This is a genomic window from Paenibacillus oceani (assembly GCF_014705615.1).
GTDB classification, from domain to species: Bacteria; Bacillota; Bacilli; order Paenibacillales; family NBRC-103111; genus Paenibacillus_AB; species Paenibacillus_AB oceani.
Genome location: NZ_JACXJA010000003.1, coordinates 1 through 57671, shown reverse-complemented (window position 1 = coordinate 57671; position 57671 = coordinate 1). Strand labels below are relative to the sequence as shown.

Below are 57671 nucleotides of genomic sequence, written 5' to 3'. Positions count from 1 at the left end.
CCGCCAGTCGCCTTCGTCATACCTGCGGTCCCCCGGGCCAACCTTGGCCGGATCGGCGTACCGGCCTGTCAGCAGCCCGCGGGCCAGCGGGCTCCACGGCACGTAAGCAACGGCATTGGCCGCACAATAATCGAGCACCCCTGGACGTTCGGGTGCCTCCCCGTACAGCAGGTCGAACTGGTTCTGCACCGCCGCCACCTTGGTGCGGACAGAGAACGATTCATTTGCGCGCGCATACTGCTCCAACTGCTCCGCCGTAAAGTTCGATACTCCGAAATACCGTACTTTCCCGCTTCGCACCAAATCTTCTACCGCCGCCAAGCTCTCCTCGGGAGGCGTATCGGGATCGTAGCCGTGAAAATACAACACGTCAATCCAATCCGTCTGCAGCCGTTCCAGACTCGCTTCCACCGAATCGATGATATTGGACCGGGACAGCCCGCTATGGTTCGGGGTCGTGCCGTCCATACCACCGAACATCTTCGTCGCCAGCACAATATCGCGCCGGTGCGCCGAGTTGGCGCGAAGCCATCTGCCGATCACCCGCTCGGAGTTGCCCGAGCCGAGATTATACCGGTTCGCCGTATCCCAGAACGTCACCCCGAGCTCCAAAGCGCGATCGAAAATCGCGAACGCCTCGGACTCTCCTACCCGGGAGCCGTCTCCGGTTTCCGGAAACCCGACCTTCCAAGTGCCGAGCCCGATGTTCGAGACCTTCAGCCCAGTAGAGCCGAGTCTGCGGTAAGGCATTCCCTGAAAGCTGTCCGTGCGAAACGGAACGTTGTACAGCACCGGATTTGGCGTCAGCGCATCCATCGTCTCATCTCCTGTCGGTATAAGATGTTTGTTGTATATTGCCGGTATATATCATATCGATCATACCATACTCCCTCAGCTAAGCAAGGCTTTATCCTTTTTTTGCACCGGCATAACGCCATAAAAAGCCGCGGCGATCTTTTCCCGAAATGGGTGCCGCCCGATCCGCTCGATTATGATAAAATGATGGAATGCCGGGTTGCTGCCAATCGAGCGGCCGCCCGAAATCAAAGCCGTAATCGGCGAGAGGGGAACAGGTATGGGGATAGCCGATGCAGTATACAAAGAACTGGTTACCGACATTTTGGATAACGGGGTATGGGATACGGATCATCAAGTAAGGACGGTGTGGGCTGACGGAACTCCCGCCCATACGATCAGTACGATTTGCCGGCAGCTGCGGTTCGATAACTCCGAGGTTCCGATACTGACAACTAAGCGGGTTGCCTGGAAATCGGCGATTCACGAGTTATTATGGTTTTACGTCAAGCGGACGAGCGACTGCGCTTATTTGGACGAGCATAGCGTCAAGCTATGGAAGGAATGGACGAATGAAAACAACAATATCGGCAAAGCGTACGGCTACCAGCTGGGCAAGCCGATTTATATACAAGGAAAAATTACAAACCAGGTCGAGCGGCTGCTTTCGGAGCTGAAAACGAACCCCGCTTCGAGACGGCACGTCATCTCGCTTTGGAATATCGACGATTTGGATCAGATGGAGCTGTACCCGTGCGTTTGGAATAACCAGTGGCTCGTTAAGCAAGATCAGCTTCACCTCGTCGTGAACGCCCGCTCGAACGACATCGGCCTGGGGAATCCGCTTAATGTGTTTCAATATTATGTGCTTCAGCGGATGATCGCCCAAGTAACCGGCTACCAGTTGGGCACCCTTACCTTTAATCTGAACGACGCCCACATCTACGAACGGCATGCGCAACCGCTCCGGGAGCAGATCAACCGCGAGCCGTTCCCGGCCCCCTTACTGTGGATCAACCCGGACGTACGCCGGTTCGACGATTTTACGATCGACGACTTCAAGCTGATCGGTTACGAGTACCATCCGACCATTCCGCTCGATATCGCCATTTAAGCGGACCGCGTTGCCTACTTGGCCCGCTTCGAGCGCTCCCCCGGCCAAGACGAGTGGAATTCGACCCGGTTGCGTCCCGCCCCCTTGGCCCGGTAAAGCGCTTCGTCGGCCAGCCGGAACAACTGGTCGGCATCGCCCGCATTTTCCGGATAAGCGGCTATCCCGATGGACAATGTAACCGGCCGTCCTGCCGGACTGTCCGTTGACTCCATGTAGGCGCGGATCGTCTCGGCATAGACGAGCGCCTGCTCGGGAGACGTATCCGGCATCAGCACGACAAATTCCTCGCCTCCGAACCGGCAGCACATATGCCGTTCTTCCGTCAGCGACCGGACGGCCTGCGCCAAAAACTTCAGCACTTCGTCCCCGATATCGTGACCGAACGTATCGTTGATCCGCTTGAAATGATCCAAATCGATCAGAAGCAGGCAAAACGGCACGCGGCCGCCGATCCATGTTCGCATATACAGCTCGATGACCCGACGGTTATACAATCCGGTCAGAGGGTCCGTGTTCGCATCGTGAGACAGGCTGTCGAATTCGCTCCCGACCTGCCGTACCGCTATCGTCAGCGCCCTGTGCAGCTGATTCGCCTCGAAGTTCCAGTCATGAATCCGAGGAACCGGCTCGATCGCTCCCGCCTGATAAGACAGTCTCGCCGCATAACGGGCCAACTTGACGAGCGGGTCCGCCACTTTGCCGATGATAAGACTAATTGCGAAAATAAACATGGCCATAATCGGAAGCGTATAAAGCGGAATAAGCAGAACGAGTTTTTTCGTGTCCCGGTTCACGATCTCCGCCGGTGTTTGCGCCACGACGCCCCAGCCGGTCTCCTTCAGCACCGTATAGCTGGCCAGCATTTCGATTCCCCGCGAATTGGTAAGCCGCATCTTCCCGGAATGTCCGCTCATCAGTTCGCTCACGGCCGGATTCTCCTTGACGTTCTCCCCATTGCGCGAAGAATCCGGATGATATAGCAAATTGCCGGACGAGCTGACGACGTACATATAGGAACCGTTTTCATCGTTCGGCGACGTCGACAGCAGCTTGCTCAGCAAGTTTTCCTCCTGCAGCCAGATCGAGCCGCCGATAAACCCGCGGTACACGCCCTTCTCATCGACGAGCGGATGGCTGACCACGACAACCAGCCGGTTTAATGTGCTGATGTACGGCTCGGATACAAGGGGCCGTTTCTCCCGGAGCGCCTGAACTGTACCTTCGGTCGTTATGATTTGCCCCTTCAGCGCGGCGTTTGCCGGCGATGACTCCAGCAACTTTCCCTTCTCGTCGACCAGGACGACGGAATTGAACTCGGGATGATTCAGCCGGAACAACTCCAGTTGATCGGCTAACGGGATCTGAACGCGATTGCGAACGAAATAATCGCCGGTGGCAGCCAAACTTTTTTTCATGCTGGCGAACAAGCCGTCCACCGACTCGGCGATTTTATCGGAATTGATCTGATTCATCTCCAGCGTCAAGCGGGTGAGCGCTTCCTTCTCGGTCCGATAGGCGATATACGTGCTGGCGCCGAGTGTCGTCCAGATCGAGAAGACAACCAAAGCGACGACCAGAAGACGCAGCCGCAATCCTTGTCTTCGCTTCATAGGCTCACCTTTCCTTACAGCATTTTCCTTGTATTCTTTCGACACGATTCGACTTTTTCCTTCACGTTTCCAGCTTCATTTTTACTTATTTTTTGTTGAAGACGGCATGCTGCGCATTGGGTGAAATCGGTCAAGCAGGATAAAGTGAAAGCCTTGGAATCAGCGGCTTTTAAGATCATCGCTCCCTCTGTTGCCGGCTTCGTATGATGTGTCGAGCAACTGCTGTTCGACCAACGCATCAACAAACCTATCAACAAAAAAGCCGCCAGGCAGATTCCGGGCCGCATGAAAATGGGCGCGTTTTTCCTTATTTTATCGATTTACGATACACTCCATAATAAAGCGGAAGGGGATGGTCCCAAAAGTGTCCATAGGACATGGAAAACGTCCCAAATGCTAAACGAAAGGACCTCAAATTCCACGGTTAGGCGGAAGATGGGGTCCTTTTTCTCGAGGAACATCGATTTGAAGCGGGGCTCAACACATCGTAAAAAACTTCGGAGACAGCCCGTTTTGTTAAAGCCAGAAAGATGCGGACATGCCGATTTCAGCGACAAAGCCGGATTTCGAGGCGGCAGCTATATCCAGCCCCATCAATAGACGAGCTCCCGGAAATTGCAAATCCGGTGAAACGTAATCAGGTTGCCGTCATGCGAGCTCGCCGCCCGTTCGTCCCCGGACCGGCTCAAGATGACGAGGTCCTCGCCGCTGATCGCCATACTGGCATAGTGGCGCGCCTGTTTGCCGAAGTCGGTTTTGGCGACGAGCCCGGCAAAGCACCAATCCACGCAGTTGCGCGAGAAATGAAGCTGGAGCCGATGCCGCTCGTTATTCGGATTGCTTCCGCGATCGGGCGGAAGTCTGTCCGGATGCGTCATGCTGTCCGTCGCCTGCGAGCTCAGCAGCCAGTACAGCCCGGTAACTGCATCGTGCAGGATGTAAAATTTCATCTGTCCGCCGGGACACGGAACGAACAGCATCGTTTGCCCCGAGGGCGCCGTTTCCAGCATCGTGCGGATCGTTCCGTCCTCTTGCTCCACCGCTTTGGCGATGGCTGCATACCCCGTGCCGCCCGTATTCGCCCTCATCCACAAATGGAACGTCCGGCCCGACGGATCATAGAAAAAGTGGCGGTCGTCCGTAAACTGCACCACGTTCGTCTCCAGCCAGCCCCGCGGATACATCCCCTTCTGTCCGGGCGGAACGTCCGCAGCGCCCCGCGGGTCCTTCTCGTGGAAGAAGGGAACGCCGAACAAGTCGTTTTCCTTGCCGGCCAATGCTTCGGACATCGTCAGCTCGGAGGCGAACGTCCAAGAATCCCGCTTCGTCAGATCGGAGCGGACATCCCCCCGCATCAGAACAGGCGCCATCAAATGAGTACGAAGCTCCTTAACTCCGGGCAGCGTAATGCGCTCCATGACGAGGTAAACGTTTCCCTTTGCATAAAAAACGTTGCAGGCCGATTGGTGCCATACTTGACGGTCGGTCAAAAAGCACGGTTCTCCCCACGTCTCGCCGCCGTCGCCGGAACGCATGATGACCAGATCGTTGCAGTGCCCAATCACATAGACGCTGTCTCCAGCTACAAAGGGCCTCGCATGCATAAACGGAAAATCGGTGCGATGGTCCCACGTCCGGCCGCCGTCGTCCGACGTGAACACTTTGCCGAACCAAAGCTTGCCCCATTCGATCGTCCGCTTCGGCCCCGGGACCGTCCCGATGCCCGGACCGCTCAAATCGAGCGTCGCCACCAGCCGGCCGCTTGGCAGCACCGCGATCCCCGGGCTGTACGCATAAACGCTGCCGGGGTCCGGCGATTCGTACACGACCGTATAATCGGGCGCCAGTTCTTGGATACGATGTACAGGCTGCATCTGCTCTCCCCTTTCCGATTAGGGTTGTTTGTTAGAGGTAAAGCGGCCGTTCTCCGGAATCGGTGAACAGGCCGAATCCAAGCTTCCAGACGTGAAAGTGTCTAAATACAGCGACATGACGGAAACGAAACGAGCTTGGCACCCCGTTTGGCAGCCTCGGATGCAGATACGGCAAGTTGGAACACACGATGCACCGCTGTAAAGCTAACTAACTAACTAACTAACTAACTAACTAACGCCCGTTCCTCCCCGCTGTGTCCCTGCTTCCGAATTAATCCGTACAGCCCAGTTAGCTATGGTGAGCCGAATGCTGCTACCAACCGCCTTCTCCTGCCGCTTTCCCGATTCACAGTTACTCACCGAAAATCCACTTTTGTCCAAAATAGCGGATGAAAGAAGCTCTTGTAATCCCCGGGAGAGACGATTACAAGTGGAAAATGCCTAATTAAAAGCTTCTAAAACCTCTTATTGCGAGGTCCATCCGAGAAATGTCCCAAATAAGAGGTGCTAAAAGTTGCTATTGAGCTGGATGATCCTTCTCCGCCGCGAACGGCACCCCGACTCCGGCCGGGGTCCCATCCGCAGACGCGGTGCGCGGTGCATTGCACGCAGCACGAGGCTCGCCGTGCAATGTACCGCGATGCGACGCATGCCCCCCTCTGCCGCCTAACAGCGGCCAATCGCACACACTCGCAACCGCGGCGCCGCGCCGCTCGCCGCTAAGCGTCCGCAGCGCCGCCCGCCGCTCGCTCCTTCAGCTTGCGCAAGCTGCGCATAACGCCGCTCGCCCCGCGGCCGAAGTAATCGTGCAGCGCGACATACTCGCGGTACAGCTCTTCGTAGAGCCGAACGTTCCGCTCGATCGGCTCGTACGTTTTTTTCACCGGCGGGGCCATAACGGCCGCCGCTTCGGCGATTGAATCGTATCCGCCGCCCGCCGCCGTGGCGGCGACCGCGCCCATCATCGCCGAGCCGAGCGCGGTCGCCTGCTCGGCCGCCGGAATATAGACCTTCTTGCCGGTGACGTCTGCGTAAATCTGCATCAGCAGCGGATTGCGCTGCGGAATCCCGCCGTTCGCCGCGATCGCATCGACCCGGATGCCGCTCTCTTCGAAGGCGCCAACGATCCGTCTCGTTCCGAAGGCAGTCGCTTCGAGCAGCGCCCGGTACACTTCTTCCGGCTTCGTATGCAGCGTATAACCGACGATCAGGCCGCTCAAGCTCTCGCTGGCGAGAACGGAACGGTTGCCGTTCCACCAGTCCAACGCCAGCAGGCCGCTTTCCGCCGGAGCGAGCCGGGATGCCCCGCGCCCCAGCCATTCGAAGACGGATATCCCTTCCCGATCCGCTTCTTCCCGGACGTAAGCGGGCACCGCATGTTCGACGAACCAGGCGAACAGATCGCCGACCGCCGGCTGACCCGCCTCGTACCCGTAATAGCCGGGGATAATCCCGTCTTCGACAATGCCGCGTATTCCTTCGACCGGCTGTTCCGTATCGGCGATGATCATATGGCACAGCGACGTCCCCATGGCCAGCACCATCGTGCCCGGAGCGACGATACCCGCCCCCGGAACGGCAGCATGAGCATCGATGATCGCAGCCGCTACCGGAATGCCGGGCTTCAGGCCAATCAGACGGGCCATCTCCCCGGTCAGCTCGCCTGACTTCGTGCCGGACGCGACAACCTCTCCCCGCAGCTTCGTCTCCGCAAGCGTCTCCAGCCGCGGATCGGCCGCCTTCAGGAAATCGCGGCTTGGATATCCTTCCGCCTTATGCCAATTGCCTTTGTAGCCCGCAGCGCAGCTGCTGCGTCTCAGCGTCCCCGTCATCTGCGCGACGACCCAGTCGGCCGCCTCGACGAACCGGTCGGCCGCCTCGTAGACGTCCGGGTCTTCACGCAGCGTCTGGCTAATCTTCGGCAGCATCCACTCCGAGGACAGGCTGCCGCCGTACCGGCTCAGAAACGATTCGCCGCGGCTGACCGCGATCTCGTTCAGCCGGTCGGCGTCCTCCTGGGCGGCATGATGCTTCCATAATTTCACCCATGCGTTCGGACGGTCTCTCCATTCGTCCTTGAAGCACAAAGGAATATCAAATGCGTCGACCGGCAGCATCGTACACGCGGTAAAATCGATGCCGATGCCGATCACGTCCTCCGCAGACGCCCCGGACATCCTCAGCGCCTCCGGAACGGACCGGCGCAGCACTTCGATGTAGTCGTCCGGGTGCTGAAGCGCCCAGTTCGTTCCCAGCCTCGTCCCGCCGCCCGGAAGCGTGTCGTCCATCACCCCGTGCGGATAAGCCGTAACGTGCGAGCCCAGCACACGGCCGTCCCGCACATCGACGATCAATACCCGGCCGGATTCCGTCCCGTAGTCGATGCCGATCGCTAAATTTCCTCTCATGTTCCCCATCTATCCTTTCCGGTCATTTATACAGCGGCCCGAAGGCGGTGCAGGCGCGGTAATCGGCGCTCTCCGGATCGGCGGTTCCGAACGCGTTCCAGGCGGACGGACGGAATACGCGGTCTGCCGGTACGTTATGCATGCTTACCGGAATCCGCAGCATGGATGCGAGCGTAATCAGATCGCCGCCCACATGCCCGAAGCTGACCGCGCAATGATTCGATCCCCAGTTGTTCATAACCGAATACACGTCGCGGAACGCGCCGCTGCCGGTCAGATTCGGCACAAACCAGGTAGTCGGCCAAGTCTGGTCCGTCCGGCGGTCCAAAATGTCGTGCACGTCGTCAGGCAGTTCGACCGTATATCCTTCCGCGATCTGCAGCACCGGTCCGACGCCCGCAACCAGATTGACGCGAGCCATCGTCACCGGCATTCCTCCGCGGGTCGTAAAGTCGGTCGAGAACCCGCCTCCGCGGAAAAAGTCAATCGCCGGACGCCACTGGGTCGCATCCAGACACGCATTCACTTCTTCCTCCGAAATTTCCCAAAACGGCTTCACCGCCGGCTGGCCGTCGCTGCCGGTCTGCGCGCCGGTCCAGTCAAGCGCTGCCGGTCCCGAGTTGATCAAGTGGATAACGCCGTTCTCCGCGCGTCCCTCCAGCCTTTTGCCGGTAACGCGCTCCACCGCCTCCGGACTCCAATACGTGCGAACGTCCGCGAACAGCTGAGCCGCATTCGTCAGCAGATGCCCGAACAGCATCGTCACCGCGTTCAGTGTATCGTTCTCGGTCGAGACGATATACGGCTCGCGGATGCCGTTCCAGTCGAACGACGTCGTCAGCATCGCCTCCATAAAGTCGCCGGTCGGGAAATGATCCGTCCACGCCCGCTGACCCTGGAAGCCCGCAGCGATCGCATTCCGGCCGTGCGCCTCTTCGCCGTATCCCATCTCCTTCAGCTTCGGGTTGCCGATCATCAGGTCGCGTCCGATCAGCGCCATTTTGACAATCGTCTCCCAATCGCCGTCTTTCTGCTCCCGGGTCCGTTTCAAGTGCGAAGGATTCACGTCCTCGCCTTCCTTGCAATTCTCTTTCACCCAAGCAAGCGCTTTCTCGAACTCATCATGATCGTAAATGCCGCGCTCGATGCGGCGCACAAATTCCGTCATATCGACGTATTCGTTGCGCATGCCGAGATACTTTCCGAAAAACGACTCGTCCGCGATACAACTGGCGATCCCCATCGACACGTTGCCCATCGACAAATACGATTTCCCGCGCATCACCGCTACCGCAAGCGCCGACTTAGCGAACTGGAGCAGCTTGCTCTGGACGTCCTCCGGAATCGCAGCATCCCCCATATCCTGCACGTCCTTGCCATAGATGGCGAAGGCCGGCAGCCCTTTCTGGTTATGGGCCGACATCGCAGCCGCCAAATAAACGGCACCCGGACGCTCCGTTCCGTTGAAGCCCCAGATGGCCTTCGGCACGGAAGGATCGGTATCGATCGTCTCCGTCGGGTAACACCAGGACGGGGTAACGGATATGGACACGCCTACACCTTCGCGGGCGAACTTTTCCGCCGCCTGCGCCGCTTCGGCCACACCTCCGATCGTCGTATCGGCGATCACGCATTCCACCGGCTGTCCGTTCGTATACGTCAGGTTGTCCGTCAGCAGCTTGGCGACCGAACGCGCCATATCCATCGTTACATTCTCCAACGACTCGCGGATTCCTCCCAGCCGGCCGTCAACGACCGGGCGTATGCCGATTTTCGGCAAGCTTCCTTTGTAGCGGTTAATCGGTTGTCCGTTCATAGGTAGATTCCTCCTTTTTGTGGAGTTATCGATAACTCCAATCCGTCTAATCCATTTTCCTTACCTGTAAAGCGATATCGGCAAGAAAAGAGTTATCGGTAACACAATCCACTTAATCCAAGTGTATTCGGAATTTGAAAAACGCGCAACAGCATTTTTACAAACCTTTCCCCGACCCCCTCCCCTTATTTATCGTTCGTTATAACGAACTCTATGATGGGCTTGAACTAACGGGCCTAATACACATACGAGGAGAGAATCGGTGAAACCAATGATGGCAAGCAAGTTATCGAAGCTGCCGCTCGGGATGAAAGCGGCTCTGCTGGGGATCGTCCTGATGCTCGCGATCGCTCCTTCCCAACCGGTGCCGGTGCATGCGCAGCAGCAGCCCGTCGTCGCCACGTGGATGTGGAATACGTTCTCCATCTGGACCGACAGGGCGAATACGCTGGACGCTCTGCAGCGTAGTGGCATCACTCTTTTGTTTTTGCAGATCGACACGGACATCCCGGCGGACATTTACCGGAGCTTTCTGGCCGAAGCCGCGCAGCGGGGCATCGAAGTCCACGCCCTGGACGGCGCTCCGGATTGGGTGCTGCCGCGAAGCTCGGTGAAACTGTACCAGTTTATCGATTGGGTAAAAACGTTCAACGCCCGCGCCCTGCCGGCTGAACAGTTTCGCGGTATCCACCTCGATGTCGAGCCCCACGTCCTGCCGGAATGGTATGCCGACCAGGATGCCGTAATCGGGCTGCTTATGGATACGATCAGCGGCTTCGTCGAGGAAGTGAAGTCGGACAGCGCCTTAATTACGGGCGCCAGCCTGCCCGTCTGGCTTGACGCCTTCAACGTCCGCGACGGGTACGGAGGCCGGACTACGCTCTCGGACCGGCTCATCCGCCAGCTCGATCAAACGACGCTGATGGCTTACCGCAATAGCGCCGAGAACATCCTGACCTCGGTCAGCAAAGAGCTGGACGAAGCCGAGAAAGCCGGCAAGCCGGTCATCGTCGGCGTGGAAACGCTGAACAACTATGAGCCGGATACGAGCTTCTACGACAAAGGAAGAGCAGAGTTAAACGCCGCGCTGAGCACCGTCGTAGCAGCCTCCGCAGGCAAAGCTTCGTTCGCGGGTTATGCCGTGCACGAATTTTCCAGCTGGCTGACGCTTCGCGATTGAACCGTCGCTCCGCAGGGGCTGTTTTAGAAGCAAAACTTATGCCTGAACACCCGCTCTGACAAAAGTAACTCATTCCCGTAGACGCTTTCGTTACCACGTTCCCCGTGGTTGCGAAGGCGTCTTTGCCTTTCCTTCGGGATCAAGCCCTACGCCCCCGCGATTCATTCCGAAACAGCCCCCGTATAGATGACCTGCTCCCTTGAGAATTGATCCTTGAGCATTGATCCTTCAGCCTAGCCCCAAGTCCATTCTCGCCGCTTCCGGCCGTGTGATATGATGAGAGAGGCGCAATCGGCCAGTTCCTTTTTACTCCGTAAAGCAGGTGCCAATATGAAACAAATTCGGGTGCTCATCGCCGACGATGACCGGGAAATCCGCGAGTTAATCAAAACCTATATGGAGCGCGAGCTGACGAGACCGATACCGCCACAGACGGGGAGGAAGCGATCCGGCTGTTCGACCCGGGCCGGCATTCGCTCGTTATGCTCGATCTGATGATGCCGAAGGTGGACGGGATCGAGGTATGCCGGCAAATCCGCAGCAAATCGAACGTACCGATCGTGATGCTGACGGCCAAAGATTTGGAGACCGATAAAATTGTAGGTCTCGGCATCGGCGCGGACGACTATATTACCAAACCGTTCAGCATCGCCGAAGTTATCGCGCGGGTCAAAGCGCTCATGAGACGGTATCTCATCCTGGGCATCGAGCTGTCGCCGCCGGAGCAGGAGACCATGAAGTTTAAAGGCCTCACGATGGAGCTAAAAACCTATACCGTTCAAGTCGCTGGCGGACCGGTTCCTCTGACCGCGAAAGAATTCGAGCTGCTGAAATTTCTCGCTTCCCGCCCGGGCCAAGTGTTTACGAAAACCCAGCTTTTTCGCAATGTTTGGGCCAGCCAGTACTTGGAGGACGACAATACGGTGATGGTGCATATCCGCAAGCTGCGTCTCAAAATCGAGCCGGACCCTTCCCATCCGCAATATATTCAGACGGTCTGGGGCATCGGCTACAAATTCGCGGGGGAGCGGGAATGAATCCGAACCGGCAAATCGCCGTTCTGCTCGCTCAAACGGCCATCCTCGCCGCATTTGCAGCCGCGGAATTATTCGGCGAGCCCTCCGGAACGCTGAGATTGGGCTTGTTGGCCCTTCTGGCTCTGACGACGGGACTTCTGATCAGCTACGGTCTGCGGACCCATACGATGCTGAAGCAGTTGACCGCGGAATTAAGACGCGCTCTGGACGGGAACCGGAAGACACGCCTGCTTGCCAAGCGCGACCGCGGCTGGAGCGAAGCGATTTTCACAGTTAACGAGCTGCTTGAGGAGTTGGAGCGCGTCCAGATCGAAGCGGTCCGTTCGCAAACGGCGCGGAAACGGCTGCTGTCCGGCATCTCGCACGATATCCGGACCCCGCTCACCTCGATCATCGGTTATGTCGACGCCTTGATGGACGGCGCCTTCCCATCCGAGCAGGAGAAGCGGGACTGCCTCGCCATCGTGTCCCGAAAGTCGAACGACCTGAAAGCGCTGATCGATGAAATCTTTACGATGGCGAAGCTGGATGCGGACGAACTGCCCCATAAGCCGGAACTATTGGATATGGCCGAGCTGGCGAGAGAGTCGCTGATCGCCTTCCTGCCCGAGCTGAACGGCGCCGGGATGGAGCTTGAAATCCGCATACCGGACGAACGGCTTCCCGTCGTCGCAGACCGTCTGGGCTTATCCCGAATGATCGGCAACCTTTTGAAAAACGCCTGCACCTACGGCCATGCCGGCAAAATGCTCGGGATCGGGCTGGAGCAGGACGAAAGCGCCCGGACGTACAAGCTGCTTATATGGGACCGCGGGCCGGGTATTCCGAAGGACGAGCTGGCGTATATATTCGAGCGGACATACCGGGGCGATCCGTCGAGAAATCCGGGCAGCGGCGGCAGCGGGCTCGGACTCGCGATCGCACTCGCTTTGGCCGTCAAAAACGGCGGACAACTGCAGGCGGAAAGCGATCCGTGGGTTAAAACGACGTTTAGCTTGACGATCCCCATGTACGACGTGGAGTCGCAACAAAAACGTTAGACTTAAGAAACAGTTAAGAAACAGATAAGCCGTATTTAAAATCGCCTTCTTACAATGAGATCATTCGTTTCGATAAGGAGGTGCGCCGGCATGAGCGCTGTCATTCAAACGACCGATCTGACGAAGCGGTACGGCAGCCAAACGTCCGTCGACCGCTTAACGATGACGGTGAGGCAAGGAGAAATGGCATTATTCACGAAGGCCGGCTTCTGGAAGAACTAACGATCCACCAGCTCCGGACACGAAACCGCCACTATTTGGAGTTTCAAGTATCCGACGACAACAAAGCGGCGATGGTGCTGGAAAAGCATATGCACATCCGCGACTACGAGGTTCACGACGACGGCCATATCTGCATCTACTCCCACCTCGACCGGCAAGGATCGATTAACAAAGCGTTCGTGCAGCACGACATTGAAGTCACGAAAATCGGGATGAACGAGGACAAGCTGGAAGATTATTTTACGAAATTGGTGGGAGGCGGCTCCATTGGCTGATTTGTTGTATACCGAGCTGCTGAAGCTGAAGCGCTCCAAAATGTTTCTGCTGAGCTTTATTGGGGCTGCCGTAGCGCCATTCATGGTTGTGATCGCCACGTTCGTCCATATCAAGACGAAAGACCCGACGCAGGTCGTGTTGTTTGAGGAGCTTTTTTACGATGCGAACCTGTATACGACGCTGTTAATCGGGGCTCCGCTCTATGGCGTAATGACGGCGTACTTGTTCAACCGCGAATACGCGGAGAACACGCTCAAAAACCTGCTTACGATTCCGGTATCCCGGTCTGCGATTATCCTGAGCAAAATGCTGCTCCTGTCGATCTGGATCATCCTGCTCACTTTGCAGGCATGGGGGCTGACGCTGACGCTCGGCGTCCTTTGCGGCTTCGACGGGTTATCCGCCGGATTAATCGCAGAATCGTTTCGCGAGTTTCTGGTCTGCGGCGCCTTTCTGATCGTGCTGTCGACCCCCGTCGTGCTTACCGCAATCGTGCTGAAAAATTACGTGCCTACGATCGTGTTAACGATCCTGATCACTCTGATCAACGTGATGGGCTCCACTTCCGAGTACAAAGGACTTATTCCTTGGACGGCCGCCTTTGATATCGCGAACGGCGCGCTGCTGCCGGAATACCCGGCGTATTATTCTTATGCGATAATTGCGGCTACCTCGCTGATCGGCTTCATTGCCGCTTTAGTTTATTTCAGAAGGGCGGACATCCAATAATGTACGATATTTTTTGCGCCATCATCCTGGGCATCGTCGAAGGTTTAACGGAGTTTCTCCCGGTTTCGTCCACCGGCCATCTGATCCTGGTCGGCGATCTGCTCGGATTCGAAGGGGACGCGGCAACTACGTTCAAAATCGTCATACAGCTCGGAGCCGTCATGGCGGTGCTTATCCTTTACTGGAAACGGTATATGAGCATGTTGAAAGATTTGCTGGCCTTTAACTTCTCGGCCAAAAACAAATTAAACGCGATCCATATGATCGTCGCGATGATTCCGGCGCTGATCGTGTATCTGCTGTTCAAAGACTTTATAAAGATGTACTTGTTCGGCCCCGCTCCCGTTCTGATCGGGTTAATCATCGGCGGCGTGCTGATGATCGTAGCCGCAAGAGTCAGACGGCGGGTAACCGCCGAGAATACCGACAATATTTCGTACAAACAGGCGTTCGGCATCGGTTTGTTCCAATGCCTCGCCTTGTGGCCCGGATTTTCGCGGTCGGGCTCGACGATTTCCGGAGGGCTGCTGCTCGGTACGAGCCAGAAGGCGGCTGCGGACTTTACGTTTATGATCTCCGTCCCCGTCATGCTCGGCGCCACGGTGCTGGATATGTACGACAGCCGCGAATTTCTGACTTCGGACGATCTGGTGCTGTTCCTGATCGGGTTCGTCTCCGCCTTCGTTGTCGCGATGCTTGCGGTCGTGACGTTCCTGAACCTGATCAAGCGGCTGAAGCTGGAATGGTTTGCCTTGTACCGTTTCGTGATTGCGGCGTTGTTCTTCTTGTTGGTGATGTAAAGAGAGGAAATAGCCATATCGGGAACGGGATGTCACAAAAGCCGCCGGACAACCGGCGGCTTTCGAATGCCTGCAATGTTCCTCCAGGGGGCGGCCAGAGGCGGGACGGTCCATTTCCGTACAACCTATACGCGGTGGCCTCCCCTCTCTTTAGTGCGGGTTAACTAGGATACCGTGCCCACGGCATCGACCCAAGCAGTGCCGTTCCACCAGATCGGTTTGCCGAGCGTACTGTCAAACCACGACATATGAATGTACCTGCCTGTTACGGGTCTTTCCGACGAAGCACCATACAGGGATGCCTCAGAATAGTAGGGAATAAACTCGCCCTCCGCCGCACTGTAGTGGGACTGAATTCCGTTCAGCACCTGTTTTCCGATAACACTCGATATGGCCGGGAGCGAACAATTCGTGCACTTGACAGGAAGATGTACGTAACCCGACAGGACATTGCGATCAAGCACGATGCCGGAGAAAACGGACCACCCTATGTTATTGCTGGTCATCCCGATCGCCGCATTCATATTGTTAGCCGAATCGCCAATGATATTGCCTGTCACGATCAGGTTGCGGGACACTTGTTGTAAAGTTAACGCAGTGATCGAAATCCCTCTTGAAAAATTACTTAGTGCCGTAGGAGAATGGATTCGATTGTCCAGAAGATAACACCACTGGCTTGCATACATCGTAATACCGCTTCCGCCTTGAGCGTTTCCAAACCGGTAAATATGGTTGTTTTGGACAGTTGCATAAGAGGCGGTGTGGAGCTGGATTCCCATCCCCGATCCGCTAATTCGATTTTCCCGTACAAAAAGGGGCACATTGCATTTATCGAGATGAATTCCGATCGTATTGGATACGGGAATGCCCTCGACAAACCCGTTCTCGTATACGTCATTATCCGCAATTACAATATCGGAGTACTTGCCGCCAGCGGAATTATTCATCTCCTTGACCAGCAGTCCTTTGGAAGAGGCCGGCGCCGTCCGGTGATTATTCCGGTAAATGCTGTTGCTCCGGAACGTTATGTGCTCCACAATCGTAGTGGCGGAATTGGCCCAACCGATGATCTGTCCTCCTACGTTGTTATCACGAAGAATGTTGTTTTCCACTGAAACGTTTCTCACGATCCATTGCTCGCCCGGATTGATGCCGCGATTCGGCTCAATATCGATCCCGGCCCCTAATGTCGAAACCCAGGCATGGTGGCCGTGAATTTCATTATTTTTGATCCATACGCCGTCGGCATGAATAATCGAAACCCCGTTACGTCCGTTATTATGAATTTCATTGTCGACAATCGTAATGTGCCGGTTTACATTTCCCTCTCCCACCACGAAAAACTGCCCGGCTACCGCAGCTCCATCCCCGCTTGCGTTTGTTAGCTTGCACCCTCGAATCGTCACGTTTCGGGAGTTGATTAATTTAAGGGCATGATGGCTTTCAGCCATATCGAAAGGATTGCTGTTGTCGCTCGATTGATTGTCCCGGTTCCCGTCAAAAGTCAAACCTGTAAGGGTCACATTTTGCTTGCCGTCGAGTTGAATCATCGTGCAATTCGAGTTCGCTTTCAAGCTGATGGTCGCATAGCCGATCCCGATCACCGTAATATTGGATGGCAGTTCGATCGTACTTGAAATCAAGTAGCTCGCTGCCGGTTTTGGTAGGATAAGTATCCCGTTCTCAGCGGCAACCGCGGCGGCTTGAATCGCCGAGGTGTCGTCAGTAGCGCCATCGCCGCTTGCATGGTAAGGAGCGGCTGTCACATCGACAATGAAGCCGCCGGTGCACGCTAGGGGTCCATACACGCTATCGGTGACCGTCCCCCTCCATTCAGCCGATCCCACACTGTGATTCAGCAAAGTTGTCCCCGCAATGGTCGCGACTCCCCCGGCAGCCAAGTAAGACAGCAGTTTCCTTCTGGTCAACGAGCTATCTCTGGTTGCACGAATCTGTTCATCCCGAATCGTGTCAAGCGGCTCTTTCTCCACAACCTTCAACTCCCTGTCATTTGTATGATTCAGGTATGAATGCAAAGTCGTAACGTCCCGATTTCAAACCGATCTCGACCGTGTTGCCATTCCAAACGCATGACGTTATGCTCGCAACTCCCTCATATGGCTCTCCACCCATCCAGATCGCTTCGCCCGATTCTTCAATTCGCGAAGCAAGGGCACCCAAGCCCGGTTCGATGATAAGCCTGCCGGCCATGCCAATCGGAATCGAAACATGGACACGCAACTGCACCTTATCCTCGCACTGTCGCTCCCAGCGAAGAAACAGCTCCCCGTATACGGTTGTGACGGTTGCCTCTGCGAAGGTGAGATCATCCGGCATATAGGGGCGCAGTTCCACATCGCGAAAACCCAGCGAAAGCTGCCGGATACCGGCCACATATTCCTGCAGCAGCCGCAGCGGATAACTGTTCCACGCATGACAATGGGAATTGATATCGTCCCAGCCTTCCCACATCGTTTTTGCGCCGCTGCGGATCATATATCCCCAGCCGGGGTAGTCCGGACTGGCGATCATACGGTAAGCCTTCTCCTGTTTCCCTCCTTCGAACAACGCACGTAGAAGCGGCAACGACAAAACGGTCCGGCTCTCCCATTTCATCTCGGCGATCGTCTCCAGCGCCTTGCTCACCTCCTCCTCCGGAACAAGCCCTGCATATACGGCCAAACCGTTTACCCCTTGATGATAGTTAGGAGATTGGAATCCGTCGCGGAACAAGCCGATCTCCCGGTCGAATAAAGCATCCACTATGGAACCGCGCAGCTTTCCGGCCATCCGCTCGAAGGACTGCGCTTCTGTCGGCTTATCCAGTACAACGGCCATGTCCGCCATTGCCTCTATCGCTTGAACGAGTTTGATATTCTGAACGGTTAGAAACGGCGATTTCTGCTGGACGGTTGAATACGGCCAGTCGCTGATATGCCACGGGCGATCGGCTGGAACAAGTCCCGTTTTCTCATCCAATCGAGCCCAATAATGATGGACCATCCGTTTGGCGGTATCAAAACAAGCGGCAATAATTCGTTTATCCCCATAGGCATAGTATGTTTTCCACAATAGCGTACAATAGTGCAAATCCCATTCTGGAATTTGCTTGTGGAAGGCAGGGTTATCGAAGTTGGTCGGATACACGTACGGAAACGACCCATCCTCTAATTGGCCGTCCGCAAAATCAATAAGCGTCTTGGTCAAAATAGGCCGTGCATCAAAGTTGTACAAAAGCGTCTCCGCCTGCAGGTCGACGTCCGCTAAATACTGTGCCTGCTCCCGATGGGGGCAATCGGTCGCCTGACCTAGCGTATTGTTCTTTAGCGTTTGGGTACACGCCTCTGCCATCCCGTTCAGCAGCTCGTTAGAGCAGCGGAACGATCCACGCCCGGTCATCGCCGTATGCGCAGATGCGATCCACAGATCCTTGCCTGGAACAAGGCGGTCCGTATGATGCGTCACCTCCACATAACGAAATGCTTTGTAAGATAAATCCGGCTGCCATACTTGAGCCCCTTCTCCTCCAACGGTGTAGCGGTCGTAATAGTAGTCGGACTTCTCGTTGCAAACATAATGCTTAACGAAGCCATGCTCGTCCAATTGTTCGGCATACCGAAGCTGCACGGTCGCACCGGCTGTTCCTGCAAGGCGTAACCGCGGCCAACCGGAAACGATTTTGCCGGCATCAAACACTTGGCGAACCGTTCGGTGCTCCGAGTCCGGTTTCTGCACTTCACTGGACACCGTTTCACAGTACAGTTCGGAGGGTACGATCAGTTCCTCGATTTCCCCTTCCGGTATCTCTTGACCCACCATCATCCAGCTTCTGATTCTAGAATCCGCTAACACCGCCTTGTCGCAAGGGTTTGATGCGAAGCCGACACGTTTCCAGCCTTGATCCAGCTTCCCGGCATCGACATCTTCGATCGCGGATATTCGCCTGTTTTGCTGGTAGGCCGTACCAATCCGATGCGGGACATCGCGAATCGTTTCCCAGGTCGTATCGGTTTTGAAGCATTCCGTCGTTCCATTCGTGTAGACGACATGCAACTGCAGCCGGAATCCCGGCACCCCATTCACGTAATTTTGCCCGTCGCCGCCTAAATAGTGCGCCACAGCGGCGATACAGTTCGGGCCTGCCGCCAATAATGGAGTCACATCGTAGGCGGTGTAATATTTGCGTCTCCACGGATTCGTCGGAGCGGGGGTGGCGTACCCGCCGACTTTTATCCCGTTCAGATAAAGATTGGCAACATTGTGAGCGGAAACAAATAGTCTAGCCGTGCCAATCGCCCCACGGATGTCGAGTTCTTTGCGGAAATAGGCGTAGTCATTGCACCTGACCTCCGTTTGGCTCCAAATCCATTCAGCCCGCCACTCGTGCGTAAGCAATCCGGTGCCGAATCGGGCCGGAACACTTTCCGACATCTGCTCCCTGTCCCACACCCTTACACGCCACCAGTACAGAGACGCACTTTCCAAGGCCGGCCCCGAATAGGTTGCATTCCTCTCTTGAAGTTCGAGCTTGCCGCTATTCCAAACTGCCCCAACTCCTTCACGTACAGATGATTCTTTATCGAACAACTGAATCTGGTAAGCCGTCCATTCACCCGCACGCCCGTCCCCCGTTAATCGCCAGCTGAACACCACGTCGCCCGGATTTGCAGACATCGGCTCAACAGCGTCATTTACACGAATATCGATTACTTGCAACAACAACTCCACTCCCTGTCTCCTCTAATAGTCTGTCTAGAAGCTCTTTTTGGAAACGATTACAGCCGTTTCTTCCCCTATTTAATCATCTGGACCATCTCTGCGATCTTCTTCTGTGCCTGCTCGCCCGCTTGTCTCAAGCCTGTATTCATGTCGATTTTACCCGTTTGCAGTTGAATGCCCATCGATCCGTAAATGGTGACCAGTTCGGCATCATAAGTCCCTTTCGGAAGGAAAGGCGCAAATTTGTTGTAGTACGCTGCCTGCCAGTTTTTATCCTTGTATGGCGTTCCTTGCCCCAGCTGTTTCCGCACGCGCTCGTCGGTCAGAACGGTCATGTCGCCTCTCAGCGCCAATTCGGTCTGATATTCGTCGGAAACGATATATTTCAAAACTTCCATGGCCGCATCTTTATTTTTGGCCATATTCGTGATGCCATAATAACTCGGGTAAGATTGCGACCCGATTCCCGGGCGGTCGCTGAACACCGGGAGCGACACGACATCATAGTTCACCTGATCGCCCCATGCCCCCATTAAACCTTGGATGTACACGTACATCGCGACATTTTTCGATTTGATAAATTCGTTGCTGCCCGGAATTTTGCCGGTCGACTGCAAATACTGCGCGTAACCCGGCTCCTGAACCGGATCAAGGAATACTGTTTGGAAAAATCGGCTCCAGCGGCTGTCCTGATTAATAGTTGGCGTGTTGGTCTTCAAATCGGCATTCGGAATGGAGAGCTGGTTCATTCGGATCGTATGAAGCGGCGAATGCGTAAACCCGAAATATTGCGTCCCCTGGTCGGTGCGGGATAGTTTCTTGGACAGCTCGCTTATTTGCTCCCAAGTCATCCCGTCCTTCGGATACGGAACGCCGAACTTATCAAACAAATCCTTGTTGTAATATAAAAGCAAGTTGTTCGTGATAACCGGAAGCGCATACATTTTACCGTTGGACGTTTGCTTGAGGGCATCCATCACGGTCGGCTCAAATCGATTCAGATCCACCTTATGCTTCGCGATCAACTCGGACATGTCATATTCAATTCGATTAGGGAAAACCTGCCCCTCATAATTGCCGATCGTCTGGTAGAAAATATCGAATCGCGTTCCCGACGCTAGTAACTCCTCCATCGAGTTTCCCTTCGTAGATTGGATGTACTTGATCGTATAGTCCGGAAACTTTTTGCGCAAAGAAGTGCCCAGCCTTTGGTCAAATCCTTCTACGGAATCATTGTTTGTCGAATAAAAGACAATTTCGACCGGTTCCTTCGCAGTGTCGGCTCGATTCTCGTCCTGTTGACTTTCTCCACTCTGCGTTCCGGCTTGACTGCAAGCGGTCACACTCCCGACCACTACCAACATAACGATTGTCTTACGGAATAACAGTTTCATTTCCAACAAGCGCCCCCTTCATTATTTATAAATCGTTTTTCTGTACGCCCCTGGCGGGCATCCGACAATACGATGGAACAAGCGGCTAAAAAAGGCCGGGTCCTCATAGCCAACCATGGATGCTACATTAATCACCTTTTCTGCCTGATCCTCGAGCAGATACTTCGCCTTCTCGATCCGAATCTGATGGAGCAGCTCGATCACACTCATGCCCACTTGCTCCTTCATGAGCCTGTTCAGCTTTCGTTCACTGATGTTGAACACGTTTACCAAAGACGTCAACGTTATTTTGTCCCCGTAATTTCTTTCCAGAAACCCGCGTATTCGCCTCGCCATCACTTCTCGCTCGCCGTAATTAACGTTATGTCTTTTCGTTTGGTGCAGATTGTAAATACGCGACAAAAAAATTTGCAGCTCGATCATCTTTAATCGAATGATCGTATCGAAACCCGGATTCCGATGCTCGAATTCGGCCATCATGCTTTCCATAATGACCAGCATCGTCGCCGCGTGCGGACCGCTCAAGTTAAGCCGATGATGGAAACGCTCTTCTTTATTCAAAAAAGGCTGCACGTAGAAAAAGTCCATGGACCTCGATATGCCAAGTTCACGCAGCAGTCCTTCCTGAATGAGCGAAGGCATAAACAGACAGTTAATAATTTCGATCTGCTGCTCGTCCTCGTAGTCGTACGCATGCACCTCTCCGGGATTGATGATGAATACATCGCCGGCGCGAATGACATATCGCTCGCCTTCAAAGCAATGCTGCGCTTCTCCCCTCACAACATACACGAGCTCTACAAACTCGTGGCTGTGCTCGATCGGAGTTGCGTTTCGATTTTGCGCGAACCGTTTCATCCAGAACGGAAACTCTTGGCCCATGAATTTGCTGCTTCTCAAATGTTTCTCCATTTCCTGTTCGTTCTCACCCCCAAAACATCGGATATGCTCCATTCCTAGCTTTATTATACATGGCCGGATTGATCGGCTTCATTGCTCATTCCGTCATCAGGATGGTCAATTCCGCCATCGGTCAATGGCAACCTGCATCCATCCTCGACCACGTGAGTGTTCGAACGACAAGGAAATCCTCCCGAGTCCCGGCGAAATTTCCCTTTGACCTGTTCCAAAGATGTACGAAATAATCTTGAACCTTACCGGCTCTTAGGGTGTCTATTTCTGATGAGGGGGATGCGAATAAATAAGCTTGTCTGTTCAGCTCCCGCTCTGTAACAAGCGAAACTGCTAATTTTAAATCGGAGGGTGAACCATGATCCTATGGATCAACGGGGCGTTTGGCTCGGGAAAGACGCAAACGTCCTATGAGTTATGCCGGAGAATGCCGCATGCCTACGTATATGACCCGGAGCAGGCCGGATTTTACATCCGCAAAAACATACCGAAGCAAACCGCCGAAGAAGACTTCCAGCACTATCCGATGTGGCGCGAGCTGAATTATTCGATGCTGTCCTACATCAACCAGCGCTATGACGGGACGGTAATCGTGCCGATGACGGTAACCGACCCTGACTATTTTCAGGAGATGGTCGGACGATTGCGGGCGGATGGCGTGACCGTCCACCATTATACGTTAATCGCGTCCAAGGAAAACCTATTAAAACGACTGAGGAGCAGAGGCGACGGAAGCGGTTCGTGGGCCGCCCGGCAAATCGACCGGTGCATCGACGGGCTCGCAAGCGACGTGTTCCGGCATCATCTGGATACGGAGCGGCTGTCCGTAGAAGAGGCGGCGGAAGCGATTGCAGCGATGTCGGACATCCGCCTGCAGCCCGACCGCCGCGGTACTCTTCGGAAAAGGGCGGACCGAATCTGGACCCAGCTCAAGCATATCCGGCTATTCCATTGAGCAGGAAAAATAGAGACGTCCTTATAGCGTTCTCCTGCTATTGGGGGATAGGCGCCCTGTTAGCAGTAATCGCCTATTCCTGGACTATAGATCTCGTCTATATTCTTACGGTTTTTCTTTATGCAGGCCCTGTATACGGGGGAAGTAAGGTTTCCCGACAGATCGGTTATGATAAAATCGGAGCCAACGAACGCCGGACGATTGTACGACCCGGCCGGGCCATGAGGAGGAAACAATGCCGTATACGATTCTAATCGTTGATGACGAGCCCGATATTGTGAAGCTGCTGTATACCTTTTTTAAAAAGAACGGGTACGACCCGCTAACCGCCGCTAACGGAGCCGAAGCGATCCGGCAGGCGGAGAAGCAGCCGGACCTGATCCTGCTCGACATTCATATGCCGGAGCCGGACGGACTTCAAGTGTGCGAGCGGATTCGGTCGCATGTGGCTTGCCCGATCCTGTTCCTGACGGCCAAGGTTGAAGATGCGGACAAAATAGCCGGATTTGCCGCAGGCGGCGACGATTACATTATGAAGCCGTTCAGCATCGACGAGCTCGGCGCCCGCGTAGCCGCACATCTCAGGCGCGAACAGCGGCAGACGAGCCGGGCCAAGGTGAAATTCGAAGGCGAGTTTGTCGTCGATTATTCCGCCAAGGAAGTGTACGTGAAGGAGACGGCCGTTCCGCTGACGAAGCAGGAATTCAAAATCCTGGAGCTGCTTTCCTCGAACAGCGGACAAACCTTTGACAAGGAACGGATCTATGAACGGTTATGGGGGCTGGACGGGGACGGCAACGATTCCGTCGTCGTCGAGCATATCCGCAAGCTGCGGACCAAGCTGACCGCGGCCGGAGCGGCCTCTCCGATCGAAACCGTCTGGGGGCTCGGGTACAAATGGAGCAAATAAAACGAATGCTCGGACAACGCTCCGTGCTGCTTGAGTTTATGCTGATTACGATCGTTCTGGGGATGTTGGCCGTTTATTTGTCCGTCATCACCGTCGAAGAGGCCGATGACGCCTATATGAATCTGGAATTCTCTTATTCCGATCAAATCCCCTATAAAGAAACAAAGATGGAAGACGGAAGCACCGTCAAGGAATATCCGTATAATAAATTCCCTTACTATACAACGGCCGACAAGTTCAAGCTCATCCTGTATCAGGTGCTGCCCTTCATAGCCGTGCCCGTGTATGTGGTCGGCTTGCTAGGTTCCGGTATGTTCTATTACTACAAGCGGCGCGTAAAAACACCCTATGATCTTATGATCACCTCCTCCCGCAAGATCGCCGATCAGAATCTCGATTTCGAGATCCGGTACGAAAGCAAGGACGAGTTCGGGAAACTGTGCGCGGCCTTCGAAAAGATGCGCGCCGCCCTGGCGCACAACACCCGGGACATGTGGAGAGCGGCCGAAGAACGCAAAAGGCTGAACGCGGCGTTCTCCCATGACTTGCGCACACCGCTCACGGTTCTAAAGGGACATGTCGACTATCTGAAAACGTATTACCCGGATGAACAAATGTCCAAGGAAGACGTGCTTTCCACGATCGATACGATGAAGGGCCATATCGAGAGACTGGAGCGTTATGTTGCCAGCATGAATTCCATCCAGAAACTGGAGGAAGTCCGGCCCTCACCTGCTGAAGTCTCCGCCCGGGAATTGCTCTCCGGCCTGCGAGAGACGGCCGTTATCTTATGCGACGGCAAGCAGCTGTCGTTTGAGGTAAACGCTACGGCGGACACCGTGCGTCTCGATCCGGAGATGATATCCCAAGTTGTCGAGAACCTCATCGTAAATGGGGTCAGATACGCCAAACAAACGGTAACTATAACGGGTGAGATCACCGGCACTACGTGTACACTGAGCGTCGCCGACGATGGACCCGGCTTTACTGCCAAAGCCTTGAAAAAAGCGGCCGAACCGTTTTACCGGGACGACCGCCAGGCGGGCACCGCCCACTTCGGGTTGGGACTGTATATAGGCAAGCTGCTGTGCGAGAAGCATGGAGGGCAGCTGATCGTTGCCAATTCGCCGTCCGGAGGTGCCCAAGTAACAGCCGAGTTTCGTACTCTTTCTAGTTAACGACGAAAGTTGATAAAACTTTGATATTTATCCGATACACTCTTCCTGTAACTCATCATCTGAGGCCAGGAGGAGTTTTTTCGGCTCCCCGCCTTTTTCTTCCGGAGGTTATTCTTTTTGAAAACGATCAAGTATATCGTCAGTTTCTGCATTTTATTTATCGGCCTGCTTATTATCGGGGAGAGCCACACATTTCGCCTGAACAATTTCTACACCGAATTTCACAATACGACCCTTTACTTGCAGCCGAACACTACCGAGGAGGAGATGATCCGGGATACGCTCCGCTCCGCCGAGCGCCATGGAGTCGAGATCTTTACGTTCGTACGCTCAACCCCGAGCTTGTTCCAGACGAAATACGATCTATACGGAACCCCGGGCGTGAAACGTTACCTCGATACAAATCTGGACATCCAGGAGAAATCGTACGAGAGCTTGTTTTTGGAAGATATCCAGTTTCGGTTCCATGATTTTGCAACCGTTCCGGGCTTGGACACCATTCACGACTTTTACATCATCGGAAGTTTGGAGAAGGCGACGGCATTTAAAATCGAGCTGATCGACAAGTATGCAGGCAACCATCCGAAGAAAGGTTACACCGATCCAGAGTCGAGAAACACGATTATCGCGATCTGGCTTTTGATGATGAGTATCGTTTTGCTGCTAACCTACTACGACGTTTTGTTTCAGAAAAAGGAAAATTTGATCCGCGTCTCGATGGGGGAATCGATCGGAGGCATGATGTGGCGGAATGTGCTGACGGATACTTTCGTCTTTACGGCCTTGTTCGCTGCCGTCGTTCTGTTTCTGGCCCCCTTTACATCAGTCTATTTCGGAGTCCGGATTTCCTTGACCCTGTTTGCCGCGCTGATCGTCTTTAACGCCCTATTGTATTTGAATATGTATGTGTACAACCTGACAGAAGTGTTCTCCAACTCGAAAGGCGGTTCCAAAAAGCTGCTGGCGCTGAATTACGGTTTAAAGCTCGTCACCGTTATCGTCACGATCTTCGTGATCTCGGGCAATGTGGCGGTATTATACGAATCGTATCAGCTGTACAAGCAGAAGTCGTTCTTCGAGAACTATTCCGATTACTCGTACGTCCGGCTCAATCATCGGCTTGTCGTAGATAGCGACGGCAACATCACCAATAGGATGAGTGATACGAATACGGTCGAACAAACGTTTTACAAGCAGTTTTTCCACAGCGCCAACGCCACCTTATTGTCGGACATGGACGGCTTGGTGAATGGAAACGCGCTGATCGCCAACCGGAACGCTTATGATTATTTATCCCGCAACATCAAGGAACTAACGAACGCGGATCTTACGAAAGACATTTATTTACTAGTACCTGAACAAATACCCGTTACCGAAGAGCTGATCGAATCGTTTCAAGATTCGCTGCGCTTATATGAAGGCGAGTCGTTCGCCTATGAGTATGAAGTAATTCCGTACAAGGGCCGGGTCGAGCTGGTCAGCATCGAAGTGAATCTGGCCTATGGCAGCGAAATTCTGAAAAATCCGGTCATCATCTATAACAACAAAACGGTGGAACAAGTCGAGAACAGGCCGGTTGATCCGGAACGGTTTTTCCCGTTTATCGAAGAGATTATGTATAAGGTGAGCGACGACGAATTCGACCGGTTCGTGCAAGAGCATGGAATGTCGAGGGAAATCGTAAGGAAGACGAATGTGCTGGACAAGTACAACCATAGCTGGAATTTGGCCCAACGGGTGCTGGCGATCAACTTGATCTTCAGTACGCTCGTATTGCTTCTGGAATTCATCATTATCGTCACCATCATTAAGCTGGAGTACGAAGTAAATGCGATCGAGCTTGCGATTAAGAAAGTATTGGGTCACAGCCTGCCGGCCAAACACCGGAAGCTCGTTCTGATGACGCTGGTCACCTCTGTGCTGAGTATCGGAGCGGCTGTGACGGCCGCGCTTGTATTGGAGCTGAACAACGTCTCCCATCTCGTATTCGGGGGAATCGTCATACTTGCGCTGGAGCTCGCGGTCATCTTCTTTTATATCCGCAAAATCGAACACGCGCGAATTCAGAATACTTTGAAAGGCGGCAACCTATGAGCAGAATCATCATTCAAAACGTAACGAAAACATTCAAGGATAAAGTCGTATTTCAAAATTTGAACTTAACGATCGAGCAAGGAGAATTCGTTATCTTCTCCGGCCCGAGCGGGTGCGGGAAAACGACGTTGCTGAATATGATCGGCGCTCTGGAATCGACGGAGCAAGGCTCCATCTTGGTGGACGGGGTGGATTTGCGGGTGAAGAAGCATCATTTGTCCTATTTTCGAACGAAGGTCGGCTTTTTATTTCAAAACTTCGCCTTGGTCGACAACAAAACGGTGAAGGAAAATCTGAAGCTGATCCGCAAAGATTGCCGGACCGGTCTAACGATCGAGGAGGCGCTGCGCCGGGTCGGACTGGAGGACAAGCTGAACAAAAAAGTGTACACGTTGTCGGGCGGAGAGCAGCAGCGAATCGCACTGGCCCGGCTGATGCTTAAGCGTTGCGAGCTTATATTGGCCGATGAGCCGACCGGTTCGCTGGACCGGCATAATGCGGAGACGGTGCTGGGTATCGTAAAAGAGTTTAATGAAGCCGGCAAAACGGTCATCCTCGTCACGCACGATGAAGAAATCAAAAAACGAGGCGGGCGGGTGATCGAGCTGACCAAAACGACGTAGAACGCCCCGAGAGGCGTTCTGTTTTTTTTATTCCGATTGGATTGCAATTGGATGGGGCGCCTAATCTTTCACGTGCAAAGCGCTCGTGCTCTGGCGCAACCGCTGCGGCTTAATCGGACGTCCGAGCCATGCCGACTCGAGCGCAGCGCAAGCGGTTGCTACCGCCCTCCCAGCGTCGCGGGCAGTGACGATCGGTTCGGCTCCGGTCCGGATACACTCGATAAAATGTTCCAGTTCCAGCCGATACGGATCGTCAGCAGGCTCGCCTTGCGGGATCGCTACCCCTTCATTCCGCTGCGAATGCGCGGCAACGGCTCCCCGGCTTACTGCCAGCTTGTAAGCTTCGTTGTCGGCGCGAAGCATCCCGTCCTTCCCTGTCACTCCCAGCGAGGACGTAAACGGTCCGGCATATCCCCACATCGCTTCCAGATTCGCTACCGTTCCGTTTTCGAAGCGTAACACGGCCGCCGCGTACTGGACCCCCGGCGATTTCCGGATCACCGCATACACCGATTCCGCTTCACCCATCAGCGAATGCAGATAGTCGATATCGTGAATCATTAAGTCGAACAAGACGCCTCCGCTTTTCGTATCGTCCTCGAACCAGCTGTTCGACGGCGGATGCAGACTGAACCGTTTCGCGTGAGCGGTAATAACCGGTCCGATCTCTCCATCGGACACCCGCTCGGTCATCCTGGCGTAATCGGGGAAAAAACGCAGCACATGACCGACGAACAAGCAAACGCCGTTTCGCCTGCACGCTTCGATCATCTCTTCCGTATCCTCCGTCGTCAGGGCGACCGGTTTCTCGCAAATGATATGGAGCCCCTTGTCCGCCGCAGCCACCGCATACGCCTTATGCAAATACGTCGGCAGCGCCAGGACGACCGCATCCACCGGAATCTTCTCCTGTATCAGCTCGTCCAGACTGCCGAACCGCAACGCCCCCAGCCGTGCCGCTTCCAGCCTCGATTCCGCCGACGAACTGCATATGGCGGTTAACGAAACGCCCTCCATCTCCGACAAGATGTCCGCATACAGCTTGCCCATTGTACCGAATCCGACAACAGCAACACGAATCGTGCTCACTCCGGCTTCCCCCCTGATCTGTGAATGGAACGTTTGCTATAGTATAAATCGGATCGAAGGAAGGGATCGGTCATCGGTTGACTCGGCGAGGTCATTTTTGCATCGGGCCGGCTGCTTGCGGAGGAACACGCGGATTTATGTCCCGTACAGCTTCAAATATTCCGGGTAAGCGCGAAGATGAATAGCTCTCGCCCTTTCCTGCGTTACCTCTTTGACATCCGGTATATGCTCCGCTTCCACATAATCGGCAAGCACATCGATCACATCGTCGAGCAGCTTCGCCCGGAAGTAAACCTCCATTCGCTCCGCCGCATCTTCACCGGCCAGACGGCTCACCCGCTCCTGCCATACCGGCCAGTCCGGCGTCCGGTACAGCGGCCACAGCAAGACGGAATAATCCATCGCCGCATCCCCGGCAACCGACAGATCGTCCCAGTCGATCACCCAGTACTCTCCGTTCTCGCCTACCAAAATATTTTGCCAGTTCAAATCGTTATGGGCGAGATCGGCTGCTTGCTTGCGAAAAGACGGATGCTCCTCCACAAGCCTTTTCAACCGGGCTACCTCAGCATCGAACCATGCCATCGTTGCGTCCGACACGAAGCTTAGCAGCTGTCTCCCGGCCTTGATCCCTTCCAGATCTTCCTCGAACCGCCCGATGTACTCCTGGGTAAAGGCATCGGAATAAGTGAAAGCTTGCCTCTCCGGCATACCGGCAACGGCTTGGCGGATCGGCTCGTCGGCATGCAGCCGGCTTATTAGGGGCAGCACCTTTTCGATAACGGACAGCGGATCGGGTGCGGAGCTTAGCGGTTCGCCCTTCAGGTACTCGAACACGAGGCCGCACGTATAGCCGGGGACGATCTCTTGCGCCACCTCTTGAACCAGCTGCGGAGCCCGGTAGCGGTCCGACAGGCAGCCGCTGATCCTGGCCCATTGCCGGAGTTCCGGGGCTTTATCTTCCTTGGCGAGCTTGAGATGCCGCACCGTTTCGCCATCGGTCAGCCGGTAGGACTGGTTCACGAATCCTCCGGGATTCCATATATAAGCCGCTTCGATTGAAGAGCCGCTGAATCCGAGCGTTTGTGCATGGCGGGCGGCCCATTTCGCTACTTCTTGTTCATTTGCTTTCAGATCCATTCCGTTCACCTCTGCTGGATATACTCGTCATACCGTTCGCTCTGCACGGAGGCCGATCGTTCACGTCGGTTCCTCCCTTGTACCGGACTTCCGGTTTCTCAACCCGATTCGGTTAAACGCATTACTACAAACGGAACCTGCACGCCCGACACGGGGCTATGGACCTGCTCTCCCCGGCGGAATCCGACTTTTTCATACGTTCGGATCGCTCTTTCGTTAAAGGCGGCAACGGCCAGACGGAACTTGGACTTCCCCAGTTCCTTGCCCAGAAACTCTATCGCCTGCTTGACATAATCGCTCCCCAGCCCTTTGCCGGTCAGATCCGGACGCAGCCCGAGCCCGACGTCAAGGCAGTCTGGGTCGTTATAGATTCCGGCTTCGTAGGCTCCGGGGATTCGTGCAGAATGCCCGCTGCATATAAAACCTGCGATCTGATCGTTCTCCCCGCGAACACTGTAATATTCGCCGTTCAACAGCTCCGCGATCCCTTCGTCCTCTCCGCCTATGTTGTAAAAATCGTACGGCTGCGGGTACGTCCAGGCGTTTACGATTCGGGCAGCCTCTTCGGTCATGGGAACGTAACGGTACATGGTCGAAAACTCTCCTTCTATAAAATTCGCATCCGGCAGAGCATCCAGAAAGACGGCGTCGATTTCCGTTTGGCCGTTCAAAGCCGGTGTCCTCCGTCGACGAGCAGACCGTCTGCCGTTACTATTATCGGGTAACTCCTATCCGCTTCGATGATCCGTTTACAATGCTTCGCCACATTGCGTATCGTAGGCACCGAAGTGCTCCCGTATCCGAACCAGCAGTCCTGATCCAGTTCTTGGATCGAATCTACCCGGATCTTCACAACAGGCAGGTTCTCGGATCGCTTCCACAATTTTTTTCTACGTCCCACACGTGCCGCCGTCCGTTAATCATTCTCGAGTGTTTGTGCTTGATCCGCGAAAGCGCGTCTTCCATTCGCTCCCCTCCTATTTCCAGCAAAAGTCATCCGCAACTGCAGTCTAGGGGCAGTCTAGGGGCCGGTTTTTTTCCCACTCATGGTAGAGTAAGCCGCACCTCCCATTCTTTCATACTACCATGAATTTCTAGCAATTAACTAGAGCGGAGGAAAGCTGCTTGCAGACACAAAATATTGATATTTGCAGAAAAAGCGGTTAACCAAGGGGAGGAAGCACAGTGGCAACAAGCCGGAGAATCAAGCTCTTTACAATCATTACCTTAGCGTCGGTCATTCTGGGGGGATGCAGAAGCAGCAATAAGTTTGTCGGAGACCGGAACGATTCAGGCCGCAGCAACGATTGCGGCGGCGGACGGCGGGGCGACAATATTCCCGGCAGGGAAATACCGCACGACTCCAGCCCTATCGGTACCATCGAACTTGTCCGTCACTAGAAACGTCAAGGTGTACACCAAGATCGAGAATCCGGATGACAGCAACTATGAGTGGGGGTTTTTATCGGAGTTCGACAATTACGCGAACTTGGCCGTTGCAGCCGTATCCAGAAAGTTCGGAACCGGGATGACCTGGGCTTTCTATTCCGATATTGTCGACGCCACGGATAATCCGACCACCACGACGGTCAATTCGGAACGAAACATCCATTCCTTCCATAGGCGGAGCCGATCATGAACTGAAGGTGATGTTAATGATCGTAAAAAATGCGATTCATCAGCAACTGCTGCTCGACATGTTTCAAAAGTCGATGTTTCGCGCAGCAAATGCACAATTTGGAAGTTCGGCGCATCAAGCAAGAATGGTTCAATTGCGAAGTATCGACAAGCGATTCGGCTCCGAATTTTCTCGCCCAACAATATGCATACCTCAAATCAACGCCTCAATTTCAAGGCGCCCGGGATATTTAGCGTGCAAACGCCGTTGTTTTCGATTCCGTAATACAAGGCACATGCCGCTCGCTTCACCATAGCGAGCGGCATGTGCCTTGTTATTGTCGCGTTTCGGGATAAAGCTATTCGAAAATGGCCGATTGTTTTTTTTAATGTGGCGAGTTCATGATAATCCCATGCTATATCATAGAATTTGTTCCGAATCATGCAATGAAGGGGATGTTCCAGTATGAGGCTAGAGAAATGGATGAAGCCGATCGGCGCAGGTATGACATTAGCCATGCTCGCGGCTTGTGGAGGAGGCGGATCGGGAGCGGCCGGCGGTGATAAGGGGACAGAGAAAGCTCCGACAAGCCCGAAAGAACCCGTCGAGATTGTGTTCTATTCGAACAGCGGCGACCCCGAGGAAAGCTTCGAATACCGGTTCGGAGATATTCTCCGCAACAAGTTTCCCGATTACAAAGTGAAATACATCCAGGCGAAAGGCGGCTCGATGTTGAACGACTTGCTCGTGAACGGCACAAAGTTCGACATTTTCTACTCGACTATCGGGAATTTCGAGCACTCCGTCCTGCAGAACGAATTGCAGGTGGACATGACGGAAATGATCAAGAAGCACAACATCGATTTGAATCGCATCGAGCCGACGATCGTTCAGGCGCTTAAGCAAGTTCAGGGCGGCAAAATATTTGCCTTGCCGGTATCCACGACGAATCTCGTTAACTATTACAACAAAGACTTGTTCGATAAATTCGGAGTGCCGTACCCCGGAGACGATATGACGTGGGAGCAGACGCTCGAAGTGTCCAAAAAGATGACCCGCAACGAAGGGGGGACGCAATATTATGGGCTCGCCGCTTCCTTTGTCCATTTGTTCAGATTGAATCCGCTGTCGATACCAAGCGTCGATTTGGTGACGCAGAAGCCTACGATCAACAAAGACGAGCGCTGGAAAACATTTTTAATACGTTCTTTATCGACAGCTCGCAGGAGCCTGGATACCAGAGCTACATTCAAACGACGAATTCGTTCCCCAATATTAACCAATTCGTGAAAGACCGCACCGTCGCCATGTATCCGTACTTATCCAGTCTCATCTACGCATGGCCTAGGGAGATGCAGGCATTCAATTGGGATTGGGCCGCCCTGCCCCAGTTCAAAAATAATATGGGAGTCGGTTCGCAGTCGTATCCGACGTACTTCGGCATTACGAAGCGCAGCGAGCACCCGGATGAAGCGATGGAAGTGCTGAAATATTTGCTGACCGACCAGTTCCAGGCATCTCTTGCCGAGAAAGGGATTATGCCTGTCGTCAAAACGAAGGACGTTATCGCCAATTTTGGCAAAGGGTCGCCTTTTAAGAACCGCCGGATGCAAGCGGCATTTCATAACAAATTTGCCCCGATACCTCCTATGGCTATTTATGACCAGGATATTGTGAAAATTTATACGCAATATGCAAATTCGGTGAATCAGAACGCGATGGACTTGAACACGGCGTTCGGGAAAGCCGAAGAAGACGCGGTCAAATTCATTCAAGCATTCAAGATGAAGTGACCTCACCGTATTCGATCAACATAGAGGATGTGACAAGCTTCGATGGAAATGCTGCTCGGAATAGACAAGATCGATATTACTCCCGATCATCCCGTGTCTCTCGCGGGTTACGGTCACCGTCCCGCTTCATTTGATGGCATCCATCATCCGATCTATGCCAAGGTATTGTTTATCCGGCAGCACGACAAGGATCGGGGCATACGCAACCGGCTCCTGGTCGCTGCGGACCTTATATGGTGGGGAACCGAGCTGGTCGAGAGGCTGCGGTGCGAGCTGGCGGCGCGATGGGAGATGGGGGCGGAGGATGTGATTCTAAATGCCTCCCACAGCCATTCCGGACCGCAGACGAGCCGGCTGATGCCTTCAATTGGTAAAGTGGACGAACGTTATGTGCATGAACTGGAAACAAAACTGTTGGACGGAATACACCGGGCCGAGTCGAATCTCGAGCCGGTAACCGTTCAACGGGGGAACGGAGCATGCGATATCGGCATCCAGCGACGCAAGCTGGTCGAAGGCAGAATCGCAATGTCGCCGAATGAAGAAGGCCCGAACGATCAGGAAGTGACAGTCGTTCGTTTCGCAACGCATACGGGAAAGGCCAAAGCTTTAATCGTCCACTATACGTGCCATCCGACTACGACCAGCGCCAATTTCGTATCATCAGAATATTGCGGCATCGCGATGGAACGGATCGAGCGGGAACTGGGAGACGACTGCGTTTCCTTGTTCCTGCAAGGATGCTGCGGAGACGTGCGTCCGGCACTGCACCGCGATGGCAGGTTCTACAGCGGGAATGCCGAGGATGTGCAGAGGCTTGGAACGCGTTTGGTTGAATCGGTTACAGCTGTGCTCACCCGTCCGCTGCAAACATTGCCGTCCTGCCCCCCGTTCGGGCTGCATATCACGCGCCCGTTACCGTTCGCCGACATGCCGGGACTGGAGGAGCTGGAAGCGTGCAAACGTTCGGATCATTCCGGGACGCGCAACTGGGCCGAGCAGTTACAGCAATGTCCCGAGCTGATTCGTCCTGCCGCCACTCTCGACATGGTGCGGATGGATATCGCCCAAGGGCTCTCGCTCCTTGCCATGAACGCTGAGATGGTGGTGGAGTACGGCCTGTACGTGAAAATGCTATCCGGCGGAAGCACGCTTCCCGTCGCCTACAGCAACGGAATGATCGGCTACGTGCCGACAGCCCAGCAGCTCAAGGAAGGCGGATATGAAGCGACGGACTCCTATATCTTCTTCGGCTTATGCTCTCCTTTCACAGAAACGGCGGAGCACGACATATGCAACGATTTCGCCTCACTGCTGAACAAATAAAGCGAGGGGGAGCAACAGTATGAAGCTCGATCTGTTTCTGCTGATCGGACAATCCAACATGGCTGGAAGAGAAGCTCTTGACGGGATACGGGAGCCCGACCCACGTATCGTTTCGCTTAATGCAAAGCGGGAATGGGCTCCCGCGATCGAGCCGATCCACTTCGACAAGCCGGGAATCGCCGGTGTCGGTCCCGGCTTGGAGTTCGCGAGAACATTGATGGAGCGCGGCGCTTCTAACGCGATCGGGCTCATCCCTTGCGCCGTGGGCGGGACGAAGATCGAACACTGGGTTCGCGGCGGGGATCTGTATGAGCATGCGATGGAACGGGCGGACTTTGCGATGCAATCAGGCCAATTGAAAGGGATTTTGTGGCATCAGGGCGAGAACGACGCGATGGATGCGGACGATGCCGTTCCGTACCGCAAACGCTTTGAGGCGATGATCCGGGATATGCGCGAACGATTGGGGCATCCCCGCGTGCCGTTTCTTGCCGGGAAGCTCGGGTATTTTTTGTCGCCGGATACGTTTCCCTTCGCGCCTCTACTCCGAAGCATCGTGGAGGAAACTAGGCAAACGGCGCATGAATACGGTTGGATCGATTCCGCCGGCCTGGAGCATTCGGGAGATTCACTGCATTTTCTTTCGGCATCGGCCAGGGAGCTGGGCCGCCGTTATGCGGAGACTTACTTATCCATGACCGGGCATTCCGCAGGATAAGACAAATTAGGAAGCATCACGATAAGGAGCGAATGAAATGAACGGATACGAAAAGCTTGCCCTTCTCGGAGGAACGAAAGCGATTGATTCCCCGAACTGGGACATGTTCAAATGGCCTATTATTACCGATGAGGACGAAGCGGCCGCTTTGCAGGTATTGCGGAACGGCGCGATGTCCGGGATAGACATCACCATGAAATTCGAGAAGGAATTCGCCGAATGGCTGAATATGGACTACGCGCTTGCGTTCAACAACGGAACAAGCTCGCTTCTGGGCGCCTTTTACGGCTGCGGAATCGGAGTCGGCGACGAAGTCATCTGCCCGAGCATCACTTATTGGGCGTCTGCTCTGTCGGCGTATAGTCTCGGAGCGTCCATCGTATTCGCGGAAATCGATCCGTTGTCGCTCTGTCTCGATCCGAACGATTCGAGCATCGGATCACGGACAAAACGAAGGCGGAAGAGGCAGCCGGAAGGGTCGAAGCCTTATTCGCGAATCTGATGGCGGAATACATCAATCCCGATTTGCAGGGACGCAGCAACATGATCCGCAACAAGTTGTCGGAGGCGTTGATCACGCTGCTGCGCGCCATCGACTCGAAAGACGCTGCGGCAAGCACCGCAAATCGGAATGACAGCAGTCAGCCGTTCTGGCCTGCTCTTCACTATGTGCATGTACATTATGCGGACAAATTGACGTTGGAGTCGGTGGCGGCGCACTTTCATATAAGCGCACCGTATATTAGCCGGTTGTTCAGGGAAAATACGGGGCAAAGCTTCCTCGAATATGTACACCAGCTGCGCATTAACAGCGCTGCCATGATGCTGATCAATACGGACAAGTCGGTTACCGACATCACGTTCGATACGGGCTTCGAATCGATTCGTACCTTTTCCCGCGTGTTCAGGGAAATTATAGGTCAATCCCCCCGAGAGTACAGAAAAGCGTATCAATAATTTATCGGGAACGGCGAAGCGGGACCACTGGCTTTCGCCTCCTGGTCCCACATCCGGCCATTTATAGACTGTTATAGCGCCAGCAAGCGGCATACCGCACCGACGGGAAACGATGCCCTTACATCTCCCTGCAAAATGATTCTATACACCCCCCGACTGCCAAAATCGTTGTAGGATACTGGAATCGGAGAGACAGCCCCTGCCTCGTTAATAATTTTCGTATATTGGTAATGCTTGTCTTTCGGAAGTGCGAAATGGACGGACGTATTCGTACCGGCAAAATTGACCGCTGTAACGATTGCTGTCGTATAGCTAAGCATTTCGTCAAACGTTTTCGTATCGGCATAAATTCCGACAAGGCCGATATATCCGTTCTTCACCACGTTATCTTTAACGACGACACTCTTGGTGTGGCCCGCCGTTCCGATGATCGAGAACAGGTTTTGATCCACTCCGCAGTTCAGAATGCCGTAGGCTGCCGCCATCCGCAGCTCCCGGTCTGCCATGCTCGTTCCCATTTGGGTAATATTCGCAGTTCGGAAAACAAGTGCATGTTCCAAGTCGGACGAAACATTCGTTCCGTACAGCTCGTAATTCCCTCCGCCATACACCGTTAATGCACTTTTGCTGCCGCTTACTTCGGATGACTGGCTGTTCAGATCCAGATAATCCATCATGTACATTCCGTATTCTCCGCCCGCCATGCTCACATTCGACAGATGAACCGTGCCCTTCAAGTAAGACAGATTGGAGATGCCGCTTGAATATTTGACCCTCAGATCGTTATATCCGGACCAATGGGACGTCTCCTTCGTCCGAATGACCGTATCCTTCAAGTACAGCTGGCTATCTCCGGTGCCCGCCTTAAAATCCAGCATAACGCCGGTAACTCTGTTGTTCATAAAGCTGCAGCCTGTCACCGTATGCATCATATTTTCCGCATTCGTGCCGCGCGCTCCGGCCAAATAACCGATCAGGCAGGAATCGGACGTTACGCCGTTAACGTTCGCATTCGCATAGACGGCGCCTACGGCGCAGCCAAGTATTTTGTAATCGCCGCCGATCGTACAGTTTTTGAATATACCCCCTTGAACGTTGACGTTCAAAATCATTCCCGGATCGCCCTCTACGAGTATTCCGGCCTTAGCCGAATAAGGGGAGTAACCCGGTTCGTTCCAGCCGTTGCAGTTGATAAAGTTGTAGGTTCGTCTCATCTGCTGCGCCGGTGCGCACCAGTTGTCCACGGCGTACATCGCGTAACCGAGGGAGCTGGCGTTGCTGAAGCAATCGCGGACCACGACATCGTCGCAAGAGGAGAAGTAGAAAACGCCGACCGAACCGCAAAGACGCCCGACTATATTTTCCACGACAACGTTTCCGGACCGGGTAACAAGCAGCGCATGACCGCCTTTCTCAATCGCAAAATTCGTTCTTCCGTCACCCCAACCGGCTCCGGTGCCCGCATCCGTATTTCCCCAGTTCTCTCCCTTGCTTTCAATGCGCAGATCCCTGATCGTCAAGCTGACGCACTGATCGATGGCCATTGTAGTGTGAAACGATGTCTTCGACGTCGGCGTCCGCTGCCCGGAAGGATGCAGCCACGAATTGACTCCGTCCCCGCAGATCGTGATGTTCGACAATCCCCTGAACAACAAGCAGCCGGAATCGACGATGTACTCCCCTGCGGGAAAATAGAGCGAATCTCCATTCTGCATAGCGGCAATAGCCAATCGGATCGCGGCCGTATCGTCCGTGCTGCCGTCGCCCTTCGCACCAAACCATAACGCGTCGAGAGCCCCGTTGTATATCCTTTTGAATCTGAGCCCGGAAGCGGATACGAGGATGGTTCCTGTATTATCCGCCGATGAAGTGTCGGAAGCATCCGCATGGAAATGTCCTCCCTTGCCGCTGTCGGTCACATAGTAAATACCTTCTGCGACGGTAGCTGTCATCGCACGCAGCTCGGCGATAGTCGTCTTTCGTACGCACCATTCGGGACCAAGCCCAAGCGGGGGACCGTAAACGCTGTTCGTCACTCCATTTCCTTGCGCAAATCCGACGGTTCCGCTCAGGAGCGGACCTGCTGCCGCCGCAGCACCCGCCGCTCCGATCATAGCGAGAAGCTTCCTTCTGCTAAGCCCGCTGTCCGATCCAGCCTGTTCCGTATCCTGCTGGTTAAGCTGTTCTTCATTGACGATTTTCATCGTGTTCCATTCCTCCATTCGATCGTTTCCAATGCGGCTTAAATATATCTACCTTAATATAAGCCGGTCAGATTGATTGGAAAGCAGAGGAAGCTTATAATAATAGTGTTAATGTAAGTGTTTTCATTTATAGTCGTTCATTCGGAGAGGGGCTAAAGATGATCTATATCTCTATACCGGAAAGAGCGCATCTTGCGGTTAAATGGGTCAATCACTCACGGTCGAATCTTTTTTTATGTCCCCACATTCCAACCCGCACTATGAAATATTGATGGTTTCCGACGGTCCTGTCTATTTGCAGGTCAATGAGGAAAAACTGACGCTCAAAACCGGGGACTGCTTGCTCATTTCTCCTTGGGAGCAGCATCACGGCTGGCGCAGAAACGACGGTCGGGGCAGCTTTTTTTGGGTTCAATTTACAATCGACCCGGCGCCGGCTTTCATTGAAGAACAGAATCATACGAGTGCGCTGCTTCCATTAAATCAGTTAAACAGCATCCATCTGCGGACGACCGACGATACAAGGAGCGAACAATTGCTGATCCCCCGTCTGTTTGCCCCTGCCCAACGTTACGAATGCTTAAGAACTTTCGAGCAAATGGTACACGAATTTTTTCACCCGAAAGGGTACTTCAAATTTCGGTTAACGCGGTTTTTGTGCAAGTTAATCGAGCTGATGGCAGAGGATGTTCTGAATGGATTGCTAAAAGATTCTTCGCTGCCCGCATCCTATGCAACTTACAGAAATTTGATAGACTGTTTGCATGAAAGCTACACGATGGAATGCTCCGCGGATTTCATCGAGAAAACCTTGGATCGCCGGTATGAGTATTTGTGCCAAATTTTCCGCAAATATTCCGGTATGACAATCAGCGCCTATATCCAGCATCTTCGCATTCAGAAAGCGAAGCATCTGCTGCAAAGCAGCAGCAAAACCATTCAGGAAATCACAGCGGATGTCGGTATGAAAGATTCCTTCTATTTCAGCAGAATGTTCAAGAAAATAGAGGGGGAAACCCCCAGCCGGTTCAGAGTCATGAACAACGCGCTAAAAAAACCCGCCAAATGACACATTGGCGGGAAACGTTTTGAACTCAAAGGAGCGCGCCGACCGAATTACCCGATCAGCCCCGCGTAATGAGGACGGACAGGACCTCCATTCCTAAAGCTGGTTCACCATCGCTTGTCTCTTCGCGAATTATTTAGTCGTCTCTTTCAGTTTTTGTTTAAGACGGGCCTCGATATCTTCCCAGTCCGCTACCCAACCTTGTGGCGTTAACCTTCTTCCTTTTATTTTTACAACTTGTTGAGACACAGGTTTGTAAGATTGGTTTATAGGCAATTCCGGCATCCATATTTCCCATTCCCCAGCTATTAATTTCTCTATTTCGTAAGGAGTATCTTCGATCATGATATCAATCTGCAAGAGCTGAGCAGCATTCAATTTGCTATCGTCATGGTCTTCTGCTACTAATACCGACTCAAACAGCTCGAACGCGTGATTCATTTTCAGCCACCGATGAGTTTCCGCTCTGCAATTTATTCTCGAGCTGATAATGCTGAACCTCAAGCCTAGCTTGGTATACATTTGTATGACTTCTACCGCCCGGGGGGCGATTCTGATATCGAAGAACTTCTCTTCTCCCCCATGAACTGCTAATACGCCGTCTAGATCCACACCAATGTGGAGCATGTCATCTCTCCTAAATTTATTTTCATTTCGATTAATGACATCGAATTGAATTCAGCCGGAAATTCCGGTGCTCACGTAAGCTTCCACTACGTTCCGCTCCTCATTTCCCAGCTTCATCCAATCTTCTTGGTGCTGAAAGCCGGACTTTTTGAACTCGCACGAATAAGCCGGATCTCTAACCGAAAAAACAAAAACTATCACCTCAACTTTCACCGCCCGACAACTCTGGACCATAGTGGCATTATACTATTCCCAATCGACACTTTTATAATATTTGTTATTAATGGTAGTATAAGGTCCCGTGCAAAATGCTGTAAATGCAGTAGGAGGACTCCTGAGAGAAGCCCTCCATATACTGGATCGTCCCGTCACTCACTTAACCGTGTCCGCCAGCTTCATGATACGGATTGAAGTCAAGCTTGCTTGGCTGGCCACTGTAAACGATTGCGTGCTAAACGCTACGAACTGGATAGGGAGCGTAGTAGAATGGCTTGCTGCAAATTCGTAGGAAATCGTGGCCGATCTGGATGCGGTATAGTGCCTTTTCTCACTAACGGGAGTCGCCGCCGCCAGCCCCATTATTTTGTATAAAATCTCGGCCTCAGGAGTCGCTGCAGTACAAATCGATACTTCAATACGGTATTTGGACCCTGCGGTTACTGGCAATGAAAGCGTGTTGCCCCCAGTCACGCTGCAGCCAACTGCAGTAAAGGCCGACATCGGCAATGTCATATTTGTCGAAGCAGGCACGACAGTATCAGCCGTTACATGAAGTATGCAACTCTGAATGCCAGGTTCCTTGTCTTTATTCGCGGAAGTATATTTCACTGGCCCGCCTGCTCCCCCGCGAATATCAAATCGATTCCGGTTCGGATAATCGGAATTGGATTGGTCGATAACCTTGGTGCCTGTGGCCGTATTGTAACACGCCGTATCTGCGGCAAGACTATTATTGCTGGATGTCCCCTTAAACGTCACAGCAGATGTAATCTTGTTGCTTCTCTCCCAAATGTTGCTGCCGCCAGTTATTGCATTATAGTGAGAGTCGATAAACTCGATACCCGGAGTATCAGCAACCTGACGCATATTATTGTTCCACATATGCGTGTTGCTTACCGTGTTAAAGTCGGATTTTACAAAGACCAGGCCTTGTCTTTTGCTTCCACCGAATCTTGAATTGGACAGACCCATTCGGAATGTGTTGGAAATGATGCCGACTGCTTCGGTTCCTCCGTGTCTAAGGACTATCGGCGCAGAAGCAGAAAATTCCACCTTTCTGTCCCTGCCGTCTCCTTTTGGGTGGGTGTACACTTCCCAAACCCCTGCTGTAACTTTGTGAGCAAAATAGATCGCTTCCGGTGAAAGCAGCGGATCGCTGAGCGGCGCGCCGGGTATCGAAACGGGAGCTCCTTCGTACAACCAGGATTCAGCCAAGGAGATCGTCCCGTTGGTTTGTGCAGTTCCGTTCTCCTCTTGGACTTGCTTGGTCTGATCGGCTTCCCCCCAGCCCCAGCACAAAATATTGGTACACGCTTCCATAGATTCCGATCGGACTACCGCGAATGAGCAATGCAGTCCATCGGTGCCGTCGAAATCTACATCGGATAACTTGATGTCATTACATCCGACAAAGCAAGCTCCCGACATAAATAGGCAGTCATGGATGTTCATCGGGCCCCCGTTGAATACAGCCCCCCAGCCTTTCGGGCCAACCACCCTTACCCCGCGGATGTTCCCGCCGAAGTTGCGGAGATTGGCATTCCTCTTCGTAACAATGCCATGCGAGGCATAGGAGGTCTGACCTGCCTTATTGGCATCCAGGGTTAGATTATACAACCCCCAGAGCATAACTCCCGACGGCACCGTTAGTAATGGCGCGTTGGCCCCATCGATCAGTCGAAGAACGGACCCGACATTCCAATTGGATGTCCGCGCCCATCCCCCCTGCGAGTTGGAACCGATTAGCGTCAACCGGTCGACATAGGTTAAGGGGGAAGTGGTGTATACTCCGTCACACGGGATATATACGCTTTTTTTGTGTGCGCCCCCCGTTGCGTAGGAGATAGCGGCTGTAATTGCGGTATGATTGTCGGCAAGTCCCGGGTCTGCTCCAAAATCGCGTATATCGACAACGTCATCCGCAATCGACACGAGTTTCGGATTCTTGTTGTTGTCATTGTCTTTCCCGTTTCCGTTCGCATTCCCGATGCTCACTCCATACAGCATGGCTGATGCGCCTGCCACCCCCAGCGCACCAAGCAGCTTGCGTCTGTTCATTTTTTGATCTTTCATCGCGATCGTCACTCCTTCTTATGATTATTTGGCAGGGCTTGCAGTCCCGCGTGTCCCTTACTTCTAGTTACGAAGCGCCTGAAGTTCTTTATTTGCCTTTTCATCGGCTTCTCTCAGAGCCGTGTTGATGTCTTTTCCATCCTCGATCTCTTTAGCGGCCGCATTGATGATTTTGGTGACCGCGGATACTTCTTTTGTAACCGGGGGTTTGAACGCCTGCACGTTATTGAATAAGGCGGGCACGTTTTTGCCTTGCAAGGCTACAAGATCTTTCCCAAAGTTCTCTTTAAACCGAGCATCCTTCAAAGCGGATATTCGGCCGCTTCGGGTTACCATCATTTGAACTTCGTCCGATGTCATCGAAGCCATCACTTGCAGAGCTTCTTTCACATGTTTGGTTTTCGATGAAACAAGCAGCACTTTAGCATCGAAGCCGAGTCCGATCCCCCGCTTTTCCTGAAAGTTCGGATAAGAAGCGATATCAAAGTTCAATGCTTTTCCGCTTGATTGCAACTGCTCCAGAAACAAGATGACATTATCATAGGTGGCGTACATGGCAAGCTCTTGCTTTGCCATAAAAAAAGTGTCAGGACTGCCGTTAAATTTATTTTGAGGCAGCTCCTTTATCATTTTGAATACTTCTGCCGCCCGTTTCCATCCTTCGGTAGCAAAAGAGGCTTTGCCCGTTGTGGTGTCGATGTACGGCAAAGAAAGAGACGTTGCAAGGTGAGTGAAACCGGCGATACCCAGAGGTTTATATATAACTTCTCCATCGGTCCTCGCCAGTCTTTTGCCGAGCTCTAAAATATCATCCCAGGTCGAGCCGTCTTTTGGATACGGTACTCCGAATTTATCGAATATATCTTTATTGTAATAAAGGCCCGCACCGTTGATTGAAAAAGGAATTCCGAATAACTCACCGTTTTTCCCGTACGATTTAATCGAGTTTATCGCTTCCGAATTCAATCGATCCAGTTCATACTGGTATTGTTTAATCGGGCCATTAAGGTCGATAATCGCTTGCAAGTCTCCACTGTAGCCGCCGATGTTTTGCGTATTTGCATAAATCAGGTCAGGAACGTTTCCGGCGATAATAAATTTTTCCAGCCCTGCGCCGCTATAGTCGTTCGGTTCCACCATCAACTCAATATGAATATGAGGATATTTCCGTTGAACCGGATCCAGCACAAGACGTTTGAAGTCCTCATCCGAAAACGATTGAGCAAGCGTATACATCTTTAATGTCACAGGTTCGGGAGATTCCTCTATTGTTTGCGTTATGCCGCTTTTCTCACTTGCACATCCAATACTTATAGTCGCCGCTATCCCCATCACAAACAGAGGTTTCCACAATTCTTTCATAAACCTGTTCCTCCTAATAGGCTTTATTCGTTTTATTCCCGGATTTCGCAGCCTCAATTCTTTTGTCTGTGGCCTCTTCGGCTTCACGTAAAGCCGTGTTAATATCCGCCGTGCCTCCGGCCACTTTGTTCGAAGCTGTTGAAAGTTCCGAAGTCGCGATGTAGTTGTACGGGGAGATCGGGGGCAATGGCGCCGGTGTGTTTTTAAATATGCCTTTTATATTTTTCCCTTTCAGAACTTCGATCTCGCTTCCGAATGTTTCCTGGAATATATCTCCTTTTAACGAGGACAATCTCCCGTTCCGATTTGCCAGCAGCTGGTTTTCTTCATTCGTCAGAAAAGAAATGATTTGAAATGCCAGCTCCTGATGCTTGCTCGCTTTTGAGATCATCAGATTATGAACGTCAACCGTCCTTGCTACCCCCGGAACTTCATGATGATTCGGGTACGATACGACATCCCAATTCAACCCTGCGCCTTCTTTCCTCAGCGCCTCCAGGGCATTAATAAAATCGATATTTTCAGGCGCCATCGCTAAAATCTGGTTTTTCGCAAAGTTATCCTTAATAATTCCCTTATAGTCGCGAGTTGCGGGAATCTCATGCAGCGTTTTTACGAACTGCATCATCTTCTTCCAGCCGTCTGTTCGGAAATCGGCTTTACCTGTCGATGGATTGAAATAGGGCAATGGAAACGACTCCGCAAGCAAAGTCCCATAAAATTTGGTGCCGTAATATTGAACGTCTCCTTCTTTGCGAGTCAATTTCCGGGAAAGTTCGATGACCTCATCCCAAGTGATCCCGTCTCTCGGGTAGGCAACGGCAAACTTGTCGAATAGATCCTTGTTGTAAAATAGTGCCGCATGATTCATTGTAAAAGGAATTCCGTACAATTCGCCGTTATCCCCGTTTTTCTTGATCGCTTCGATCGACTGGGGTACAAATGTATCAAGATTGTATCGGTTTTCTTTGACCAACGTTCTCAAATCAAGTGGGACATCTACGTTTTTAAAAAAATGAGTATGCCAAGAGCTGGTATAGATTAAATCAGGAAAAGAGCCGTCCGCCAGTTTCTCATGGATATCTGGATCCAAATCGTACCGCCAGTTCAGGTTAGTCTTCTTAACGAGCTCCAGAGTTACGTTCGGGAATTTCTTTTTGATCGGCTCTTCAAAAACTTTCTTATAATAATCATCAGGCAGCAGAACATGCTGATAGAACTTCAGGGTAACCGGCTCGGCCTGATCTTCTCGACTCTTGACAACCGAATCTGACTCTCCGCAACCGCTTAGCCATAGTGTTCCTATGACCGCAGGAATCGCTAACTGGATTTTCTTTTTATTCATCGAATCCCAACTCCGTTTTCCACATATTTGTCTTGATCGCCATAGGATTGCTGTGAAACTTATAGTATAATTTCTGTGTTGTAAGCGGTTACCATTATATGCGCCCATTCTTCCGCAAGGAAGCGCTCCTACTAGCTAAGGGGGAACAGCCATGCAGATTGCATTTGATACGGCAGAAGATTTAAGCAACGCAGTTGATGAGCTTTTTCATAATTTCCCTGCACTGCTGTATTATCATCTGGATTCGGTCGCTCCCTTCCCCGGCATCCAGAGCCATAACGGAATTGAAATGTATTACATCGAGGCAGGGTACGGAAATTATTTGGTCGGCGATCAGGTGTTTCCGCTCAAGCCGGGGACGCTCATGATCATACGCCCCTACACGTTACACAAAGTATTGCAAACCGACGTCGATTCAATGATCTGCAGAAACGTGCTAATGTGGAAAGAAACATTCATCAAAGATTCATGGATCGAGCCGCTGCCTTACCCGCTGGATGATATGCCTGGAGACAGTTGTCGCGTTCAGTTTCCGTCCGAGCTTCAGGGACGGATCAGTAACCTCTACTCCAGTATCCACCAAGAGCTGAGCCACAAAAATAGAGGCTATGAGGCGGTTGCTCATTGTTTGATCAAGGAGCTTCTGCTGCTGACGTACCGCCAGTTTCACGAAGAGGATAAGGAGAATCGTCTGCAGCCCCATAACGATTTGCCCGAAGAAATCTCGTTCCTCGTTCAATATATCGGGTCCAACTTCCATCACGACATATCGCTTAAAGAGCTGGGGCAGCTCGTTCATTTGAATCCTTCTTACCTCAGTTCGGCGTTTCATAAATATACCGGCTTGACCATTATGAAATTCATTGCCGTCAAGCGGCTCCATCACGCGAAAAAACTGCTGCGGGAAACGAAGCTAAGCATAACCGAAATTGCTTATCTCAGCGGGTTTAACAGTCATTCCTACTTCATCTCGATGTTCAAAAAAAACCATAACCAAACCCCGGCATCGTATCGGCGCCAGTATAACCGAACATGACCTCATCTCCACGGCGCGTTACGCTTTCGCTTGGAGATACGTTTCCCAAACTTCCAGCACCGAACTGCCGCGCAGTACCATCGTATCCGGGGAACAAAAACGGTCTCCCAGACGTGAATGCAGCTTGTGGAGCAGTTCTCCCTGCCGAAAGCTCATGGCAAGCTCCACGGGGCCGTCTACAACATAGGGTTGAAGCACCGCTGCCCTCTCCCGGCAGCTTGCCGCACCTTTCCGAAGTCGTTCGGAAGTAAGGGAGGGCGGGTCGCACAGCGCCGACTCGCTCCCCGTCGATTGCTTGACGGTAACGGTAAGGACGCCCGGTAGCAGCTCTTCCGCTTCCTTTATTCCTTCGGAATCGCCGGTCACCATTACGACCGGTACGCCCGCTTCCCCCGCTGCGGCAGCCTCGAGACCGATCTCGCCGACAACCGTACCGTTCAGAGTCATACGTGTAATGTCGTGCTCATAATTGTGCGCCAGAACGGCATCCGGGACTCCGGATCTGGCATGAAGCCCTAGCAGGATTACGCCGTCATACTTCTGCTGCAGCCAGCCTTTGTTGTGCGGCGTATAGTTCGGCTTACCGCAAATGACCTTCACTCGCGGATCGAGCCCATCGAGCTCGATGTTCGTTCCGAAGAAATGAATGTCGTACACGATGACCTCGTCGTCTTCCTCTAGCAGCAGTCCTTCCAGCAGGGCATTCAAGTCATGCGTCAGCATGTTGCGTCCGAATTCGTATTCGGAGGCACCCGGCACCACCTGATTCATCCGGACGACTCCCGTTAGCCCTTCCATGTCGCTTCGTACCATCCATCTCATCGTTTGGTCTCCAGTCTGTCATACGATCTGTTTGTGCTGTTCGCTCATCATTCCATAAGAGATTTATTATTTGCCTCTGATTTGTTTCTCTTCGGCAACCGCCTTATCCGCTTTCTCCGCCGCCTCCCGCAAGGCCGTGTTCAAATCGGTCTTTCCATTTACGATATCCATCACAGCTTCACTGTACAAGCTCTCGATCTTCGACTCATAGTGCGATTTGAGTGCGATTGGAGCCATTTTATTGTAATAGACGGCTTGCCAGTTTTTGCCCTTGTACGCACTTTCCTGTGCGAACGCTTTTTGGACGGTTTCATCCTTGAGGGAGGACATGACGCCCTTTTTAGATATTTCCAGCTGGTATTCCTTCGATGTGAGGTATTTGATAACCTCCATCGCTTCATCTTTGTTTTTGGCCATAGAGGTGATGCCAATGCTGACCGGCAAGGATTGCGAACCGACGCCCGGCAATTCCTTAAACGTCGGCAAAGACACCAGGTCCCAATCTATTTTTTCAAGTTCTTTAGGGACCGCGAGCGGAAGTCCATAATGCGACGTATACATAGCTAGATCCTGTGTATCCGTAAAATCCAACCGGTTCGGAAGTCGTTTCAGCTCTTTGACCCGTTCGGTATAACCTGGATTACTGGCAGGATTCAAGAACAATATTTGAATCTGTTTTTTCCATGATTCCCGTTCAAAAGTAGACTTCCCCGTCTTCGGGTCCAGATAGGGTTCGGAGAACTGGTTTGTTCGAAATGCAACGGATGGCGAGGCTGCGGCAAAACCCAGGTATTGCTTGCCTCCTTCTTTGCGCGTTAATCTCTTGGCTATTTCATTGATCTCATCCCAAGTCATTCCATCCTTTGGATAAGGAACTCCAAACTTATCAAAGCTTCCTTTGTTATAAAACAAGACCTGAACCTGATTTTCCGTTGGGAGCATAAACAGCTTGCCATTGCTGGCTGTCCGGATGGTGTCCATCACCGATGGTTCGAACGACGACAGGTTGATCCCGTGTTTTTTGGCCAAGTCCGACATGTCATACTGCAAGTTGTATTCGATCAGCGGCTGTAAAGCGGATTCGAGTACGTTGTACACTATATCGATCCTCTGTTTTACGGCCATTAGTTCGGGAAACGTAGTACCTTTCGCGTCAGGGATGTACTTAATGATGTAATTGGGAAATTTTTTACGCAGATCGTTCCCGTATTTGCTGTCAAACTGTTCAACAGTTCCTCTATTATTAGAATGGAAAATAAGTTCAATCGGCTCATCTGTTTTCTGTTGAACGGCGGGATTGTCTCCTTGAACTTGCCCGTCTGCCCCGCTCCTCCCCCCTTCACTACTGCAGCCAATCGATGACAACAATAAAGGGATAACGGCGAGCAACATCTTCTTATTCATATAATTCCCCCTAATAAGTACGTTTCTTATCCCCTTCCTTGACCATTGCTATAGCCTTATACGTCCCCAAGCTTCTCTGAATTTGGCCAAAAAAATGGACATGCTCTCTTCCTCGGTCAATCCCAGATATGGACGCATCTCGAACGTAACCGTCGGACGGCTGTCTTCGCCCAAATAACCCGCAAATACAAGCTCCTGGAGAAAATCAACCAGTTCGGGCACATCGTGCTCCCCTCCGGGATACCCCCAGGGCGGGTGCATATCGCCGTAAAGAGGGTCGTTCGGAATTCGTTTGACACAGCTGCCCAGATGAATATGCCGCACGTAAGGCGAAGCCGTCTGTAAGGCGTGACGGAACGTTTCCTCCATAAGCGGGATATGTCCCATATCGACGAGCAGCCCGAGATTGATCGTTCCGTTCCGGTGCACCCGACGGACAATTTCCACCGCTTCTTCACTCGGTCCGATCAGCAAACATTTGCCTATTGAACGGTCGAACGGCTCGATGAGAATATCGAGATCCGGGCCTGCATGCGAGCATAAGGCAGTCAAATATTCGACAAAGTACCCTCTTTGCTCGTCCCGTTTTCCAACGCCGGGATCTATACCGCTCGCCACTACGATCTTCCGGGCTCCGAGCCGGCGCGCCCGCCTTACGTGCGATTTGGCCTCGTCCAGCGTATGCTCGCGGACTGAAGTATCGGGACTGTGCGGGTTATATCCCACTCCGTTCATAAGCGGCATATTGTAGACGACCGCCTTGCCGCTCTCGCGTACCCTCTTTGCGATATAATCGAGTGTATCCCCGTCCTCCGGTACGAACATGTCGATTACTTCATATTCAGACTTGTTCAGGACGCACGCGATCGTTTGTTTATGCACTTCCACCGATTCGAATGAGGCGGGGTACAGAAGATGGTGATTGATCCCGAGCTGCAGCCGCTGTCTCCACGGTTCGCTGTTATTCATCGGCAATATATTTCCCGAGCAGATAATGTTTCCGGTCCGGGTACCAGAGCACTTTCTTTCCCTTGTAGTCCGTGTAGCTCGGATACGTAGCGATTTCGTTCGTTCCTTTCGGACCGACGGTGACTCCGTCCGTATCGAGAAACTGGATGGGCTGGTCAAACCAGACCGGCTGACGGGCTGACTCCTTGTACGTGCCGAAGCTCAAATAGGCGGGTCTGCGGTTACGCAGCGCATGCTCAGGCTTGAACTCGCCCAGATGGCCGTCGTTGTTATGAAAGACGAGCATATATTTCCCTTTGCCTCCGACCGGATAGATCGGACACGAGGCGATCGGCTGCTTGATCGGTTCTCCGCTGTCCTGATATCTCAACACCTCCGGCTTCGTCCAACTGCCTCCGTCATTCTCGGACAAGGAGTACCAGATAAATCCGGTAAACGTCCGCATTACACAAAATAGCCGATTGTCGGGCAGCAGTACGATACTTGGTTCTTGCGCCACCGATACTTCCGGCTTCCCCGGGTACGGGACCTCGAGTCCGACGTTATCGTCGGGAAGCCAAGTGATCCGGATATCCGCCGGTTCCGGCCCTTCGTCAATGTTGTCGAATCGCATGAACATCGAACGTGAATCGTACCCGTACCAGTCTGCAGGCTTCTCCTGTTGATGCACCGGACTGCTCCACTGCGTATATCCCACGATCCACCGGCCGAGACTGTCCCGGATCGGCTTCTGCCATACAATCCAATTTCTAGGCACGTTCGGATCGGGATAATCGAACCGGTTTCTTTTCATCGGAATATCGCTAGCAGTTGTCCACGTCCTGCCATCATCGTCCGAGAATACACATCCCATAGTCCCAGTTGCCTGCGAGTCGTAATCGTATACCCCGATATCCTTCATATAGAATATATAGATTCTTCCTTGCTTCGAAACGACCGGGAACCCCCAGCTCGCTTGATTCCCCTTCTCCCCCTTTTTTGTCCCGACTATATACTCGGGCTCCGTCCAATGTACGTTATCAGTGCTTCGGGCAAGCACGAGATGGTTATCACCGTGCCCTTCCTTGGAGCACTGTGTCCAAAGAGCGAGCAGTTCCCCCTTCGGCGATTCGAACACAAGAAAGTGCTCGTTCCCTCCGGTGTAATCATCGCTTTCCGGAATGTATACGACGATGTCCGGATTGCTGCGTCTCCATTCCGCTGCTGGATCCATGATCATGGTGCTGCACTGCCACCTTTCCGCAAGATATTGTCTTCGATATAAACTTATCATTGTCTGGAGTATCGATATATTCATTTTTTTGGGACATTTGTAAACAATATTTAGATTTTGAATCTGCCCCATTGACGGCAGCCTGCTATGAATTGGAAAATATAAGGGATACGGAATTCTGCATAAGTAGGGGGCGGAGCACATGTGGAGCAGAGTGGACCGACGGCTAAGGAGCAACGTACTCAAAAATATTACCCTACTGTAACTCCACAGCCTATTTCAGTTGGAGGAAGCCTCGGGTTACGCACAGAAAACAGCTTTGCAACATTTCGTTTACAACAAAAAGAAACCCGGTTTACACACCGCCGGGTTCTTCGCGCTACTCATTCGGAAAACAGACGAATGGGCTTCGTCAATATTGTATTTAGCATAAACGCTTCTTACCGGATCGAGCCGCGTCTATACTCCTCCTCCACAGCCTCAACCGTTCAGCGGCGGCAGCACGATCTCACCGGCCGCAATCCGTCCGAGCGTCTCGACGTAAAACGAATGCTCCCTGTGCAGCACGCGCGCGGCCAGCGTCTCGACCGAATCGCCCGGCTCGACGGGTACGACGCTTTGCGCAAGTACCGGTCCCTCGTCGTACTCGCCGTCGACCAGATGCATCGTTACCCCCGTCTCGGTCTCGCCTGCAGCGAGCACCGCCTCGTGCACGCGATGGCCGTACATCCCGTGTCCGCCGAACTTCGGCAGAAGCGACGGGTGAATGTTCACGATACGTCCGGCGTAGGCGGCCAGCGTTTGCGGACCGAGCTTTTTCATATACCCGGCCAGAGCGATCAGATTTACGTCCTGCGCGATCAACGTATCCAGAATCGCCCGGTCCAGCGCTTTCGGCTCCGGATAAGCTTTCGAGCTGAGATGGAAGCCGGGGATTCCCGCCTGCTTTGCCCGCTCCAGCACCCCCGACTGTGAATTGTTGCTGATCACCGCTTTAACGGCTGCATCCAATCTCCCTGCGGCGGCAGCGTCGATAATCGCCTGGGCGTTCGAGCCTCCGTGCGAGGCGAATACGGCTATGTTCAGTTTCGGCATCTTTACCTGCTTCCTCTCCAGATGATCCCGCGTACGGCGGTTACCGCTTGCTCCTTCAGCCTTGCCGTCTCCCCGAGCAGCGCAGCCGCCCGTTCGTCGTACCGCTGCTTCGCTTCCTCGTCTTTCAGCGAGGCCAGATTGATTTCTACGGTCAAATAGGCAGACTGAGCCGCCGACTCGAACAAAATCGCGCCGATCCCGAGATCGGAGATGACGTTCGGATTGGCGGACTCCGCGATACGCACCGTTTGCTCAAGGGCGTCCCGGCATACGCGGATAAGCGCGAGCGGCACTTCGATCGCCTGTCCGGCCGCATCCTGGATCGCTTGCGCGCGCACCTGCTTCTCCTCGTCCGTCGACTTCGGCAGCTTCAGAGCCGACATATACCGCTCAAAAGAAGCGACGTCCGCCTCCAGCAAATCTTCGCAATCCCGGGTCCAGTCCTGCAGCCGGCCGACCGCTTCTTTCATCGCCGCTTCCGCTCCGGCGAATTTCGCGCCTTGGGTAAAATTGGCCGCCATCGACACCATCGCGGCCCCGAGCGCTCCGACGAGCGCCGAGACGCTGCCTCCGCCCGGCGTCGGAACGGCTGCTCCCGCTTCTTGAACAAAAGATCGGATCGTCCGGTCGAACATCGCGTTTTGCTGCTCCATCATCGTGCAGCCTCCCTTCCAGCCTGCTGCTGCAGCCGAATCGCCCGCATCGCATTTTCGAACAGCAGCGCCGTCGTTAAAGTGCCTACGCCCCCGGGGACCGGAGACATCGCTTCTGCAACCTCGATCGCACGCGGATCGACATCGCCGGTGATCCTTCCATCCGGCAGCTCATGGATGCCCGCATCTATGACGATCGTCCCGGGTAGGATCATTTCCCAGGTAATAACTCCCGGTTTCCCGACAGCGGCTACGACAATATCCGCATGTTTCAGATGAAACGTCAAATCGGGAGTTCGCGAATGACATACGGTGACGGTCGCCTGCTCCCGCTGCAGCATATGGAACAGCGGCAAACCGACCGTTTGACCGCGTCCGACCAGCGTTACATTTTTTCCTTCCAGCGTATAGCCGTATGCCTTCAGCAGCCGGATGCACGACTGCGGAGTAGCTGGAACTAATCCGGACTCGCCGGTCATGACGGCAAGCCGGTTGGCCGGTGTGACCCCGTCGACGTCTTTGAGCGGATCGATCGCCGCCGCTACCGCAGAAGTCGAGATGTGAGCGGGCAGCGGCAGCTCCAGCATAATTCCGTGTACGGCTGCATCCCTGCTCCATTCCGATACGATTCGGATCAGCTGATCTTGCGTAACATCTCCCGGCTGTTTCATCAGCTCGAACTCGATTCCGAGCTTCGCTGCGACTTTACGTTTCGTCTCCGCATAATAAACGGACGCCGGATCGCTGCCAACTACAAGCGCCGCTATCTTCGGTATCGTTCCGTTTGCACGCTGCCGCGCCGCTTCTGCCGCTACTTCCGCACGGACTTGCTCGGCTGTTTCCTTCGCCTTTAACCATACTCCCATACGTATCCCTCCCGGTTATCGCGGAACCTTTAACGAATCCCCGATATCTGCAATGGCGTACAACAAAAAAAGCATCCGAAGCAGCCGCTATATGCGGTACTCCGGACACTTTACCCAGGCGAGCGGCAGTTGTCCCTTCCGCACGCTCCCCAGTGGTGCCCCACTTGATTCGCCAGTCGCGTGCGGACTGTTCAGTTGCCCTCATCATATCAAAGTTCATCCGTGCTGGCAATGCAGGCCAGCTCTATTTTTTCAGCTCTTCCTGAATCTTTTTGTTCGTCGCTTCCTCCGCTTCCCGCAGCGCGGTATTGACGTCCTTTTTGCCGAGGATTACGTTGTTGAAACCTGTAAGCAGGTTGCCTTCCGCGACGCTGTTGAATTTCCCGATCGGCGCCGCCGGAGCGAACTTGGCCGGTACGATCGCTTTGCTGTTTTTCCCTTTATACATCGCCGCGTCTTGACCGAACGCTTTTCTCAACTCCTCGCTCTTCAGCGCGGATATGAACTCTCCCCGCTTCACGCCGGGCAATTGAAACTCTTCCGAAGCCAGATAAGCCATCACCTGGAACGCCTGATCCTTATGCTTGCTCGTATTCGTCAGCCAGAACGCGTTCGGGTACGGCTGCGGCCCTACGCCGGGCTGATCGGCCATCGCCGGGAACGTCGCCAGATCCCAATTCATGCCTTCCAGCTCTTGGGCCGTGTGCAGCGTGCTGACCGGAATCCACATCGCGACCGTCCGGTCTTTGACGAACGTATTGCGCTGATTGGTTACATACGTCAGGTTGCCGTTCATGTTATAACCCGGAAGCGTATAGAAACGGGTCAAATTGTCGAACAGCTTTTTCCACTTTTCTTCGGAATAGGACGCCTTCTGAGTGGCCGGGTCGAACGTTTTGAGCGAATACGGATTCAGCCTCATGAAATGCTGGGCGGATACGAACAGCCCGCGATACGTGACGCCTCCGTCTTCCCGCGTCAGCCGTTTCGCCAGATCGTACAGATCGTCCCACGTATTCCCATCCTTCGGATACGGAACGCCGAACTTGTCGAAGATGTCCTTATTGTAATACACCGTCGCAGGCGACATGAATACCGGCAGCCCATACATGCCTCCACCGCCCAGCAGTTTCATCTGGTCGACGACCGCCGGTTCGAGCTTGTTCAAGTCGAACTTGTATTTCTCGATGAGCGGTGTAATATCGGTTTGAAGCTCATGCTGAAGCAAATTGTTGTATACGAGTCCCGTCGACGAAAAAATGAGGTCCAACTGCTCGCCGGCCGTAATCATCTCCTGCACTTTTTTCCCGTTCGTCATCGGTACGAATTTCGGCGTAATATGCGGGAACTTTTGTTTGACCGGACCCGCGATTTCTCTCTCGAACCTTTCCGCCGGCCAGTCGCCGCCGCCGTCATAGAAGACAAGCTCGATCGGTTCTTCCTTCTTCGGCGGCTGCTGAACGTCTTCGCCCTGCACACCGGCTTGGCCTTTCCCTCCGCATGCGGCCAGCATTGTGGATACAAGCGCTGCTGCGATTACACCGTTTACCATTTTTTTACTCATGATGGACACCCCTTATCGTTATCTGTTTGAAATTTGATCTGCAAGCGATTTCATATTAGAAATATAGCACAGCACTCCGGCTAATGGCTTTAGACACGAATGGGAAGGCTGGCGGTTCATTTAACTGTCAGTGGTTTTTTGAGGAAACCCCGTCATCGGCTTGATATGGACTGGTAGTCGGTCAGTGCGGTTAGACGGGGGCGGGGCGATATCGGGAGATGGGACGATAAGCGGCTGGGGGGCAGCAATGGCAGCGCGGGCGGACGACTAGGGGCAGTCACTGATCCAGCAAACAGGCTGGTGGCGACTGGGGAGCAGTCACTGATCCAGTAATGGGCGAACGGTGGCTGGGCGGCATTTGGTGGTCAGTCGTAGACAGGTGAGTGGCTGGGGCAGTCACTGATTTAGCAATGGCGGACGGTGGCTGGTGCTGGCGGTAATCAAGCAATAGGCGGGCGGGGGTTCCGGGCTTAATCCTCCTGCTTTTCGCCTAAGACGGCTGTGGTATAATACAGATACATGATAGCTGTGCGCGGGATAAAGGAGGATGTCATCGGAATGAAACCAAAGTCTAATCCTATCCGGATGTTCACCGAATATTATTACAAATGGAGTTATTTCCCCGTCACTACTTCTTTTCACTCTCATTCCCAGTACGAGATCTACTATTTCCATAGCGGTCGGTGCGATTATATGATCGGCGACCGGATTATTCCTTTGGAATCCGGCGATCTGATTATTATGAACGGCATGACCCGCCATTGTCCGAAAGTACACCCTTCTGCGGAATATGTGCGCACGATGTTTTCATTTAATCCGCATCTGGTTCAACTGTTCGGCCCCAGCCTGCTTGCTTGCGGACCGCTCCGGCCGTTCGAGCTGCTCGGCAACCATCATATCCGGCTCGATGCGGAATCCAAAACGGAATTCGAAAGCATTTTGGAGCGTATCAACAACGTGTATTACAAAAACGACGTCATTAACCGGAACAGACTGCTCAGCGCTTTTTTCGATCTGCTGATGCTGATTTATGAGAAATGTCAGGTCGATATGGAGTTTGCCCGCGCCAACGTCACGGACCGGGAGCGGCATGTGCAGCGGATGATCGCTTATATCGAGGAAGGTTATGCGGAAGATATCGAGCTCGACAAGATGGCCGCCGATCTCCATCTAAACCGCTTTCATTTGATGAAGCTGTTCCGCGAGGTGACGGGCATGACGGTGTTCGATTATATTTACACGCGTCGGGTCAATCAGGCTAAAATCTTATTTTTCCACAGCGACGGCAATACCGTCACCGACGTGTGCTACAAAGTCGGCTTTAAACACCTTTCCCACTTTAGCCGCGTCTTCAAAAAACAGGTCGGGATGACGCCCGACCAATACCGGAAAATGATGCAGGTAACGCCTTCTATGGCTTATCGATAGATCAACTTCGAAACAGGCCGCGAACTCGCCCCAAAACCTGGATCAAGGATCGGGGCGGACTCGCCGTGAGGCCAAGCTGGAGGCCCAGGTCGTCTAACTACTGGAGGCAAGATCTGGAGGAGTTCACCGTGGGGCTAAATTTGTGACGAGGGCGTCAAGCTGGGGGTAGAGACTAAGGCCGGGGGCGCTGCGAGGCCAAGTTTGCGGCGGCTTCGCCATGCTGGAGCCAGGGGCCGAGACAGGGTACGACTCGAGGCCTTGTTGCGGCGGCTTCGCCATGCCGGGTCCAGCGGCTGAGGCAGCGTTCGATTCGAGGCTTAGCCGGATGCAGGTACGAGCAAGGTAACCTACGTCAGTGAAGGTGCCGGCTTGCCAGACTTTAGGGGTTCCGGGGGTTCCTCATCTATCCCAAGGGGGCACAAGAGGCGAATGAATGAAATAGCAGTCTTTTACACCCCTTATTTTCCAATTATCCGGATTTTTTTAAAAATAGAAGTTTTTTGTAGCTCTTATTTTCGACTCTACTACCCGATTTTCGCCCTTCCCCCTCAAATAAGAGCTTCTACCATCTCTTATTCTTCCAAACAATCCAATTTACTCAAAAATAAGAGGTGCAAACCACTCTTATGCTTCCCTCATACGAATTGACTATCCACCGTCCCAATAGTTAACCCCACCGCGCTACACAAACTTCTTGACGATTCCCCTCATACGGCCCTCTCTGTTCTCCATCAGCTTCTAATCCATCCATTTTTAACTTAATTTTTCTTTTATTCCTTATTTGTGAAAATTCTTTTCTTACTCCTTCCTTCATTCCTTCATTCCTTCATTCCTTCATTCCTCCTTCACTACTCCTTCCTTACTCCCTCATTCCTTCTAGCTCCTTCTAGCTCCTTCTATCTCCTTCTAGCTCCTTCTATCTCCTTCTATCTCCTTCTAGCTCCTTCTAGCTCCTTATAACTCCTTCTAACTCCTTATTGCCCCTTCACTCGTTACCTCTCCCTCCTACCTCTTCTTTCCCGGCCAATACATAATCCGCTTTCTCATATTTCTCATATGACTCACCAAACTCTCCACGGCTGCAACTGCCTTCAGCCGCTCCCTGCGCTCCGCCGGGTGCAATGCTCGCCCGCCCCTAGTTCCTCCTGCCGCATTTCAAGTCCCCCGTAACCTTCATTTTCCCTCCTACCTCCTCCACATCGTGTGACTCCTGCCCCCCGCCGCAAGCTGCCTCGCCCTCCCCAGCCTCCGCTTGCTCCACATAGAAAAAAGGCGCCGGCTTCTTAACCGGCACCTGTAAAAAAACTTCTAGTACCCCATCAATCCTTAAATTGTGGGTAAAGGCGTTTTAATTTGATCCTTGCATCATCAGTAGTAAATTGCCAATCTACGCCCTTT

The 57671-nt window shown here is 53.1% G+C and carries 47 protein-coding genes, 2 pseudogenes and 1 riboswitch (1 of these 50 running past the window's edge); of the genes and pseudogenes, 23 read left to right on the top strand and 26 right to left on the bottom strand.

Annotation, left to right across the window (positions count from 1 at the left end):
- Positions 1-816, bottom strand: partial view of an aldo/keto reductase gene (locus IDH45_RS02100; RefSeq protein WP_190924213.1) — the 5' portion only. The gene continues 228 nt to the left of window position 1, outside the view; the window shows 816 of its 1044 coding nt (coding positions 1-816); the start codon lies at positions 814-816; its stop codon lies off the left edge, out of view.
- Between the two features lie 259 nt (positions 817-1075).
- Here IDH45_RS02100 and thyA point away from each other — a divergent pair, with 259 nt between their 5' ends.
- Complete coding sequence (gene thyA, locus IDH45_RS02095) at positions 1076-1909, top strand: thymidylate synthase (RefSeq protein ID WP_190924211.1); 834 nt, start codon at positions 1076-1078, stop codon at positions 1907-1909.
- Positions 1910-1923: 14 nt separating this feature from the next.
- Here the strand turns inward: thyA and IDH45_RS02090 are convergent, their stop codons facing one another.
- The 4 genes from IDH45_RS02090 to IDH45_RS02075 form a co-directional block, all read right to left on the bottom strand.
- Positions 1924-3519, bottom strand: a complete 1596-nt coding sequence (locus IDH45_RS02090; protein WP_190924210.1) for a sensor domain-containing diguanylate cyclase — start codon at positions 3517-3519, stop codon at positions 1924-1926.
- A 593-nt stretch (positions 3520-4112) separates the two neighbouring features.
- Entirely contained in the window at positions 4113-5393 is a 1281-nt protein-coding gene (locus IDH45_RS02085) for a sialidase family protein (protein ID WP_190924208.1), read from the bottom strand.
- A gap of 719 nt (positions 5394-6112) precedes the next feature.
- Positions 6113-7801: a ribulokinase gene (locus IDH45_RS02080; protein WP_190924206.1), complete on the bottom strand. Its 1689-nt coding sequence runs from the start codon at positions 7799-7801 to the stop codon at positions 6113-6115.
- Between the two features lie 22 nt (positions 7802-7823).
- On the bottom strand, positions 7824-9617 hold the full coding sequence (locus IDH45_RS02075; RefSeq protein ID WP_190924204.1) for an L-fucose isomerase: 1794 nt from the start codon (positions 9615-9617) through the stop codon (positions 7824-7826).
- A 262-nt stretch (positions 9618-9879) separates the two neighbouring features.
- Here IDH45_RS02075 and IDH45_RS02070 point away from each other — a divergent pair, with 262 nt between their 5' ends.
- The 7 genes and pseudogenes from IDH45_RS02070 to IDH45_RS02045 all read left to right on the top strand — a co-directional run bounded on the left by IDH45_RS02070 (position 9880) and on the right by IDH45_RS02045 (position 14901).
- Entirely contained in the window at positions 9880-10797 is a 918-nt protein-coding gene (locus tag IDH45_RS02070) for a hypothetical protein (RefSeq protein ID WP_190924202.1), read from the top strand.
- Positions 10798-11127: 330 nt separating this feature from the next.
- Positions 11128-11834, top strand: a pseudogene (locus tag IDH45_RS02065) (winged helix-turn-helix domain-containing protein).
- Entirely contained in the window at positions 11831-12874 is a 1044-nt protein-coding gene (locus IDH45_RS02060; protein WP_190924201.1) for a sensor histidine kinase, read from the top strand. Before IDH45_RS02065 ends, IDH45_RS02060 begins: the two are co-directional and overlap by 4 nt.
- Positions 12875-12964: 90 nt before the next feature.
- Positions 12965-13096 (top strand): hypothetical protein, encoded by a 132-nt coding sequence (locus IDH45_RS34590; RefSeq protein ID WP_263364763.1) that lies wholly within the window; start codon positions 12965-12967, stop codon positions 13094-13096.
- A pseudogene (locus tag IDH45_RS02055) lies at positions 13054-13371 on the top strand (ABC transporter ATP-binding protein); the annotation flags it as partial. The gene IDH45_RS34590 and the pseudogene IDH45_RS02055, both read left to right, overlap by 43 nt.
- Positions 13364-14101 carry an ABC transporter permease gene (locus IDH45_RS02050; RefSeq protein WP_190924199.1) on the top strand — a complete coding sequence of 246 codons (738 nt, stop codon included), beginning with the start codon at positions 13364-13366 and terminating at the stop codon, positions 14099-14101. The pseudogene IDH45_RS02055 and the gene IDH45_RS02050, both read left to right, overlap by 8 nt.
- The gene (locus IDH45_RS02045; protein ID WP_190924197.1) at positions 14101-14901 is read left to right on the top strand and encodes an undecaprenyl-diphosphate phosphatase; all 801 of its coding nucleotides are present in this window, start codon (positions 14101-14103) and stop codon (positions 14899-14901) included. The genes IDH45_RS02050 and IDH45_RS02045 overlap by 1 nt, the downstream gene beginning before the upstream one ends.
- Before the next feature lie 164 nt (positions 14902-15065).
- Here IDH45_RS02045 and IDH45_RS02040 read toward each other — a convergent pair whose 3' ends face one another.
- From IDH45_RS02040 to IDH45_RS02025, 4 genes are all read right to left on the bottom strand, one after another.
- Positions 15066-16829, bottom strand: coding sequence for a right-handed parallel beta-helix repeat-containing protein (locus tag IDH45_RS02040; protein ID WP_190924195.1), 1764 nt, complete (start codon positions 16827-16829; stop codon positions 15066-15068).
- Positions 16830-16908: 79 nt separating this feature from the next.
- On the bottom strand, positions 16909-19629 hold the full coding sequence (locus IDH45_RS02035) for a family 78 glycoside hydrolase catalytic domain (RefSeq protein WP_190924193.1): 2721 nt from the start codon (positions 19627-19629) through the stop codon (positions 16909-16911).
- 65 nt (positions 19630-19694) lie between these two features.
- A complete protein-coding gene (locus tag IDH45_RS02030; RefSeq protein WP_190924191.1) occupies positions 19695-21014 on the bottom strand; it encodes an ABC transporter substrate-binding protein in 1320 nt (439 codons plus the stop codon).
- 21 nt (positions 21015-21035) lie between these two features.
- Positions 21036-21914, bottom strand: a complete 879-nt coding sequence (locus IDH45_RS02025) for an AraC family transcriptional regulator (RefSeq protein WP_190924189.1) — start codon at positions 21912-21914, stop codon at positions 21036-21038.
- 370 nt (positions 21915-22284) lie between these two features.
- Here IDH45_RS02025 and IDH45_RS02020 point away from each other — a divergent pair, with 370 nt between their 5' ends.
- From IDH45_RS02020 to IDH45_RS02000, 5 genes are all read left to right on the top strand, one after another.
- Positions 22285-22881 carry an AAA family ATPase gene (locus tag IDH45_RS02020; protein WP_190924187.1) on the top strand — a complete coding sequence of 199 codons (597 nt, stop codon included), beginning with the start codon at positions 22285-22287 and terminating at the stop codon, positions 22879-22881.
- 235 nt (positions 22882-23116) lie between these two features.
- Positions 23117-23791 (top strand): response regulator transcription factor, encoded by a 675-nt coding sequence (locus IDH45_RS02015; protein ID WP_190924185.1) that lies wholly within the window; start codon positions 23117-23119, stop codon positions 23789-23791.
- Positions 23779-24969: a HAMP domain-containing sensor histidine kinase gene (locus IDH45_RS02010; RefSeq protein WP_190924183.1), complete on the top strand. Its 1191-nt coding sequence runs from the start codon at positions 23779-23781 to the stop codon at positions 24967-24969. The genes IDH45_RS02015 and IDH45_RS02010 overlap by 13 nt, the downstream gene beginning before the upstream one ends.
- 117 nt (positions 24970-25086) lie before the next feature.
- Positions 25087-27063 carry a DUF1430 domain-containing protein gene (locus tag IDH45_RS02005; RefSeq protein ID WP_190924181.1) on the top strand — a complete coding sequence of 659 codons (1977 nt, stop codon included), beginning with the start codon at positions 25087-25089 and terminating at the stop codon, positions 27061-27063.
- The gene (locus IDH45_RS02000; RefSeq protein ID WP_190924179.1) at positions 27060-27686 is read left to right on the top strand and encodes an ATP-binding cassette domain-containing protein; all 627 of its coding nucleotides are present in this window, start codon (positions 27060-27062) and stop codon (positions 27684-27686) included. Before IDH45_RS02005 ends, IDH45_RS02000 begins: the two co-directional genes overlap by 4 nt.
- A 60-nt stretch (positions 27687-27746) precedes the next feature.
- Here IDH45_RS02000 and IDH45_RS34890 read toward each other — a convergent pair whose 3' ends face one another.
- The 4 genes from IDH45_RS34890 to IDH45_RS01980 all read right to left on the bottom strand — a co-directional run bounded on the left by IDH45_RS34890 (position 27747) and on the right by IDH45_RS01980 (position 30816).
- The gene (locus IDH45_RS34890) at positions 27747-28775 is read right to left on the bottom strand and encodes a Gfo/Idh/MocA family protein (RefSeq protein ID WP_190924177.1); all 1029 of its coding nucleotides are present in this window, start codon (positions 28773-28775) and stop codon (positions 27747-27749) included.
- A 135-nt stretch (positions 28776-28910) separates the two neighbouring features.
- Positions 28911-29915, bottom strand: a complete 1005-nt coding sequence (locus IDH45_RS01990; RefSeq protein ID WP_190924175.1) for an aminoglycoside phosphotransferase family protein — start codon at positions 29913-29915, stop codon at positions 28911-28913.
- Positions 29916-30013: 98 nt separating this feature from the next.
- A complete protein-coding gene (locus IDH45_RS01985; RefSeq protein WP_190924174.1) occupies positions 30014-30586 on the bottom strand; it encodes a GNAT family N-acetyltransferase in 573 nt (190 codons plus the stop codon).
- The gene (locus IDH45_RS01980) at positions 30583-30816 is read right to left on the bottom strand and encodes a hypothetical protein (RefSeq protein ID WP_190924172.1); all 234 of its coding nucleotides are present in this window, start codon (positions 30814-30816) and stop codon (positions 30583-30585) included. Before IDH45_RS01980 ends, IDH45_RS01985 begins: the two co-directional genes overlap by 4 nt.
- Before the next feature lie 369 nt (positions 30817-31185).
- Here IDH45_RS01980 and IDH45_RS01975 point away from each other — a divergent pair, with 369 nt between their 5' ends.
- From IDH45_RS01975 to IDH45_RS01945, 7 genes are all read left to right on the top strand, one after another.
- Entirely contained in the window at positions 31186-31554 is a 369-nt protein-coding gene (locus IDH45_RS01975) for a hypothetical protein (protein ID WP_190924171.1), read from the top strand.
- A 444-nt stretch (positions 31555-31998) separates the two neighbouring features.
- Positions 31999-32823 carry an ABC transporter substrate-binding protein gene (locus IDH45_RS01970; RefSeq protein ID WP_223836313.1) on the top strand — a complete coding sequence of 275 codons (825 nt, stop codon included), beginning with the start codon at positions 31999-32001 and terminating at the stop codon, positions 32821-32823.
- Positions 32820-33326, top strand: a complete 507-nt coding sequence (locus IDH45_RS01965) for an extracellular solute-binding protein (protein ID WP_397326955.1) — start codon at positions 32820-32822, stop codon at positions 33324-33326. Before IDH45_RS01970 ends, IDH45_RS01965 begins: the two co-directional genes overlap by 4 nt.
- 42 nt (positions 33327-33368) lie before the next feature.
- Positions 33369-34652 carry a neutral/alkaline non-lysosomal ceramidase N-terminal domain-containing protein gene (locus tag IDH45_RS01960; protein WP_190924167.1) on the top strand — a complete coding sequence of 428 codons (1284 nt, stop codon included), beginning with the start codon at positions 33369-33371 and terminating at the stop codon, positions 34650-34652.
- Between the two features lie 19 nt (positions 34653-34671).
- The gene (locus tag IDH45_RS01955; RefSeq protein WP_190924165.1) at positions 34672-35370 is read left to right on the top strand and encodes a sialate O-acetylesterase; all 699 of its coding nucleotides are present in this window, start codon (positions 34672-34674) and stop codon (positions 35368-35370) included.
- Between the two features lie 37 nt (positions 35371-35407).
- Positions 35408-35872, top strand: coding sequence for a DegT/DnrJ/EryC1/StrS family aminotransferase (locus IDH45_RS01950; RefSeq protein ID WP_190924163.1), 465 nt, complete (start codon positions 35408-35410; stop codon positions 35870-35872).
- A 41-nt stretch (positions 35873-35913) separates the two neighbouring features.
- Positions 35914-36327 (top strand): helix-turn-helix domain-containing protein, encoded by a 414-nt coding sequence (locus tag IDH45_RS01945; RefSeq protein WP_190924161.1) that lies wholly within the window; start codon positions 35914-35916, stop codon positions 36325-36327.
- Positions 36328-36398: 71 nt separating this feature from the next.
- On the opposite strand, the gene IDH45_RS01940 is transcribed toward IDH45_RS01945, so the two are convergent.
- On the bottom strand, positions 36399-38531 hold the full coding sequence (locus tag IDH45_RS01940) for a glycosyl hydrolase family 28-related protein (RefSeq protein ID WP_223836312.1): 2133 nt from the start codon (positions 38529-38531) through the stop codon (positions 36399-36401).
- Positions 38532-38766: 235 nt separating this feature from the next.
- Here IDH45_RS01940 and IDH45_RS01935 point away from each other — a divergent pair, with 235 nt between their 5' ends.
- The gene (locus IDH45_RS01935; RefSeq protein ID WP_190924157.1) at positions 38767-39600 is read left to right on the top strand and encodes a helix-turn-helix domain-containing protein; all 834 of its coding nucleotides are present in this window, start codon (positions 38767-38769) and stop codon (positions 39598-39600) included.
- A 129-nt stretch (positions 39601-39729) separates the two neighbouring features.
- Here the strand turns inward: IDH45_RS01935 and IDH45_RS01930 are convergent, their stop codons facing one another.
- From IDH45_RS01930 to IDH45_RS01915, 4 genes are all read right to left on the bottom strand, one after another.
- On the bottom strand, positions 39730-40224 hold the full coding sequence (locus IDH45_RS01930) for an HAD family hydrolase (RefSeq protein WP_190924155.1): 495 nt from the start codon (positions 40222-40224) through the stop codon (positions 39730-39732).
- A 372-nt stretch (positions 40225-40596) separates the two neighbouring features.
- Complete coding sequence (locus IDH45_RS01925) at positions 40597-42516, bottom strand: hypothetical protein (RefSeq protein ID WP_190924153.1); 1920 nt, start codon at positions 42514-42516, stop codon at positions 40597-40599.
- Between the two features lie 63 nt (positions 42517-42579).
- Complete coding sequence (locus IDH45_RS01920; protein WP_190924151.1) at positions 42580-43878, bottom strand: ABC transporter substrate-binding protein; 1299 nt, start codon at positions 43876-43878, stop codon at positions 42580-42582.
- Positions 43879-43891: 13 nt separating this feature from the next.
- Entirely contained in the window at positions 43892-45223 is a 1332-nt protein-coding gene (locus tag IDH45_RS01915) for an ABC transporter substrate-binding protein (protein WP_190924149.1), read from the bottom strand.
- A gap of 151 nt (positions 45224-45374) precedes the next feature.
- Between IDH45_RS01915 and IDH45_RS01910 the strand changes: the two genes are divergently transcribed.
- The gene (locus tag IDH45_RS01910) at positions 45375-46259 is read left to right on the top strand and encodes an AraC family transcriptional regulator (RefSeq protein ID WP_190924147.1); all 885 of its coding nucleotides are present in this window, start codon (positions 45375-45377) and stop codon (positions 46257-46259) included.
- 18 nt (positions 46260-46277) lie between these two features.
- On the opposite strand, the gene IDH45_RS01905 is transcribed toward IDH45_RS01910, so the two are convergent.
- The 8 genes from IDH45_RS01905 to IDH45_RS01870 form a co-directional block, all read right to left on the bottom strand.
- The gene (locus tag IDH45_RS01905) at positions 46278-47081 is read right to left on the bottom strand and encodes a M55 family metallopeptidase (RefSeq protein WP_190924145.1); all 804 of its coding nucleotides are present in this window, start codon (positions 47079-47081) and stop codon (positions 46278-46280) included.
- Between the two features lie 66 nt (positions 47082-47147).
- A complete protein-coding gene (locus IDH45_RS01900) occupies positions 47148-48485 on the bottom strand; it encodes an ABC transporter substrate-binding protein (protein WP_190924143.1) in 1338 nt (445 codons plus the stop codon).
- Positions 48486-48533: 48 nt separating this feature from the next.
- Complete coding sequence (locus tag IDH45_RS01895) at positions 48534-49454, bottom strand: sugar phosphate isomerase/epimerase family protein (protein WP_190924141.1); 921 nt, start codon at positions 49452-49454, stop codon at positions 48534-48536.
- Positions 49447-50673: a sialidase family protein gene (locus tag IDH45_RS01890; protein ID WP_190924139.1), complete on the bottom strand. Its 1227-nt coding sequence runs from the start codon at positions 50671-50673 to the stop codon at positions 49447-49449. Before IDH45_RS01890 ends, IDH45_RS01895 begins: the two co-directional genes overlap by 8 nt.
- Before the next feature lie 474 nt (positions 50674-51147).
- On the bottom strand, positions 51148-51762 hold the full coding sequence (gene purN / locus IDH45_RS01885; protein WP_190924137.1) for a phosphoribosylglycinamide formyltransferase: 615 nt from the start codon (positions 51760-51762) through the stop codon (positions 51148-51150).
- Between the two features lie 2 nt (positions 51763-51764).
- Positions 51765-52418 (bottom strand): cyclodeaminase/cyclohydrolase family protein, encoded by a 654-nt coding sequence (locus IDH45_RS01880; RefSeq protein ID WP_223836310.1) that lies wholly within the window; start codon positions 52416-52418, stop codon positions 51765-51767.
- Positions 52415-53281 (bottom strand): bifunctional 5,10-methylenetetrahydrofolate dehydrogenase/5,10-methenyltetrahydrofolate cyclohydrolase, encoded by an 867-nt coding sequence (locus IDH45_RS01875; RefSeq protein WP_190924135.1) that lies wholly within the window; start codon positions 53279-53281, stop codon positions 52415-52417. Before IDH45_RS01875 ends, IDH45_RS01880 begins: the two co-directional genes overlap by 4 nt.
- Before the next feature lie 105 nt (positions 53282-53386).
- Positions 53387-53471: riboswitch (ZMP/ZTP riboswitch) on the bottom strand.
- Positions 53472-53525: 54 nt separating this feature from the next.
- The gene (locus IDH45_RS01870; RefSeq protein WP_190924133.1) at positions 53526-54845 is read right to left on the bottom strand and encodes an ABC transporter substrate-binding protein; all 1320 of its coding nucleotides are present in this window, start codon (positions 54843-54845) and stop codon (positions 53526-53528) included.
- 558 nt (positions 54846-55403) lie between these two features.
- Between IDH45_RS01870 and IDH45_RS01865 the strand changes: the two genes are divergently transcribed.
- On the top strand, positions 55404-56273 hold the full coding sequence (locus IDH45_RS01865) for a helix-turn-helix transcriptional regulator (protein ID WP_190924131.1): 870 nt from the start codon (positions 55404-55406) through the stop codon (positions 56271-56273).
- The last annotated feature ends 1398 nt before the right edge of the window (positions 56274-57671 follow it).

Coding starts and splice junctions, on each gene's coding strand:
- thyA (WP_190924211.1), top strand. CDS start 1,076: ATGGGGATAGCCGATGCAGTATACAAAGAACTGGTTACCGACATTTTG.
- IDH45_RS02090 (WP_190924210.1), bottom strand. CDS start 3,519: ATGAAGCGAAGACAAGGATTGCGGCTGCGTCTTCTGGTCGTCGCTTTG.
- IDH45_RS02085 (WP_190924208.1), bottom strand. CDS start 5,393: ATGCAGCCTGTACATCGTATCCAAGAACTGGCGCCCGATTATACGGTC.
- IDH45_RS02080 (WP_190924206.1), bottom strand. CDS start 7,801: ATGAGAGGAAATTTAGCGATCGGCATCGACTACGGGACGGAATCCGGC.
- IDH45_RS02075 (WP_190924204.1), bottom strand. CDS start 9,617: ATGAACGGACAACCGATTAACCGCTACAAAGGAAGCTTGCCGAAAATC.
- IDH45_RS02060 (WP_190924201.1), top strand. CDS start 11,831: ATGAATCCGAACCGGCAAATCGCCGTTCTGCTCGCTCAAACGGCCATC.
- IDH45_RS34590 (WP_263364763.1), top strand. CDS start 12,965: ATGAGCGCTGTCATTCAAACGACCGATCTGACGAAGCGGTACGGCAGC.
- IDH45_RS02045 (WP_190924197.1), top strand. CDS start 14,101: ATGTACGATATTTTTTGCGCCATCATCCTGGGCATCGTCGAAGGTTTA.
- IDH45_RS02030 (WP_190924191.1), bottom strand. CDS start 21,014: ATGAAACTGTTATTCCGTAAGACAATCGTTATGTTGGTAGTGGTCGGG.
- IDH45_RS02020 (WP_190924187.1), top strand. CDS start 22,285: ATGATCCTATGGATCAACGGGGCGTTTGGCTCGGGAAAGACGCAAACG.
- IDH45_RS02015 (WP_190924185.1), top strand. CDS start 23,117: ATGCCGTATACGATTCTAATCGTTGATGACGAGCCCGATATTGTGAAG.
- IDH45_RS02010 (WP_190924183.1), top strand. CDS start 23,779: ATGGAGCAAATAAAACGAATGCTCGGACAACGCTCCGTGCTGCTTGAG.
- IDH45_RS02000 (WP_190924179.1), top strand. CDS start 27,060: ATGAGCAGAATCATCATTCAAAACGTAACGAAAACATTCAAGGATAAA.
- IDH45_RS01990 (WP_190924175.1), bottom strand. CDS start 29,915: ATGGATCTGAAAGCAAATGAACAAGAAGTAGCGAAATGGGCCGCCCGC.
- IDH45_RS01970 (WP_223836313.1), top strand. CDS start 31,999: ATGAGGCTAGAGAAATGGATGAAGCCGATCGGCGCAGGTATGACATTA.
- IDH45_RS01960 (WP_190924167.1), top strand. CDS start 33,369: ATGGAAATGCTGCTCGGAATAGACAAGATCGATATTACTCCCGATCAT.
- IDH45_RS01955 (WP_190924165.1), top strand. CDS start 34,672: ATGAAGCTCGATCTGTTTCTGCTGATCGGACAATCCAACATGGCTGGA.
- IDH45_RS01950 (WP_190924163.1), top strand. CDS start 35,408: ATGAACGGATACGAAAAGCTTGCCCTTCTCGGAGGAACGAAAGCGATT.
- IDH45_RS01945 (WP_190924161.1), top strand. CDS start 35,914: ATGATCCGCAACAAGTTGTCGGAGGCGTTGATCACGCTGCTGCGCGCC.
- IDH45_RS01940 (WP_223836312.1), bottom strand. CDS start 38,531: ATGAAAATCGTCAATGAAGAACAGCTTAACCAGCAGGATACGGAACAG.
- IDH45_RS01935 (WP_190924157.1), top strand. CDS start 38,767: ATGTCCCCACATTCCAACCCGCACTATGAAATATTGATGGTTTCCGAC.
- IDH45_RS01930 (WP_190924155.1), bottom strand. CDS start 40,224: ATGCTCCACATTGGTGTGGATCTAGACGGCGTATTAGCAGTTCATGGG.
- IDH45_RS01925 (WP_190924153.1), bottom strand. CDS start 42,516: ATGAAAGATCAAAAAATGAACAGACGCAAGCTGCTTGGTGCGCTGGGG.
- IDH45_RS01920 (WP_190924151.1), bottom strand. CDS start 43,878: ATGAAAGAATTGTGGAAACCTCTGTTTGTGATGGGGATAGCGGCGACT.
- IDH45_RS01915 (WP_190924149.1), bottom strand. CDS start 45,223: ATGAATAAAAAGAAAATCCAGTTAGCGATTCCTGCGGTCATAGGAACA.
- IDH45_RS01910 (WP_190924147.1), top strand. CDS start 45,375: ATGCAGATTGCATTTGATACGGCAGAAGATTTAAGCAACGCAGTTGAT.
- IDH45_RS01905 (WP_190924145.1), bottom strand. CDS start 47,081: ATGAGATGGATGGTACGAAGCGACATGGAAGGGCTAACGGGAGTCGTC.
- IDH45_RS01900 (WP_190924143.1), bottom strand. CDS start 48,485: ATGAATAAGAAGATGTTGCTCGCCGTTATCCCTTTATTGTTGTCATCG.
- IDH45_RS01895 (WP_190924141.1), bottom strand. CDS start 49,454: ATGAATAACAGCGAACCGTGGAGACAGCGGCTGCAGCTCGGGATCAAT.
- IDH45_RS01890 (WP_190924139.1), bottom strand. CDS start 50,673: ATGATCATGGATCCAGCAGCGGAATGGAGACGCAGCAATCCGGACATC.
- purN (WP_190924137.1), bottom strand. CDS start 51,762: ATGCCGAAACTGAACATAGCCGTATTCGCCTCGCACGGAGGCTCGAAC.
- IDH45_RS01880 (WP_223836310.1), bottom strand. CDS start 52,418: ATGATGGAGCAGCAAAACGCGATGTTCGACCGGACGATCCGATCTTTT.
- IDH45_RS01875 (WP_190924135.1), bottom strand. CDS start 53,281: ATGGGAGTATGGTTAAAGGCGAAGGAAACAGCCGAGCAAGTCCGTGCG.
- IDH45_RS01870 (WP_190924133.1), bottom strand. CDS start 54,845: ATGAGTAAAAAAATGGTAAACGGTGTAATCGCAGCAGCGCTTGTATCC.
- IDH45_RS01865 (WP_190924131.1), top strand. CDS start 55,404: ATGAAACCAAAGTCTAATCCTATCCGGATGTTCACCGAATATTATTAC.